Annotated in this window: 49 protein-coding genes and 1 riboswitch (1 of these 50 running past the window's edge); of the genes, 22 read left to right on the top strand and 27 right to left on the bottom strand. The window is 62.4% G+C overall.

The window, feature by feature from the left end; translation table 11 throughout:
• Positions 1–166 precede the first annotated feature (166 nt).
• The 5 genes from O3303_RS11795 (at position 167) to O3303_RS11775 (ending at position 5952) form a co-directional block, all read left to right on the top strand.
• The gene (locus O3303_RS11795; RefSeq protein ID WP_269558616.1) at positions 167–2152 is read left to right on the top strand and encodes a DUF3857 domain-containing protein; all 1986 of its coding nucleotides are present in this window, start codon (positions 167–169) and stop codon (positions 2150–2152) included.
• Between the two features lie 231 nt (positions 2153–2383).
• Positions 2384–2878: a DUF4442 domain-containing protein gene (locus tag O3303_RS11790; protein WP_269558615.1), complete on the top strand. Its 495-nt coding sequence runs from the start codon at positions 2384–2386 to the stop codon at positions 2876–2878.
• Positions 2879–2934: 56 nt separating this feature from the next.
• Positions 2935–4155 (top strand): M1 family aminopeptidase, encoded by a 1221-nt coding sequence (locus tag O3303_RS11785; RefSeq protein ID WP_269558614.1) that lies wholly within the window; start codon positions 2935–2937, stop codon positions 4153–4155.
• A gap of 324 nt (positions 4156–4479) precedes the next feature.
• Positions 4480–5124 (top strand): hypothetical protein, encoded by a 645-nt coding sequence (locus O3303_RS11780; RefSeq protein ID WP_269558612.1) that lies wholly within the window; start codon positions 4480–4482, stop codon positions 5122–5124.
• A gap of 297 nt (positions 5125–5421) precedes the next feature.
• Positions 5422–5952: a hypothetical protein gene (locus O3303_RS11775; protein WP_269558611.1), complete on the top strand. Its 531-nt coding sequence runs from the start codon at positions 5422–5424 to the stop codon at positions 5950–5952.
• Positions 5953–5970: 18 nt separating this feature from the next.
• Here O3303_RS11775 and O3303_RS11770 read toward each other — a convergent pair whose 3' ends face one another.
• Together O3303_RS11770 and O3303_RS11765 are read right to left on the bottom strand one after the other, a co-directional pair.
• Positions 5971–7530, bottom strand: coding sequence for a DNA integrity scanning protein DisA nucleotide-binding domain protein (locus O3303_RS11770; RefSeq protein ID WP_269558610.1), 1560 nt, complete (start codon positions 7528–7530; stop codon positions 5971–5973).
• Positions 7531–7697: 167 nt separating this feature from the next.
• Complete coding sequence (locus tag O3303_RS11765; RefSeq protein ID WP_269558609.1) at positions 7698–8489, bottom strand: energy transducer TonB; 792 nt, start codon at positions 8487–8489, stop codon at positions 7698–7700.
• A gap of 127 nt (positions 8490–8616) precedes the next feature.
• On the opposite strand from O3303_RS11765, the gene O3303_RS11760 reads away from it, so the two are divergent.
• The 4 genes from O3303_RS11760 to O3303_RS11745 all read left to right on the top strand — a co-directional run bounded on the left by O3303_RS11760 (position 8617) and on the right by O3303_RS11745 (position 14625).
• The gene (locus O3303_RS11760; protein WP_269558608.1) at positions 8617–9090 is read left to right on the top strand and encodes a RidA family protein; all 474 of its coding nucleotides are present in this window, start codon (positions 8617–8619) and stop codon (positions 9088–9090) included.
• Positions 9091–9279: 189 nt separating this feature from the next.
• Positions 9280–11247, top strand: coding sequence for a MutS-related protein (locus tag O3303_RS11755; RefSeq protein ID WP_269558607.1), 1968 nt, complete (start codon positions 9280–9282; stop codon positions 11245–11247).
• Between the two features lie 114 nt (positions 11248–11361).
• A complete protein-coding gene (locus O3303_RS11750; RefSeq protein ID WP_269558606.1) occupies positions 11362–12330 on the top strand; it encodes a bestrophin family protein in 969 nt (322 codons plus the stop codon).
• Between the two features lie 144 nt (positions 12331–12474).
• A complete protein-coding gene (locus O3303_RS11745) occupies positions 12475–14625 on the top strand; it encodes an FUSC family membrane protein (protein WP_269558605.1) in 2151 nt (716 codons plus the stop codon).
• A gap of 247 nt (positions 14626–14872) precedes the next feature.
• Here O3303_RS11745 and O3303_RS11740 read toward each other — a convergent pair whose 3' ends face one another.
• The 3 genes from O3303_RS11740 to O3303_RS11730 all read right to left on the bottom strand — a co-directional run bounded on the left by O3303_RS11740 (position 14873) and on the right by O3303_RS11730 (position 21322).
• Positions 14873–17368, bottom strand: coding sequence for a TonB-dependent receptor (locus O3303_RS11740; protein WP_269558604.1), 2496 nt, complete (start codon positions 17366–17368; stop codon positions 14873–14875).
• Between the two features lie 306 nt (positions 17369–17674).
• Complete coding sequence (locus O3303_RS11735) at positions 17675–19186, bottom strand: M28 family peptidase (protein ID WP_269558603.1); 1512 nt, start codon at positions 19184–19186, stop codon at positions 17675–17677.
• Positions 19187–19273: 87 nt separating this feature from the next.
• On the bottom strand, positions 19274–21322 hold the full coding sequence (locus tag O3303_RS11730; RefSeq protein ID WP_269558602.1) for a S9 family peptidase: 2049 nt from the start codon (positions 21320–21322) through the stop codon (positions 19274–19276).
• 106 nt (positions 21323–21428) lie between these two features.
• On the opposite strand from O3303_RS11730, the gene O3303_RS11725 reads away from it, so the two are divergent.
• From O3303_RS11725 to O3303_RS11700, 6 genes are all read left to right on the top strand, one after another.
• On the top strand, positions 21429–22331 hold the full coding sequence (locus O3303_RS11725) for a LysR substrate-binding domain-containing protein (protein ID WP_269558601.1): 903 nt from the start codon (positions 21429–21431) through the stop codon (positions 22329–22331).
• Positions 22332–22405: 74 nt separating this feature from the next.
• Positions 22406–23386, top strand: coding sequence for a YeiH family protein (locus O3303_RS11720; RefSeq protein WP_269558600.1), 981 nt, complete (start codon positions 22406–22408; stop codon positions 23384–23386).
• A gap of 241 nt (positions 23387–23627) precedes the next feature.
• Positions 23628–23873: a hypothetical protein gene (locus O3303_RS11715; protein WP_269558599.1), complete on the top strand. Its 246-nt coding sequence runs from the start codon at positions 23628–23630 to the stop codon at positions 23871–23873.
• Positions 23874–23927: 54 nt separating this feature from the next.
• Complete coding sequence (locus O3303_RS11710; protein WP_269558598.1) at positions 23928–24653, top strand: hypothetical protein; 726 nt, start codon at positions 23928–23930, stop codon at positions 24651–24653.
• Positions 24654–24768: 115 nt separating this feature from the next.
• On the top strand, positions 24769–25893 hold the full coding sequence (locus tag O3303_RS11705; protein WP_269558597.1) for an SHOCT domain-containing protein: 1125 nt from the start codon (positions 24769–24771) through the stop codon (positions 25891–25893).
• Positions 25894–26002: 109 nt separating this feature from the next.
• Positions 26003–27046, top strand: coding sequence for a DUF3089 domain-containing protein (locus O3303_RS11700; RefSeq protein ID WP_269558596.1), 1044 nt, complete (start codon positions 26003–26005; stop codon positions 27044–27046).
• Positions 27047–27579: 533 nt separating this feature from the next.
• Here the strand turns inward: O3303_RS11700 and tsf are convergent.
• From tsf to recA, 9 genes are all read right to left on the bottom strand, one after another.
• Positions 27580–28416 (bottom strand): translation elongation factor Ts, encoded by an 837-nt coding sequence (tsf, locus tag O3303_RS11695; RefSeq protein ID WP_269558595.1) that lies wholly within the window; start codon positions 28414–28416, stop codon positions 27580–27582.
• 149 nt (positions 28417–28565) lie between these two features.
• The gene (rpsB, locus tag O3303_RS11690) at positions 28566–29333 is read right to left on the bottom strand and encodes a 30S ribosomal protein S2 (protein ID WP_269558594.1); all 768 of its coding nucleotides are present in this window, start codon (positions 29331–29333) and stop codon (positions 28566–28568) included.
• An 18-nt stretch (positions 29334–29351) separates the two neighbouring features.
• The gene (gene rpsI / locus O3303_RS11685) at positions 29352–29738 is read right to left on the bottom strand and encodes a 30S ribosomal protein S9 (protein ID WP_269558593.1); all 387 of its coding nucleotides are present in this window, start codon (positions 29736–29738) and stop codon (positions 29352–29354) included.
• Between the two features lie 38 nt (positions 29739–29776).
• Complete coding sequence (gene rplM / locus O3303_RS11680; RefSeq protein WP_269558592.1) at positions 29777–30229, bottom strand: 50S ribosomal protein L13; 453 nt, start codon at positions 30227–30229, stop codon at positions 29777–29779.
• Between the two features lie 216 nt (positions 30230–30445).
• Positions 30446–31159: an RluA family pseudouridine synthase gene (locus O3303_RS11675; protein WP_269558591.1), complete on the bottom strand. Its 714-nt coding sequence runs from the start codon at positions 31157–31159 to the stop codon at positions 30446–30448.
• 80 nt (positions 31160–31239) lie between these two features.
• Positions 31240–32337, bottom strand: coding sequence for a sensor histidine kinase (locus tag O3303_RS11670; RefSeq protein WP_269558590.1), 1098 nt, complete (start codon positions 32335–32337; stop codon positions 31240–31242).
• Between the two features lie 125 nt (positions 32338–32462).
• Positions 32463–33164 carry a response regulator transcription factor gene (locus O3303_RS11665; RefSeq protein WP_269558589.1) on the bottom strand — a complete coding sequence of 234 codons (702 nt, stop codon included), beginning with the start codon at positions 33162–33164 and terminating at the stop codon, positions 32463–32465.
• A 135-nt stretch (positions 33165–33299) separates the two neighbouring features.
• Positions 33300–34127 (bottom strand): DUF3108 domain-containing protein, encoded by an 828-nt coding sequence (locus tag O3303_RS11660; protein ID WP_269558588.1) that lies wholly within the window; start codon positions 34125–34127, stop codon positions 33300–33302.
• 156 nt (positions 34128–34283) lie between these two features.
• Complete coding sequence (gene recA / locus O3303_RS11655; RefSeq protein WP_269561905.1) at positions 34284–35333, bottom strand: recombinase RecA; 1050 nt, start codon at positions 35331–35333, stop codon at positions 34284–34286.
• Positions 35334–35663: 330 nt separating this feature from the next.
• Here recA and O3303_RS11650 point away from each other — a divergent pair, with 330 nt between their 5' ends.
• On the top strand, positions 35664–36779 hold the full coding sequence (locus tag O3303_RS11650; RefSeq protein WP_491546672.1) for a lipid A deacylase: 1116 nt from the start codon (positions 35664–35666) through the stop codon (positions 36777–36779).
• Positions 36780–36795: 16 nt separating this feature from the next.
• Here the strand turns inward: O3303_RS11650 and O3303_RS11645 are convergent, their stop codons facing one another.
• The 9 genes from O3303_RS11645 to guaB form a co-directional block, all read right to left on the bottom strand.
• The gene (locus O3303_RS11645) at positions 36796–37353 is read right to left on the bottom strand and encodes a GNAT family N-acetyltransferase (protein WP_269558586.1); all 558 of its coding nucleotides are present in this window, start codon (positions 37351–37353) and stop codon (positions 36796–36798) included.
• 145 nt (positions 37354–37498) lie between these two features.
• Positions 37499–37939: a hypothetical protein gene (locus O3303_RS11640; RefSeq protein ID WP_269558585.1), complete on the bottom strand. Its 441-nt coding sequence runs from the start codon at positions 37937–37939 to the stop codon at positions 37499–37501.
• Positions 37940–38070: 131 nt separating this feature from the next.
• The gene (locus tag O3303_RS11635; protein ID WP_269558584.1) at positions 38071–39042 is read right to left on the bottom strand and encodes an AAA family ATPase; all 972 of its coding nucleotides are present in this window, start codon (positions 39040–39042) and stop codon (positions 38071–38073) included.
• 120 nt (positions 39043–39162) lie between these two features.
• Positions 39163–40551: a peptidylprolyl isomerase gene (locus O3303_RS11630; protein WP_269558583.1), complete on the bottom strand. Its 1389-nt coding sequence runs from the start codon at positions 40549–40551 to the stop codon at positions 39163–39165.
• A 289-nt stretch (positions 40552–40840) separates the two neighbouring features.
• On the bottom strand, positions 40841–43153 hold the full coding sequence (locus O3303_RS11625) for a peptidylprolyl isomerase (RefSeq protein WP_269558582.1): 2313 nt from the start codon (positions 43151–43153) through the stop codon (positions 40841–40843).
• A 241-nt stretch (positions 43154–43394) separates the two neighbouring features.
• Entirely contained in the window at positions 43395–43811 is a 417-nt protein-coding gene (locus tag O3303_RS11620; RefSeq protein ID WP_269558581.1) for an ATP-binding protein, read from the bottom strand.
• Between the two features lie 28 nt (positions 43812–43839).
• Positions 43840–44169 carry an STAS domain-containing protein gene (locus O3303_RS11615; protein WP_269558580.1) on the bottom strand — a complete coding sequence of 110 codons (330 nt, stop codon included), beginning with the start codon at positions 44167–44169 and terminating at the stop codon, positions 43840–43842.
• A gap of 14 nt (positions 44170–44183) precedes the next feature.
• Entirely contained in the window at positions 44184–46268 is a 2085-nt protein-coding gene (locus O3303_RS11610) for a PP2C family protein-serine/threonine phosphatase (RefSeq protein ID WP_269558579.1), read from the bottom strand.
• A 222-nt stretch (positions 46269–46490) separates the two neighbouring features.
• A complete protein-coding gene (gene guaB / locus O3303_RS11605) occupies positions 46491–47963 on the bottom strand; it encodes an IMP dehydrogenase (RefSeq protein ID WP_269558578.1) in 1473 nt (490 codons plus the stop codon).
• A gap of 282 nt (positions 47964–48245) precedes the next feature.
• Between guaB and O3303_RS11600 the strand changes: the two genes are divergently transcribed.
• Positions 48246–49091 (top strand): oxidoreductase, encoded by an 846-nt coding sequence (locus O3303_RS11600; RefSeq protein WP_269558577.1) that lies wholly within the window; start codon positions 48246–48248, stop codon positions 49089–49091.
• 198 nt (positions 49092–49289) lie between these two features.
• A complete protein-coding gene (locus tag O3303_RS11595) occupies positions 49290–50129 on the top strand; it encodes an FRG domain-containing protein (RefSeq protein WP_269558576.1) in 840 nt (279 codons plus the stop codon).
• 44 nt (positions 50130–50173) lie between these two features.
• On the opposite strand, the gene O3303_RS11590 is transcribed toward O3303_RS11595, so the two are convergent.
• The 3 genes from O3303_RS11590 to O3303_RS11580 all read right to left on the bottom strand — a co-directional run bounded on the left by O3303_RS11590 (position 50174) and on the right by O3303_RS11580 (position 54146).
• Positions 50174–50968, bottom strand: coding sequence for a DUF2490 domain-containing protein (locus tag O3303_RS11590; protein ID WP_269558575.1), 795 nt, complete (start codon positions 50966–50968; stop codon positions 50174–50176).
• Positions 50969–51066: 98 nt separating this feature from the next.
• Positions 51067–53706, bottom strand: a complete 2640-nt coding sequence (gene hrpB / locus O3303_RS11585) for an ATP-dependent helicase HrpB (RefSeq protein ID WP_269558574.1) — start codon at positions 53704–53706, stop codon at positions 51067–51069.
• Between the two features lie 116 nt (positions 53707–53822).
• Positions 53823–54146, bottom strand: a complete 324-nt coding sequence (locus O3303_RS11580) for a rhodanese-like domain-containing protein (protein WP_269558573.1) — start codon at positions 54144–54146, stop codon at positions 53823–53825.
• 117 nt (positions 54147–54263) lie between these two features.
• On the opposite strand from O3303_RS11580, the gene pnuC reads away from it, so the two are divergent.
• From pnuC to O3303_RS11560, 4 genes are all read left to right on the top strand, one after another.
• Positions 54264–54890 (top strand): nicotinamide riboside transporter PnuC, encoded by a 627-nt coding sequence (gene pnuC / locus O3303_RS11575; RefSeq protein ID WP_269558572.1) that lies wholly within the window; start codon positions 54264–54266, stop codon positions 54888–54890.
• Between the two features lie 86 nt (positions 54891–54976).
• Positions 54977–55510, top strand: coding sequence for an ATP-binding protein (locus O3303_RS11570; protein ID WP_269558571.1), 534 nt, complete (start codon positions 54977–54979; stop codon positions 55508–55510).
• A gap of 150 nt (positions 55511–55660) precedes the next feature.
• Positions 55661–56536, top strand: coding sequence for an aldose 1-epimerase family protein (locus O3303_RS11565; RefSeq protein ID WP_269558570.1), 876 nt, complete (start codon positions 55661–55663; stop codon positions 56534–56536).
• Between the two features lie 2 nt (positions 56537–56538).
• Positions 56539–56955 carry a GNAT family N-acetyltransferase gene (locus tag O3303_RS11560; protein WP_269558569.1) on the top strand — a complete coding sequence of 139 codons (417 nt, stop codon included), beginning with the start codon at positions 56539–56541 and terminating at the stop codon, positions 56953–56955.
• Between the two features lie 152 nt (positions 56956–57107).
• On the opposite strand, the gene O3303_RS11555 is transcribed toward O3303_RS11560, so the two are convergent.
• Positions 57108–57353 (bottom strand): hypothetical protein, encoded by a 246-nt coding sequence (locus O3303_RS11555; RefSeq protein ID WP_044016194.1) that lies wholly within the window; start codon positions 57351–57353, stop codon positions 57108–57110.
• A 264-nt stretch (positions 57354–57617) separates the two neighbouring features.
• Positions 57618–57671, top strand: a riboswitch (TPP riboswitch) (it continues 53 nt past the right edge of the window).

The raw sequence follows: 57671 nt of genomic DNA, 5'->3' as shown, positions 1-57671 counted from the left end.
CCGCTGACTAGCCCAGGGCTTCAGCCCTGGGACGCCCACGCCGCTTGCACGAAACCACCACATTCTGCTTCCGACGACCGGCCCGACGGCCTCAATAAGCTGGTGGACCAGAACCGTTTTATCCATTGGGAAATCCCGCGCCATCGGGCGCCTGTTTTATCTTTCTATGACTCTTCTTTCCGTTGCCCGAGCCACTGCTGCTTCGCTGCTGCTGCTCACGGCCGCCGCGCCGCTCCACGCCCAGCAGGCGCCCAAAACCCTGCAGTACGCCACCTACACCTGGGACGCCAAGCGCACCAAGCGCCTGCCCGTGACGGAGGCCGAAGCCAAGCTGCCGGCCCTGATTCTGCGCGACTTCACGGCCCACGAGTTCAGCGCCGGCGACAAGGAGCTGCAGATATATTCCACCGAGCACCGGATTCTGCGCGTGAACACCTCCGATGGCATCGAGCAGTTCAACAAAATCTACATCCCGCAGGACGGCGGCCGGCTGGTGTACCTGAAGGCCCGCACCATCAGTCCGCGCGGCGAGGTGGTGGAGGTGAGCGAAAGCAACATGAAGGAGCTCAAGGACCAGGACGGCGGCCGCGGCTTCAAGATTTTTGCGGTGGAAGGGGTGGAGAAAGGCTCGGAAATCGAGTATGTGTTTCTGCGCGAGCGGCCGGCCAAGTTCTTCGGACGCGAGTACCTGCAAAGCGGCCTGCCGGCCCACGACGTGTCGTTTGAGCTGATTTCGCCGGAGGCCCTCACCTTCGAAGCGCGCGTGTACCACGGCCCCGCCGCCCGCCCCGATACCGTGGTGGCCGGCAAGCGCATCATCCGCCTGCGCCTGCCCGACGTGGCTGCCGCCCGCGAGGAAGCCTTTGCCTCCGGCAACGCCGAGCGCATGCGCCTGGAGTACAAGCTGGCCTATACCGCCCAGCGCGGCCGCACCCGCCTCTTCACCTGGGCCGACGCCAGCCAGTACCTGCACGGCACCGTGTACTCGCTCAGCAAAGACGAAACCAAGGCCGCCGACAAGGTGCTGAAAGACGCCAAGCTGCCCGGCGGCGGCGACACGGAAGCCCGCGTGAAGGCGCTGGAAAACTACCTCAAAACCAGCTTCAACCTGGCCGAGGACGGCGAAAGCAACATCCAGCGCATTGCGGCCACCAAAAACGCCTCCGACCTAGGCCTGACGCGTCTGTTTGCCGCGTTGCTGCGCCGCCAGGGCATCGAGCACGAGCTGGTGCTGACCTCCGACCGCTCCGACGCTGTGTTCGACGACACCTTCGACACCTGGAACTACCTCGACAACTACGCCTTCTACTTCCCCGAAACCAAGCAGCTGCTGGCCCCGTCGCGGCCCGATTTCCGCTACGGCATGCTGCCCCCCGGCTGGACCGCCAACAAGGGCCTGTTCATCCGCACCGTGAAGCTGGGCTCCACCGAGTCGGCCGTGGGCACCGTGCGCGACATCCCGACCCTGACCGCCGAGCAAAGCCCCAACGACCTCGACATCAGCGTGAAGTTCACGCCCGAGCTCGACAAGGCCCTCGTGAACGTGCATCAGGTGCTGGGCGGCTACCACGCCCAGGTGATTCAGCCGTTTTTCTCCTTGATTCCGGAAGAAAAGCGCACCGAGGTGCTGCAGGAACTGGTGAAAGGCAGCGTGCCCGACGCCACCTTCCAGAGCCTGAAAGCCACCAACGGCGAAGCCGGCCTGAGCCCGCTCAGCAAGCCGTTTCTGGTAGATGCCAGCGTGGAATCGTCGGCGCTGCTGAATAAGGCGGGCCAGCGCTATCTGTTCAAAGTCGGGGAGCTGCTGGGGCCGCAGTCGGAGCTGTATCAGACCGAAGCCCGGCAGTACGACGTGGAAAACGACTTCAACCGCCGCTACAACCGCACCATCACGCTGGAGCTGCCAGCAGGCTACCAGATCCGCAACCTCTCGGACCTAAACGCCAACGTGCAGGCCGGCCCCGACGCCAAAGATCCGCTCTACTATTTCACCTCGAAGTACGCCGTGCAGGGCCAGACCGTCACGGTCACCATCACGGAAGCCTACCGCCAGATCCGCTGGCCCAAGAAGGACTTCGAAGCCTTCCGCGACGTAGTAAACGCCGCCGCCAACTTCAACAAAGTGGTGTTGGTGCTGGAAAAGAAAGGCTGATTTCAGGCTGGCAGACCGTCATGCAGATGCGCAGCCGAAGCATCTCGCGTGCTAATGCAGGAGTGGTAACTCAACGTCAGCACGCGAGATGCTTCGGCTGCGCCTCTGCATGACGAGCTGTTGATGCGTTGATTAGGACCTGCTCCTCAGATGCACCATCCGGGTCGCACTGTTCGGCATGCCGAATATTTTCTGTTCTTTGTAGTGCTTCGCCCTCAGCCTGCTACTACCATGCACACCCTCCCCGACACGCCCGCTGCCGCCGCTTTCCGCCGCACGATTTCCAGCCCGTTGAAGCTACGCCTGTTCATGCTGCGCAGTCTGCCGATGGCGTATCTGGCGGGGCTGCGGCTGCGCGAAATCACGCCGGAGCGGGCCGTCATCACGGTGCCGTTCAAGTACCTCACCCAGAATCCGTTTCGCAGCATCTACTTCGCCTGCCTGAGCATGGCCGCCGAAATGGCCAGCGGCATGCTGGCCATGATGCACATCCAGGGCCAGGGCCGCGTCTCGATGCTGGTGGTGGGACTGGAAGCCGAATTCACCAAAAAGGCCGTCGGCCTGATTGCCTTCACCTCCGAAGACGGCCAGCGCATCGCCCAAACCATTGCCGACAGCCGCGCCAGCGGCGAGGGCCGCACCGTAGTCTGCACCAGCACCGGTGTAGATGAAGCCGGCGACGTGGTGGCTACCTTCCGGATTACGTGGTCGTTTCGGGCGAAGTAGGGCCGCCGGATTCTTATTCTATAATGGTATTTATGAGGCTTTCTGTTATTGTCTTATTGCTTTTCGGAACGCTGGCGTCATGCTATGCCCGGCCGCTGGTGCGGGTGCAGCTGGACTTGGAGCCGGCTACGCACCGCTTCACCTGCCACTACACGTTCCGCCTGCCTGCCGCCGACACCAGCTCCGTGCTGCAACTGAACCTCAACCGCCAGTTTCAGCTACAGCAGGTGCGCAGCACTGGTGCCGCGCCCCCGCGCACCACGCGGCTGTTCTACCCGTTTTTCGGGGATACGCTGCAGCAGGTGACGGTGCGTTTTGCCAAGGGGCAGGCCCGCCGCCAGGTGGAGCTGACGTACGCGGGCACCCTGGCCAAGGGCAATTTCGCCGGCGACGTAAACGTGCTGAGTGGCCACACCAACTGGCTGCCGTTCCGGCCCTACGCCGAGTATGCAGTGGTAGACTACGAGCTGGCCGTGCGGGTGCCGACCGGCTATCAGGTGCTGAGCACCACCGCGCCGCGCCGGCAGCGGGCCGGCAGCTACACTTTCCGCGGCAGCACCAGCGCCACCGAGCTGACGGCTATTGTGGCGCGGCAGTTCGAGCAGCTGGCGGCTGGTAGCGCGCCGCGCATTACGGTGGTGAAAGCCGCCGCTGCGCCGGGGCGGCCGGATTCTGTGCTGCTGCACAAAACCCAGGACATCGTGGCGTTTTACAACCGCAGTATCGGCCGCCAGGATGCGGTTGCGCAGTTCACGGTTTTCCTGCCCGGCACCAACCACGAAGCCTACGGCCTGCTCGACAATGCCGCCGTCATCACCTACACTGATTTCGACGTGGCCAAGCGGGAGGATCTGCTGATTCTGGCCCACGAGATAAGCCACAAGTGGTGGGCCTACGGCTCGTACCACGACGACAGCGCGTGGCTGAACGAGGCCTTCGCCACCTATTCCAGCCTGCTGTACCTGCAAGCAAGCGGGGATGCCGAAGGCTACCGGCAGGAGCTGGCGAAGCTGGCCGCCTCAGCAGTCGGTGCGCCGCCGGTCCTGGGCTTCGACCGCTACCAGCACGAGCCGGCCGTTTTCCGCCGGGTGGTGTACAACAAAGGCACGGTAATCCTCGCGGCCCTGCACGACCGGCTGGGAGCCGAATCATTCAACACCGTACTGGCCGCCACGGCCGCCCGCAAAGTGTCCACCACGGCTGGCTTTCTGGGAGTAGTGGGCCAGCTTGCCGGCCAAACCACGCGCGACTGGCTGCTGGCCGAACTGAGCCGGTAGCGTGGTTTGAAGTCGTTTCGGAAATTGAATACAAAGCCCGGCAAAGGCTTTAAGTGTTTTGCTGGGTTAAGCCCCCTTAAAACCCGAGCCACCAAGCGAAACGAGCGTACCCAAGCTCCTGCGCAATATTCTGTGGTATGAGTTACGATTTGATGGTTTTCAGTTCAGAAGCTGCTCCAAAAACACGAGCTGATTTCATGACTTGGTACGCCCGGCAGACGGAATAGCCATTCGTCACCCAGACCTGAACTCACAACCATTGTATTGCATGCAACTAATTCCTCGATAAGGGGCTCTGATAAAAAACACTATTACTTATTGCCCATGAAAAGTATTTTCTTCTCTACTATCGCTGGTACGCTGCTCGCATTCAGCCAAATGACCGAAGCGCAGGCGCAGCAGACACCAGACGCTTCTGCGCAAACTGCTCCCAATATTGCGGTTGCGCGCCCATTCCAAATGGCGTACCTCCGGGTTGGCCTCGGGACCAGCTACGATATCAACAAATACTATCGTTGTGCCCGGCTTTCCGTTGAATATGCGCCCATGCTGAATCGGTGGCTGGGGCTATCTGGGCGTCTGGTGGGTGTGTTGGGCAAGCCGTCGGGTTCTTTTGAGAAACAGATTCCCAACCAGAACTATAAAGCGGCCTACGTAGAACAAGAAGTGCTATTCTACCCGTTTGGAACCAGCAATAAAGTGCGGTTTGCACTTGGTGCCGGCGGCTTTGCAGGCTACTACAAGAAAAACAGCTTTTCTTATATGAGTGCAGTGAGCGGTAAAGTCACTGATTATGGACTTAGCTCGCAGCAAGGAACACATGCCGGTTATTTAGGCTCACTCAGTCTGGAAACAGATTTGGGTCAAGAGCAACGCTGGGCAATAGGTGTAAAATCGACCATTCAAAATGGAATAGGAGGCGTAACTACCTTAAGCACCCATAGTCTTACTCTGGGCCGCCGGTTGTAACCACTTTCTTTTATGATTTTTTGTGCGCGGCAACTAAAAGTCGCTTTGCGTAAGCCTTGGAGCGTGTTTGGGAAATTACACCCGGTTGAGCGACAGGGTAATGTTGGCCAGTAATAGCCAAGCAACATGGCTGGCGGGGTAAATGCGTAATCAACGACCACACCGCGTAAGAAGGCCAGCTAGGCGAAGGTGCGCTCGACGACCCAGCGCCGGGCCAGCGGCAAGAAGCCGCGTTGTGTGGAATTCCTGTTCACTGAGTGTCCTCCACTTCGCTAATAACTTAATCACGGTTACCTCATGAAAACGATTCTGCTAGCCGTGTTGCTCCTTGCCTTCCGCATATCCACGGCACAAGCCTGCTCCTGCATCAATGCGGGCGGCTCCGAGAAGCAGAAAGTGAAAGCGGCCTATCGGCAGGACGCGTTGATATTTGTGGGGCGGGTGATGAGCGTAGAAACCGTCGTGACAACCGATACGGTGCGGGTTTCTGACACCGGGCCTGTGGAGCGACAGTTTCAATACATCCGCCACGAAAAGCTGCGCTACACGTTTGCCGTTTCGCAGCAGCTAAAAGGGAAAGCCACGGGACCAACCGTGCTGGTCAGCACCGAAACTTCCAGCTCTTCGTGCGGCAAAGAATTCAAGGTAGGTTCCGAGCAGTTGGTGTACGCGTTTCAAGTGAGCCAGAAAGAGTCGATATATGGCGGCCCGCCGGAGGACATCACGCCCTATTACGCTACCAGCTTGTGCAACCGCGGCCAAGAGCTGAGCCAGGTGAAGCCGACGGAACTTAAGCAGTTGCAGAAACTAGCCAAAGCTGCCGGCTAGCCTAAGCTTAGCGTTGACTCAATCCTCCTCGCCGAGCCGCTCCTTCGTGATGACGTTCACCATGCCGTCTTCGCTAACCACGATGGCCAGGCACGGATACGGCGAGGTTTCCACGTAGCGGATAGCCGAGTTGTAGCGGGCGCCGCGGGTGCTGGTGCCGCGGCCCGAGGCCTTGCCGTCGAGAATCACGCCGATGGAGTAGCAGTAGCTGTCGGGGTCGAGGAGCACGGCGCCGTCGATGCTGGTGACGAGGCGGGTGATGAGCGGCGTGAGCGGCACAGGCTCAATGAGGGTGCACTGCAGCTTGAGGCGGTCGGCTTCGGCCAGCGCCTCGGTGGTGATTACCAGCAGCGTGCCGTGCTTTTGGCGGCTGGCTTCCAGCACCACATCCCAGAGGCGCTCAATCTTGGCCGGGTCGGTGAGCTGGAAGGTGCGCTTGAGGTCTTTGCGGAAGCGGCTCCGGTTCACGCGGAAGCGCGGCAAACTCGGCTGGCTGTAAATCGTGCGCATCAGCACCTTGCCATCGTGCTGAAACTCCCAGGCGTAGTGGTTGATGAAGTTGATGACGAACACGTCTTCACGGGCCGGGTCGTAGGTGCCCACCAGGCGGCCCAGCGCGTACACGTTTTCGCTGTCGGCGAGCAGACTCACGTCGGGCGTGGTCATTTCCAGGAGCTTGCGCACGGCGCGGTAGTCGGTGAGCGGGGTGGGGCAGGTGAGGGCAAACACCTCCTCCAGATTCGGGTGGTGCCGTCGCGCCAGAATCACCTTGCCCACGCCTTCAGCCCCTTCGTAGCGGAGGCTGGAAATGGTATTGAGCGTGTGAAACAGCCGCGCCGCGCCCGGCTCGGCGCCGAGGGCCTGGGCGGGCGTGTCGAGCAGGCTTTTGCCGGCGGCGCGCAGCAGCTCTTCGGTTTCGCGGGGGCGCACCAGCAGGCCCGAGCCGGGCTCCGGCTCGCTCAGCAGCTTCACGCATTCCTCGTGGAAGCGCTGCATGGCCGAGGTCAGCAAGGAAGGCATCAGCGGCCGGCCATCGGTGTAGTAGCGGTTGGCGCGTAGCGAAGGATAGCCCCGCAACGGCTTGCGCTGCACCCGCAATACCGTCATCACGAAGAAGCCGTGAATCTCAATGGGCCAGCCGGCCACGTGCTGGTGCTGGGCATGCTCGTCGAGCTTGGTGAAAACGGCCTGCACGGCGTTGCGGATGCCCAGGCCCTCGTGGCGGCGCCGCACCATTTCGGGGCTCACGTCGTCGCGGCCGGCAAAGGGCGGGGCGGTCTGGCTTTGCAGGATTCGGCCCTCCGTCACGACGTCCGCAAACTGCCGCGCATCAAGGCCGCAGACGGCCGGCTCCAGGCAGGCCGTGGGCGCGGCCGCGTCGGGCTGCGTGGGCAGGGCCAGCAGCAGCACGTAGGGTGCCAGGTCTTCATCGAGGGCGCTGAATAGCCCATCGGCCAGCACCTGCGCCACCTGCCGGAACCGGGCCTGGTGCGGCCACACCCGAAACGCATCGGATACGGGGGCTTCGTAAGTGGGCGCTACGGGAGGCGCGGAAAGCAGCGGGAGCGGGGAAAGCATGCGAGTACGGAATGAGAAGCGGCCCGCTAGCCTGGGCCGCCACACGACAACAACGCCGGGCGCGCTTTGGTAGACGCACAACCCCGGCCGGTATTTTAAAAAGCGCCCTCTGGCGCAAAATGGAGTTGGGTGCCATAGCGCGAAACGGACTTTCGCGCTACACAAACCTACAGCTGAAACAGCACCGGGAGCACCATTTTCTGCCGCACCGGCTCGCCTTTGTAGGTGGCGGCGGTCCATTTGGGCGCGGCCTTGATGAGGCGCAGTGCCTCCTGGTCGAGGCCCGAGCCGAACGGCTTGAGGACTTTGGCATCGGTGAGCGAGCCATCCTTCTGAATGATAAACTCCACCATCACGCGGCCCTCAATCTTGCGCTGCCGGGCCAGCGCCGGGTACTTCTGGTTTAACTGAATCCACTCGAAAAAGGCCTCCGTGCCGCCTACAGGCCGCGCCGGCTGGTCGGCCTTGACGACGGTAGTGCCGCCGCCCGCCGCGCCAGGGGCGGCGCTGGCATCCGTAGCCGGGGCATCGTCGGCGCCGGCCGGAATCTGGAACGAGATGGGCACGCTCACGCGCTGGCGCACCTTGCCGCCTTTGTGTACGGCCGGGGTCCAGCGTGGGCCGGCCTTGATGAGGCGCAGGGCCTCGGCATCCAGCTCCGGGTCGAGGGGCGCGGCGACTTCGGCGCTGGAGATGCCGCCGCTTTTCTCCACTACAAACGTCACCGTAACCGTGCCGGCCGCCCCACGCTGCAGGGCGGCGGTGGGGTACTGCTGCTTGTCGGCCAGGTACCGGGCATAGGCTTCCAGGCCGCCGATGGGCACGGCGGGCTGAGCTACAGCGTCGTAGATCTGGTCGGCGGGTGGGGCCTTCGGGTACTTGAGCTTCTGCTGAGCCTGCCCGGCGGCCGGCAGGGCCAGGGCAGCAGCCAGCGCCAGGCGGCGGAGAGTGGAATGCATAGCGGCGGAGGAAAAAACCAGGGAAACAGCGGCCCCGGAACGGCGGGGCGTTTCTCAACAACCGCACCAGGGGCCACCCGGGTTCAGCCTGTACGCAGCAAGCCCGAAAATCGGCTATTTTTACCGTATGGCACCTGACACTCCTTCCGCATCGGCCGGCACTCCGGCCACCCCGTCGTCTTCGTCCTCAACGGCGCACAATTCCAGCCGCGCCCCCGAGCCGGTGGGGCTTTATCCGCACGCCCGGCGCGCCGGCAACCTGCTGTTTCTATCAGGCGTGGGGCCGCGCCAGCGGGGGCAGAAGCATGTGCCCGGCGTGGAGCTCGACGAGGATGGCAATATCCTGCAGTATGACTTCGAGAGCCAGTGCCACGCCGTATTCCAGAACGTGCGCTACATCCTGGAAGAAGCCGGCGCCCGCTGGGAAGACCTCGTGGACGTGACCGTGTTCCTGACCAACATGCAGGACGACTTCCACACCTATAACCGCCTCTACGCCGAGTATTTCGCCACCAACCAGCCCTGCCGCACCACGGTGGAAATCAACTGCCTGCCCACACCCATTGCCATCGAGCTGAAGTGTATTGCGGTGATGAGGTGAATGGTGATGAGGTGATGAAGTGAATGGCGATGGGGAAGCTGATAAAGTCGTAGACTGTGAGGAGGTGACGGAAACGGTAAGGGCCTTCATAACTCTCTACCTTTGGCTCCCGGCCTGTGAGGTAATGCGTTTTACCTCATTACGATCCACCTCATTGCTTTATCAACTCATCACGATTCACCCCAACCAGTGCCCGTTTCCGCCGATTTTCGCCCGATTACCGTTCTGCCCGCTGAGGTCTTTGCGGAAAACCTGACCACGCATACCGCGCAGGAGCAGCACTACGCCCGGCGGCATCAGCTGGGCGGCTGGCTGCGGGTGCTGCTGTTCGGGGGCGGCGCGGCCGGGGCGTGGTGGCTGTTCAGTAGCGGGTTTGTGCTGCCGGGGCTGGCGTTTGTGGTGGGCGTGCTGCTGGCCTTCTGGGGTATGGTGCGCTGGCACGCGGCCGTGGGCTACCAGCGCGAGCATCACCGGCTGCTGGCCCAGCTGAATCAGCAGGAGCTGGACCGCCTCGCCGGCAAGCTCGGCGGCTTCGATGCCGGCCTGCGCTACCTCGACGCCCAGCACCCCTACGCCGCCGACCTCGACGTATTCGGGGCCCACTCGCTGTTTCAGCTGCTCAACCGTGCTTCCACCCGCCTCGGCCACGACTGGCTGGCCGGCTGGCTGCTGCGCCCGGCTCTGGCCGACGAGGTGCGCGCCCGCCAGCAGGCCGCCGCCGCCCTGGCCCCCGACCTGGCCTGGACCCAGGAGTGGCAGGCCCGCGCCCGCCACTTTCCGCGCCAGCACGAGGCCGACCCGCGCGAGTTCAGCGCTTGGCTGGCCCGCCCCGATTTTTTCCAGGACAAAGCCTGGCTGAAGCCGCTACTGGTGCTGCTGCCGCTGTTGGTGCTGGCCAGCGCCGCCGCCTGGGGGCTGGGACAGGGCTACTTCTGGCTGATTGGCGTGCAGGTAATCGTGAGTTTGCTCAACGGCCGCCTCGCCGATGCCCGCAACGAATACGCCGCTCAGGCCCTGGCCATGCACGACGCCCTGCGCGCCACCCAGGCCCAGCTGGCGTTGTTTGAAGACGAAGCTGCCCCCGACTGGCAGGCCCCACGCCTGCGCGAGCTGCGCGCCACGTTGCGCGCCGCCAGCCACGGCACCGCCGCCACGCGCCGCCTGGGCCAGCTCACCACCGTGGCGGGCCTGTTCCGGGGCCGCGAGCATCCGCTGGGGGCGCTGCTGCTGAACAACTTCCTGCTCTGGGATTTGCACGCCATGTGGCAGCTGGAACGCTGGAAACAGCACCTGGGCCCGGAGCTGACCACCGTGCTGGAAGTGCAGGCCGAGCTGGAAGCCCTGGTGAGTCTGGCCGGCTGGCAGTTTGCCAACCCCACCTACATCACGCCCGAGCTGAGCGCCGGCCCGCTGGCAGTGGCCGCCGAAGCCCTGGGCCACCCGCTCATCTTCGCGGCCCAGCGCATCACCAACGACTACCAAACCATCGGCTACGGGCAGACGGCCGTCATTACGGGCTCCAACATGGCCGGCAAAAGTACGTTTCTGCGCACCGTGGGCCTGAATATGGTGCTGGCACTGGCCGGCGGCGTGGTGTGCGCCCGCCACCTGCGCCTGAGCCCGGCGCAGCTGTTCTCGGCCATGCGCACCCAGGACAACCTCGCCGAAAGCACGTCCTCGTTCTACGCCGAGCTCAAGCGCCTCAAGTTGCTGCTGGATATGTCTTCTTCTGAATTAAGAATTAAGAATGAAGAATTAAAAATGACGCGGGAGCCCGCCGGCGCCAGCTTCTCCGTTCCGAATCAGGAACAAAACCTAAGCCCAAAGCCCCAGGTCCTAAGCCCTGAACCCGAGAGCCTCCCCGTTTTCTACCTCCTCGACGAGATTCTGAAGGGCACCAACTCGCTGGACCGGCACCGCGGGGCGCGGGCGCTGCTGCGGCAGCTGCACCAGCGCCGCGCCGCCGGCCTTATCAGCACCCACGACCTGGAGCTGGCCGCGCTGGAAAGCGAGTGGCCCGGGCAGGTGCGCAACTTCAGCTTCAATAGCACGTTCAGCGAGGGCGAAATCCACTTCGACTACCACCTCACGCCCGGCGCCTGCCAGGCCTTCAACGCCAGCCAGCTCATGCAGCTCATGGGCATTGAAGTAGAGTAGCCGGGTAGTTGAGTAAATGAGTAAAGTCTTCGGAAGGCAGAATGCCTGCTCCACTCAGTCACTCAATTCCCCGCTACTCTCTACTCAGTTACTCAACTACTCAGTTACTCTTTCATGTACGTTCGTAATAATCTGCGCTGGCGCGTCATCTGGAAGTTTTCCTGGAAGGGGCTGCTGGTGTTCACGCTGTATTCGCTGCTGATCTGCCTGATCTACGGGCCGGTGGGCTTCCATTCGCTGTCGATTCCGTGGCAGCCGGTGGCTACGCTGGGCATTGCGGTGTCGTTCTACATCGGCTTCAAAAACAACGGCTCCTACGACCGTTTCTGGGAGGGGCGGCAGCTGTGGGGCGGCATCGTAAACTACAGCCGCACTTGGTCGATTCAGGTGCTGGAATACGTGACGTCGGTGGTGGATGCGCCGGGCGTGGACGCACCGGCTGCCTCGCGCGCCGAGCTGAGCTTGCGCCACCGCCGCCTCGTGTACCGCCAGATTGCCTGGGCCAACGCCCTGCGCCTGCAGCTGCGCCGCCAGCCCGACCTTTGGGAAAGCCAGGTGGCGCCGTTTCTGGACCCCACCGAGGCCCGGGCCATGCAGCGCAAGCAGAACCCCTCGGCGCACCTGCTGCGCCAGCAAGCCGCCGACCTGCGGATATTGCGCGAGGAACGCGGCCTGCTCAACGACTTCCAGCACGTGAACATGATGACCAGCATCGAGCAGTTCAACAACCTGCAGGGCGGCTGCGAGCGAATCAAGAATACGCCGTTTCCGCGCCAGTATGCTTTCTACAGCTTCGTATTCGTGTGGATTTTTGCGGCGCTGCTGCCGCTGGGCCTTATCGGCGAGTTTGTGAAGATGGGCCCCGACCATATCTGGCTGACGGTGCCGTTTTCGGTGCTGGTGTCGTGGGTGTTCTACATCATCGAGATGGTGGGCCACAGCAGCGAGAATCCGTTTGAAAACGAGATGAACGACGTGCCGATGACGGCCATTTGCCGGACCATCGAAATCGACCTGCGCGAAATGCTGGGCGAAACCCACCTGCCGCCCAAGCTGGCCCCCATCGACGATATTCTGTATTAAGTGTCCAGTATGAAGTATTAAGTATGAAGTATAGAGTAGCTGGTAAGCAGCTGGTGGTAGTTTGAGCAAACGAATGTGCTGCAGCGTTTTCAACTGCTACATACTCACTACTAAATACTCGATACTCTCAGATTCCGCCTCCTCATGAACGCCCACGCCCGCAAAGTCCGCTACTTCTTCTTCGGTCAGGATTTTTCCGATGCGCTGCGCATCACGCTGGCCGTGCTGCTGCCGGGCGCGCTGCTGGGCTGGCTGGGGCAGCTGGGCGTGGGGGTGGAAGTGGCGCTGGGCGCGCTCTGCATCAGCATCACCGACTCGCCGGGGCCGGTGGTGCACCGCCGCAATGGCATGCTAGCGGGCATTCTGCTGCTGCCGGGCCTGGCCTTGCTTACGGGCCTGCTGCAACCCTACATCTGGCTGCAGGGGCTGGAAATCGGAGTGCTGAGCTTTGTGTTCACGCTGTTTCTGGCCTATGGCAACCGGGCCGCGTCCGTCGGTTCGGCCGGACTGCTGCTCGTCATTCTGATGATGGACCGCAGCCTGACGCTGCCGCAACTGCTGGAATATGTCCTGCAGGTGACGGCCGGCGGCGTGTGGTATCTGCTGGTGAGTTTGCTGTGGTACCAGATCCGGCCCTACCGCCCGGCCCAGCAGGCGCTGGGTGAGTGTGTGCAGGCCATTGCCGGCTTCCTGCGCCTCAAGGCCGAGTTCTACCGCACCGGCACCCGCCTCGACGACGACTTCCGCCGCCTGATGGCCCAGCAGGTGACCGTGAGCGAAAAGCAGGATGCTGTGCGTGAGCTGCTGTTCAAAACCCGCCAGATGGTGAAGGAATCCACCGGTACGGGACGCCGGCTGGTGCTCACCTTCGTGGATGCCGTGGACCTCTACGAGCACATCACGGTGTCGTATTTCGACTACGCGGCCCTGCACGCCCGCTTCGAGGCCACCGGCGTGCTCGACGCCATTGCCGGGCTGGTAGAGCAGATGGCCACTGAGCTGGAAAGTATCGGGCTGGCTATTGAAGCCAACCACGGCCACACGGCCCGCGTGAACCTCACGGCCGGCCTGGAGCAGCTCAAGGCCCGCATCGATGCCCTCGAAAACCCCGCCCAGCCCGGCCACACTTTGGTGCTCAAAAAGATTCTGGTGAACCTGCGCAACCTCACCCAGCGCCTGCAGGACATCCTGGCCTACTTCGATGCCAAGGCGCCGGCCGCGCCCACCGTTACCGGGCGGGAGCTGGAGTTTGGCAAATTCGTGGGGCACCAGCAGTTCGGCCTTTCCCAGCTCCGCGACCATCTCACGCTCAGCTCCGGGGTGTTCCGGCACGCCGTGCGCATGATGCTGGCTTGCTTGGCGGGCTTCGTGGTGGCCAAGGTGCTGCTGCCCGGCCACCACAGCTACTGGATCATCATGACCATCACCTACATGCTCAAGCCGGCCTTCAGCCTCACCAAAAAGCGCAACATCAACCGCGTGCTGGGCACGCTGCTGGGCGGCGTGATTGGCGGGCTGGTGCTGTGGCTGATTGACGACCGGATGGTGCTGGTGGCGCTGCTGGGCGTGTTTATGCTGATTTCGTTCAGCTTCACGCGCAGCAACTACATCGTGGCCGTCACGTTCATGACGCCCTTCGTACTGATCCTGTTCAACTTCATGGGCTTGGGCTACCTGCAGGTGGTGGAGGAGCGCGTGCTCGACACCATAATGGGCTGCCTGCTGGCGTTTGCGGCCAGCTACCTGCTGTTTCCGCGTTGGGAAAGTGACCAGCTGCAGGACTACATGCGGGCCGTGCTGCGCGCCAACCTGCGCTACCTCCAGACGCTGCAGGAAAGCCTGCTGGGCTCGCCTGTGGCCGTGCTCGACTACAAGCTGGCCCGCAAAGACGTGTACGTCAGTTCGGCCAACCTGGCGGCGGCGTTTCAGCGCATGATGTCGGAGCCGCGTGGCAAGCAGCACCGCCCCACCGAAGTGCACGAGTTTGTGGTGCTCAACCATATTCTGTCGTCGAATGTGGCCTCCATTACGTCGGGGCTGCTGGCCGGCAGCACCCGCCCGGAGCAGCCCGGCGTGCTGCTGCGGCCCTTGCGCCAGGCCCGGCAGGCCCTTCACCGCAGCCTGCGCCGCCTCGACCCCGCCGAACCCGCCGCCACCCCCGATGCCGCCCCCGTCGACCCCACCACGCGCCGCCCCGATGCCTCCGCCCCCGACGCGCAGCTCGCCGAACAGCTGGAGTTCATCCAGAAAGTCAGCGGCGACATCAGCAAGCTGACCGAAGAGGTGCTGGCATAAGGCGTCGGCCCACCGGGCGGGTGCAGCAGTAGAGGCACAATATTTTGTGTCTCGTCGTTGCTGATGTTGCTCCACTGGCGCACGTCCGGCAACGCACGTCGGCTAGCGCACCTCTGGCAACGGCGAGACGCAAAATAGTGCGTCTCTACCTCGCTAACTCAATTCCCTGAGAAGCGCTGTAACGCAAAAAAAACACCCGTCCGGCACAAGCCAGACGGGTGTTTTTTGCAGATGGAAAAAATGTCGGTTACAGCTTCACGCCGAATGAGGCAAACCAAGTGCGGCCGTCGGCGGGCAGCAGGCCGGGGCCGGGGTAGCCGCCGGAGCGGCGCGTGAAGTAGTTTTTGTCGAACACGTTGTTGAGGCCGCCGCGCACCGTGAAGCGCTTGGCGAAGCGGTAGGTGGCCGACACGTCGGTGACGGAGTAGCCGGGCACGCGGCCGGTGGTGGCGGCGGCGTTGGGCTCCACCGTGTTGGTGGCATCCGTGAACACCTCCGATACGCGCGTCAGCTGCGCCGTCGTGGAGAAGCCTTTGTGGGCAAACGTGGCCCCGAAGCGGTGCGTGTACTTGGGCGCGTACTCCACGCGGTTGTTTTTCAGGTCGCCTTCCTGCAGGTTGCTGCCGCTGAGCGTGGCGGTGCGCAGCTGGGTGTAGCGGGCATCCACGAAGGACGAAGATGCAAACACATCAAAGTGCGGCAGGTCGAAGTTCTGGGTGAGGGCGTGCACCAGATCCAGCTCCACGTAGGCTTCCACGCCCTTGTGCACGCTGGTGCCGATGTTGGTGCGGAACTGCTGGGTGGCGGTGGTGCTGCCCGGCACAAAGCGGCGGATGGTGCCAATCCGGTCGTCGTAGCGCAGCCAGAAGCCGTCCACGTCGAAGGTGAGGATGTTTTTCCAGCTGCCGCGGTAGCCCAGCTCGGCATTGAAGCCACGGGCGTCCTGCAAGTTCGGGTCGATAACGTCGGAAGTGGCCGGCGGCGTCAGGTCGCCGAACGTGACGGGGCGGAAAGCGCGCGAATAGTTGGCGTAGAAGTTGGTCTGGTCGGTGGCGCGCAGCTCGGCGCCGGCGCCGTAGAGCAGCACCTTGCGGCGCGAGTCCTGGCGGATCTGGTTCTCGGAGCCGTCGGCGTTCAGGCTGAGGTAGCCGCGGCCCTGGTTGTCAATCACCTCCAGGCGCACGCCCGGCGTGAAGGTCAGGCGCGAGCCCACCCGGAAGATGTTCTCCACGAAGGCAGCGTAGTTGCGGGTCCGGAAGCTCAGGTCGCGGCCGTAGCGGGCGGCCTGCAGGTCGAGGTTGAAGTCGGAGCCGGTGTCGCCTTTGCCTTGCTGGCGGCGGCCCAGGTTGGCGGCCGCTACGCGCAGGCCGGCGGCCAGCGTGTGCTGCTGGCCCAGCAGGTCGTAGTCGGTGAGCAGGCGCAGCTCCGAGCCCAAGTTGCGGTACCGGTCCCGGTCGAGCTGGCGGTTGGCGAGCTGGCCGGTGGTGGGGTTGGGGCCGTCGGGCAGGGCCACGCTCACACCGCTGGGCAGCCCGATGGAGTTTCGCTCGCCCAGCAGCCCGAAGGTTTTCAGGCTCAGACGCGTGCGCTCCGAAAACTGGTAGTCGGCCGTGAAGGCTGGGATGGTCCAGGGCGTGCTGAACCAGTTGCGGCCGCGGCTGCTTTTGCGCACGTCGCCGTTGTAGAACTGTTCGTCGGTCAGGCCGCCGGGCTGCTGAATCTCGTAGTCGAGGTGGCTGATTTCGGCGCCCAGCCGCAGCTTGTCGGTGGCCTGAAACTGCACGTTGCCGTGGAAGTTGCGGATGTTGAACTCCGAGTTGTCGCGCCAGCCGCCGCCCACGCGCTGCTGGTAGTAGCCGAAGTAGCTCACCTTGCCCACGGTGCCGCCCAGCGAGTTGTAGGTGCCCAGCAGGCCGTTGTTGCCCACGCTGTTGCTGGTTTCAAACTGAATCTTTTTGTCTTTGGGGCCGCGCTTCAGCTCGTAGTTCAGCAGGCCGCCAAACTGCGGGCCGTACTGCAAAGAGCCGCCGCCGCGCACAATCTGGATGCGCTCCACGGCTTCCAGCGGCGGGTTGTAGTAGGCCTCCGGGTAGCCCATGGGGTCGGAGCTGATGTCCATGCCGTTCTGGCGGGTGTTGAACTCCCAGCTGCGGTTGGGCGAGAGGCCACGGGTAGCCACGTTGATCTGCTGGCCCGAGCCGTCGCTTTCCCACACGGTCACGCCGGGCACCTTAGCAAATACCTGGCGGGCGCTGTTCACCACCAGGTTGGCGTCGAGCTTGTCCAGCTCAATCACCTCGTTTTTCTTGCCCGCCGTGATGGTGTTGCCATCCACTTCGGGCGCAAAGCGCAGGCTCTTGGCCGCCACCGTCACGCCGGCCAGCTGCTGCACGGCCTCTTCAATCGTGAGCTTGAGCGCCAGCGGCTGCCCGCTCTGCAGCGTTACGGTCTGGCTGATGGGCCGGATGCTTAGGCCGCTCACCGTCACAGTGGCTTCGCCCACGGGCAGCCCATAGAGGCGAAACCCGCCGCGCGCGTCCGTCACGGCCGTGCGCTCCCCAACGGCTACCAGCACGCCTTCCACGGCTTTGCCGGTCGGGTCGAGCACGGTGCCGGTGAGCGTGGCGCCCTTGCCGGGCTCGTCGTGGCGGAGGTGAAGCGGACTGGCTACGGCGGCCACCGGAGTGGCAATAGCGCCACCAGCGAGCAGCAGAGAAGAAAGGAGCAGGGAAGAACGACGCATATGCAGCAGGGTTATCAGCCAGAAGTTGGCCGAATTCTGCCGCAAAGGTAAGGCTGTTTAGAATATATTTAAATAGCTGATTGGAAAATATCTAAATAGTGAACGGCGCAGTGGCGAGAACTATAAAGTTCTCGCCACTGCGCCGTTCAAGGTACTGTGGGACAGTATGGTTTGGAACGGCGGCAGTAGCGCGAACTTTGTAGTTCGCGCCCCCGCGCCGTTCGTGGCATTATAGGACAGTATCGTTGTGATGGCGTGGGGACGCGAACTACAAAGTTCGCGCTACTGCCGGCAAGGCTGTGGGTGCTACCGCTCCAGCTTGAAGCCCGGCTCACGGGCCGGGGGCGCGGTGCGGTTGGATACGGCCCAGCCGGTGTGGTACATCCACTGCGTCATGCGCAGCAGCTTGCCGTAGTCGATGCGGCTGGCTTCGTCTTTGGGCGTGTGGTAGTCGGCGTGGAGCAGGGAGGTGTACATGATGGCCGGGATTCCCAGGCGGGCGTAGGGCAGGTGGTCGGAGCGGAAGTACCAGCCTTCGGGGTGCGTGGCCTTGTCCCATTCGGTGTCCAGCTTGAACTTCGGGCCTTCTTGATTGGCTTCCAGCGCCGTTTTCACTAGGTCCGACGAATTCAGATGGGGTGGGATGGAGCCCAGCAGGGCCGCAGAGTCGGCGGCGTTGCGGCCCATCATTTCGGCGTTCAGCACCGCTACGATGGACTCTTTCGGCACGGTAGGTTTGTCGGAGAAATAGCGCGAGCCCAGCAGGCCGCGTTCCTCGGCCCCGTGAAACACAAACAGCGCCGAGCGGCGGGCGGGCTGCTGCTTATAGGCCCGCATGATGGCCAGCAGCGCGGCGCAGCCGGTGGCGTTGTCGTCGGCGCCGTTGTAGATGGAGTCGCCGGCCACGGGGGCGCGGGCGCCGTCGTGGTCCTGATGAGTGCTGAAGAGCACGTACTCGTTTTTGAGCTGCGGGTCGGTGCCGGGCATTCGGGCCACGATGTTCACCGAAGGATACGCGAAGCTCTCCACCTTCAGCTCGGCGCTGAACTGCTGGCCGGCCTGCTTGGCCCAACTCAGAGCATCGGCGGGCAGCCACACTACCGGCGGCTGGTTCACCACGGCCGTGTTGGCGTCGCCGGGCAGGCCGTAGCGGCCCCGCTCGTAAATGTGGCTCCAGTGCTCATAAATGGCTTGCGCCTTGTCATCCGAGACAAACACCACGGCCACGGCGCCGGCCTTGAACAGCTCGGCGGCCTGGTCGCGCAGCTTCCCGAACAGGTAGCGCCGGTAGCTGATGCCGTCGGTGGGCGTGCCCGAAACCTGGAGCGCCACGGCCTTGCCTTTCAGGTCCACTTTGGCCAGCTCGGCCGGCGTACCCAACCCCACGAACACCAGCGGCGCGTTCACGCTGGCATTAGTGGGCGCCACCACCATGGCGTCGTGGTTGGGCTTGAGCTGCCGCGTGCCGATGCGGAGCGTGCTGGCTTTGGTGAGGCGCGTGCGCTGCAGATTGAACCACTGAAAGTAGGTGCCGTCGTCGCCGGCGGGCTCCATGCCGGTGGTGCGGATCTGCTCGGCCAGCCAGGCGGAGGCGCGCAGCTCGTCGAGGGTGCCGCCTTCCCGGCCGCGGTACTTGTCGTCGGCCAGCGCAAACAGGTCGCGCTTGATATCAGCTTCCTTAATGGCATCAAGGCCGCTGCCGGCTTTGGCGGTTTTAATGGCTTTGGCGGGTTTTTTCTGGGCGTGGCTGGCCAGCGGGGCCGCGAGGGCGAGGCCGGCCAGCAGCAGGCGCAGCGTAGTATGGCGGAAGTGGTTCATGGCAGAATGTAGCGTGAAAGAGGAAAGCTACACGAAAAAGCCCCGCCCAACAATGGTTGAGCGGGGCTGTAGGGTAATACGGACTGGCTACTTCGCCACGTCCGGCTTGAGCGTGCGGCCCAGCCACTCAAAGAACACCCGGTTCCAGAGCACCGCGTTCTGGGGCTTGCTGATCCAGTGGCCCTCGTTGGGGAAATACAGAAACCGGCTCGGGATGCCGCGTAGCTGGGCCGTGCCGAAGGCTTCCATACCTTGGCCCTCTGGCACCCGGAAGTCCTTGCCGCCGTGAATCACCAGGATGGGCGTATCCCAATTTTTGGCGAACAGCTGGGGGTTGAAGTCGGTGTAGCTTTTGTGCAGCGTAGCGTCCCAGGGCGCCGCCCCGATGTCTTGCTTGGCGAAGAACATTTCCTCGGTGCTCGGGTACCAGCTGGCTAGGTTGTAGAGGCCGGCGTGGGCAATGAACGTCTTGAATCGGCCCTCATGCTTGCCGGCCAGGAAATACACCGAATAGCCGCCGTAGCTGGCGCCCACACAGCCGCGCCGGTCCTTGTCCACGTAGGGCTCCTGGCTCACGGCGTCAATAGCCGACAGATAGTCCCGAATCGGCTGGCCGCCCCAGTCGCCGCTGATGCTGTTGTTCCACTCGGTGCCGAAGCCAGGCAGGCCGCGCCGGTTGGGGGCCACCACGATGTAGCCGTTGGCGGCCAGCAGCTGGAAATTCCAGCGGTAGGAGAAGCTCTGCGTAATGGGGCTCTGCGGGCCACCCTGGCAGTAAAGTAGCGTGGGGTACTTCTTGGCCGGGTCGAAATCAGGCGGGTAGATGACGTACACCTGCATCTGCTTGCCATCGGTGGTGGGCACCATGCGGGCCTCGGTGCGGCCCGTTTTAACGCCGGCCAGCTCCTGCTGGTTGATTTGCGTCAGAGGCGTTTCGCGGCCGGTTTTCAGGTCCACGCGCACCAAGTCGGCAGGCGTGGCCTGGGTGGTTTTGTTGACGACGGCCACACCGGGCCCGGCCAGCTCAAAGCCGTTGTAGTTGAAGGCGCCGCGGGTGAGCTGCTGCACCTTGCCGCCCTTAGCGGGCACCGCAAACAGCTGCTCGGTGCCCGCCAGCGGGCTCACGAAGTACAGCGTCTTGCCATCGGGGCTCCAGCGCACGTTGGCGGCCGTCTGCTCCGAACCCTTGGTTACGTCCTCGCGCTTTTGGGTTTTGAAGTCATACACCACGATGCCGTTGCGGTCCGACTCGAAGCCGGGCGTGGCCATGCTCAGCCAGGCTACTTTGCTGCCGTCGGGCGAGAAAACCGGCTCGGTGTCGTAGCCGCCCAGGCCCTCGCTCAGGTTCCGGGTCTGGCTTGAGCGCACGTCGTAGAGGTAGATGTCGGAGTTAGTGCTTTCGGCCTCGGCCTTGCCCGTGAGCTTGCGCGAGGTGTAGGCCAGCCGGTAGCCGTCGGGCGAAAAAGCCAGCTGCTCGGAGCCACCCAGCGGCTGCAGCGGCGCATCAAACTTCTCGCCGGCCATGACGTCCTTGCCGTAGCCGGTGGGCTTGCCATCATCCCCGATGGGCTGGAAAAACACGTGCGAGGCTTTGTAGTCGTCCCACACGTTCCAGTGGCGGTAGTTGAGGTCGTCGATGATTTTGGCGTCGGCCTTGGGCAGGTCGGGATACCAGTCCTGCACCGATTTGCCGGTTTTCACGTCCTGGGTGTACAAAATGAACTTGCCGCTGGGCGCGTATTTCAGGTTGGCCAGGCCCTCGTCCTTGAACTCGCTCAGCAACTGCTTGCCGCTGCCGTCGGCGTTCATCATGTAGAGCTGGTCGGAGCCGCTTTCCCCCGAAATAAAGGTCAGCTTGCCGTCGGGCCGCCAGTTGAGGGTGTTTTCCGAGCCGGGCGTGGTCGTGAGCTGCCGGGCCGGGCCGCCGGCCACGGGCACCGTCCAGATGTCGGTGTTGCCTTTGTTTTCGCTGAGGTTGTAGCGGGTGACGGTGTAGGCCACCGTCTTTTGGTCCGGCGACACCTGCATTTCGCCCAGGCGGCCCAGCTTCATGAGCAGCTCGGGCGTGTAGGTGGTTTGTTGGGCCGCAGCGGCCAGCGGCAGCAGCGCCAGCGTGGTCAGGAAGGGGAATTTCATAGGAGGAGAATGTAGCGTAAGCTTTAGCTTGCGCCGTGAGCCGCCGATAAACCGACAGGCCCCGTGCAAGCGGGCGGCGCCGCAAGCTACAGCCTCTGCTACAGTTATGCCCGATTTTCGCCTTCGTGTTTTCCAGGCCGTGGCCCGGCACCTGAGCTTCACCAAAGCCGCCCAGGAGCTGTACATCAGCCAGCCGGCCATCACCAAGCACATCCGGGAGCTGGAGCGGAGCTACGGGCAGCGCCTGTTTGAGCGGCGCGGCAGCCGCATCAGCCTCACCGAGGCCGGCCAGCTGCTGCTGCTGCACGCCGATGCCGTGGAGCTGCTGCACGAGCAACTCACCACCCAGCTGCAGGACCTGCACGGCGAAGCGGCCGGCCGCCTGCGCCTAGGCGCCAGCACCACGTTGGCCCAATACGAGCTGCCCGCCCTGCTGCCCGGCTTCCAGCAGCGCTACCCGCAAATGGAATTGACGCTGCTCAACGGCAATTCCGAACAGATTGCCGAGGCCATCCTCAGCGGCCAGCTCGACCTCGGCTTCGTGGAAGGCCGCACCAAAAGCCGCGACCTGCACTACGAGCCCCTACTGGCCGATGAGCTGGTGGCGGTGCGCCACGCCACGCCCGCTGGCCCGCCCGCCGTGCCCATGCCGCTGGCAGAGGCGCTGGCCCACCCGCTGGTGCTGCGCGAGCGGGGCTCCGGCACGCTCGAAGTGCTGGAATTTGCGCTGCGGGAGCAGAAAATCAAGCTGGCTGCTTTGCGCGTGGCCTTCTATTTCGACAACACCGAGGCCATCAAAACCTACCTCGAAGCCGCGCCCGAAGCCTTGGGCTTCGTGTCGCGGCGGGCCCTGACGCGGGAGCTGGCGGCGGGGCTGCTGGAAGAGGTGCCGGTGGCAGGTTTGCGTCTGCCCCGGCAGTTTGAGGCGTTGTGGGTACAGGGCCAGCCGCTCACGCGCGCCGCCGAGCGTTTCCTGCGCTACGTACGCCAACAGTATAACCTCAGGTAATACCTGATAACTATTTGAGATTATCGGCAGGGGAGAGGGCTGCGTATTTTTGGGCAGGATTTCCGCCCCGAATCATGCCTGCTCCCACCTTATCTGCTGCCCCTAACTCTACCTTTACTGCTGCCGCGCCCCGCCCGGCCTGGCTGCCGCGCGCCTTGTTTGGGGCGGTGCTGGTGCTGTGCCTCACGCCCTGGGTTTCGCCGCCGGTGGCGCTGGCGCTGGGTCTGGTGCTGGCCCAGACGGTGGGCAACCCGTTTCCGGCCTTCACCAAAAAGTACACCGCCAAGCTGCTGCAGTTCTCGGTTATCGGGCTGGGCTTTGGCATGAACGCCCACGCGGCGGTGCAGGCCGGGCGGCAGGGCATCCTGTTCACGGTGGCTTCCATTGCGGGCACACTGGTATTGGGCTACGTGGCCGGCCGCTGGCTGAAGCTGGGCCGCCACGTCACGCACCTGATTTCCTGCGGCACCGCCATCTGCGGCGGCAGCGCCATTGCGGCCGTCGGGCCGGTGCTGCGGGCGAAGGAAGAGGAAATGTCGGTGGCGCTGGCTACGGTGTTCGTGCTCAATGCCATTGCGCTGTTTGCGTTTCCGCCCATTGGGCACGCGCTGGCCCTCACGCAGCAGCAGTTTGGCCTCTGGTGCGCCATTGCCATCCACGATACGTCGTCGGTGGTGGGGGCGGCGGCGGCCTACGGGCCCGAGGCGCTGGGCGTGGCCACCACCATCAAGCTGGCCCGCGCCCTCTGGATTATTCCGGTGGCGCTGGGCACGGCCCTGGTGTTTCGGCAGAAAGACGTGCAGGTGAAAATCCCGTGGTTTATCCTGGGCTTCATCGGGGCCATGCTGCTCAATACCTACCTGCCGGCCACGCACCAAGTAGGGCCCTGGCTGGTGCGGGCAGCGCATATTGGCCTTACCATCACGCTGTTTTTCATCGGCGCCGGCCTGTCGCTGAAAGCCGTGCGGGCGGTGGGGCCGCGCCCGTTTGTGCTGGGGGTGCTGCTGTGGGTGGTGGTTTCCTGTGTATCGCTGTATGTGATTGTGCTGGGGTGATGAGGTGATGGAGTGATGAGGGGATGAGGTAAGGCGAAGGCCATAGAACGTCATTCCGAGTGAAGCGAGGAATCTCGCCAGCGTGGTAGAATCATTTACCACACTGGCGAGATTCCTCGCTTCACTCGGAATGACGTTCTTCCTTTGTCACCTGTCACCTGTCACCTGTCACCTGTCACCTCATTACCTTATCACCTCAGTTACCTTATCTTCGCCCCTGCAAATTTCTTTTCTCCCCGCCATGCGCCAGCTCGCCGATATTCCGCACCCAGAGGCCAAAATCACGCTTTTCTCCTGGAACGGCAAGTACCTGATCAAGCTGGAAAAAGGTCCGTTCGAGCAGACCTACAAAGTGAGCGAGCTGGATGTGACCAGCGACGACGACGTGCGGGCCCTGCTCGACAGCGAATTTCTGCAAGCGGCGCTGGCCCGCTTCACCGGTATGCGCACCGACCTGCAGGCGGCCTTCGACCGGCACGACCTGTAGTTGAGCGAAATCCCGGCCAACTCCTTCTTCCGCTCTGCGTATTTCGCTTCCGATATGAAAAACACCCTCGCATTTCTGCTGCTGCTGGCCTCGCTGCTGGCTGGCCCCGCCGCTTCGGCCCAACTCTACGAAGTGCGCCAAAGCTCCGTCAACCACGAAAAGCGCGAGCGTTCGGCGCTGAAAGTGCAGATTGACGGCACGCCCGAATGGACGCGCGACTTCTGGCAGGCTTGGCTGAAGGACACCTACAACATCAAGGTGAAGGGCAACGGTACGTTTGGCGTAGGCAAGCGCGATATTCTGGTGGCCAAGCAGGTGCCAGCGTCCAGCATCTCGGGCAAGCTCATTGACCTGTACGGTATAGTAACGGCGCCTTCCGATACCACCACCGAGTTGGCGGTTTTCGCCGCTTTCAACGCCGACACGTATTTCGACGCCGACAAGACGCCCAGCGAGTACGCCGCGCTGCGCAATATCGTCACCAATTTTGCCAGCGCCGCCCGCCTGAAAGCCTACCGCGAGCAGCTGGCCGCCGCCGAGAAAGAGCTGCGCGAAACCGAGAAGGAAAAGGAGCGCCTTGAGAAGGAGCGCGTCAGCCTGAGCAACAACACCCAGAACAACCTCGATAAAATCGAGTCGCTCAAAAAGCAGAACATCGAGAACAAGCTCAAATCTAGCCAGGATTCGGCCCAGCTGGTAGTAAATGCCCAGCAGCTGGAACTGCGCAAAGTCAAGCTGCAGCGCCGCCGCGACCGGCTTTCCACTCTCGACAAGAAGTAGGCATTTCGTCCAGTCCCGGCCGCCCGTGTCGCTATTTCCAGCGGCACGGGCGGCCGGCCCGTAGAAGGCACTCCACGCCGGCCGCCGCAACTCAATTCCTGCCTGCTCTCCCCTCATGGAAAAAGACTCATCGACGTTTGAAACGCTGCGGCAGCTGAAAGAATGGCTGGACAGCGGCATCATCACGCCCCAGGAATTCAAGACCCTGAAAGAAAAGCTGCTGGCCACTGACGCGGCCTCCGCTACTCCCGGGGCCTCGCTGCCGCCTGTTGCGCCTACCCCGGCACTGTTCGAGCCCACCACCGTGTCGCCGGTAACGGAGCCGCTGCTGCCCCCGATTACGCATCATGCGGCCCCGGAGCCCGTAGCTCCCATGGTTCCCATGCCCGCGTCGCCGGCTGAGCCGCTGAGCCGGCCCATCGCGGCGGGTCGGCCCGAAGCCTCGCCTTCGGTGCCGGCTGCTACCCAGTACACGGCTGCTGCGCCCGACGAGCAGGAGCAGGTAGAAGATGTGGAGGACATGCCCTACACGGCCCCGCAAAAAAGCCCGCTCAGCACCATCCTCATCGTGGGCGGTATCCTGGCGCTGCTGGCTCTGGTGGCCTATCTGACGCTGGGCAACCAGCAGTCGGAGCGTCTGACGAGCACCTCGCGCACCGCCGCCGACTCGCTGGCCGTCACACCCGAGGAAGGCCCGCAGGCCGAGCAGATTGAGCTGGCCCCGGTGGCCGTGCCCGAAACCGTGCGGGTAGCGCCGGCCCTGCCGCCCGCTGCGGCCCCCGACACGGCCGAAACTGCCCCAGCCGAGGCTCCCGCTGAAACTACCCCGGCCTTGTCCGACAATGCCGCCACAACCCGGGCCCAGCAGGTGCTGGAATCGTATTATGCCGACCTGCAGGCCGCGCCTTTCAGTGCCGCGCAGCACTTCGCACCCGGCGTCGAGCGGTTCTACACGCTTTCCGGCACTACGCCCGCGGCCATTGAAGCCGAGCTGAACCGCACGCATTTTCCAGAGTTCACGGAAGCCGAAACCCAGATTGAGCCCGGCAGCCTGCAGGTGAGCCCCGCCGTCAGCGACGGCTCCCGCGTGGTAACCTACCGGGAACGGAGCAAGGCGTTCCGGCAATCGATGCAGAAGCACCAGCAAACCGCTGCCCAGGTACGGGTGCGCCTCGACAAGAACTTCAGAATCATCTACCTGCGGCAGGAAAAGCTGCTCGAAAACACGTTCACAGACTAAGGTGCCGTACCTTTGCGCCCGCCTGCCGGATGCGCGCTGCCGTGGCCCGGCGGCGCGCATTTTTGTTTGACAGGTGCTCTCTATGGTTTTCCGGATATCCTTTTGCCAGGTGGGGTGGCTTCGGCGCCTGAGCGTGTGGCTGCTGCCGCTGCTGCTCGGCTCCTGCATCAAGCTCATCAAACCCCGTCACGAATTCACGGCCGCCAACGAGCCTCCCGTGCCCGACTACGCGCTGGCTTCCAACTGGGCCGCCCTGCCTACCACCCGCGACTCGGCCGATGCCGTGCCGCTCCACACCACCCTGCGCGACCAGCAAGCCACCGCGCCGGCCGACGTATTCTTCCTGCACCTCACCACCCTCATTCTGCCCAAAGGCTGGAATGCCGACCCGGCCGATGCCAGCCTGAATCAGTTCACCGACAAGCTCAGCATCATGAAGCAGGCCTCGGTGTTCAACGCGGCCGGCCGCATCTACGCGCCACACTACCGGCAGGCCACCCTCTACGCCTTCTTCGACAGCACCGCCAACAGTTCCCAGGCGCTGGAGCTGGCGTATCAGGACGTGAAGGCTTCATTCCGCTACTACCTGGCCCACTACAACCAGGGCCGGCCCATCATCCTAGCTGGGCACAGCCAAGGCGCGTATCATGCCCGCCGTCTGCTACAGGAGTTTTTTGACGACGATCCTGCGCTGCGCCGCCAGCTGGTTGCGGCCTACCTGGTGGGCTTCGAGGTGCGCCCCGAACGGTACAAGGTGCTGCGTCCCTGCCAGGATTCCTTGCAGACTGGCTGCTACATGAGCTGGAACACCGCCGAATGGGGCTACGACTACCCGCCCTACCATGGCGCCGTCGTCACGAACCCGCTTACCTGGAAGACAGACACCGTCACGGGCCCCGCCGTCCTCAACCGCGGCAGCGTCCCGGCCAGCTTCGACCGGATTGACACCATACTCACCGATGCCAAAGTGCACAACGGCGTACTGTGGGTGCACCCGCCCAAAGCCAGCGGCTACCCCCGCTTCCTGCTGCCCGGCCGCCCCGAGTTGCGCCACTCCTTCCACCTCGCCGACTACGGCCTGTTCTACCTGAACGTGCGCCGCAATGCCGTAGCGCGGGTGCAAGCCTTCACCAAACAGTCCCCCCGCCCCTAAATCGTACTATGAAAAAGATTAACTGGCCCCGCGTCCTGATTGGGCTGCTGGTGTTGATACTGCTAGCCGTGCTGGCTAAGAACCTAATTGGTGGGGCGACTCGGAGAAGTCAACGAACATCAATTAGTCGGTAGAAGGCTAGGATAGGTTTTAACTGAAACTGAGTAATTGCGACTCAAAAACTCTCCGAAAATGGGTTACATCTATTTCAGGGTATAGTTGGCTGAAACTTTCGAACCCTTGCCAAAAGTATTCTTCATTGAACTTATCAAAGTCCTCCGCGCTCAGCAAAGCTAGATTGTGTAACAGGTAGCCAACTGGGCCGGCGTAGTTGACGAACCGTCTGCATTGCTCTTCAGTTAATTTACTAGCCGGTGCTCCCCCATAAAAAGGCTTCCGAATTGTTTGCAAGCCGTGATAGAGTAAATAGCGGTAAGCACGCTTTCTGATTTCATTCATAGCGTGCAAGCAACAAAAAAAGCCCCGCCGGCACAATGCCGGCGGGGCTTTTTCAAAGCAGCTAAGCGGATAGCTTAGGCACCGATAGCAACACGCTTGAAGTCCGTTACCGTCATGCCTTTCGACGTTTTGTCGAGCAGCTGGGCAATGGTCATCGAGCTGTCTTTCACGAACTCCTGGTTGAGCAGGGTGTTCTCCTTGAAGAACTTGTTCAGCTTGCCCTGAGCGATTTTCTCCAGCATAGCCTCGGGCTTGCCTTCGGCACGCGCCTGCTCTTTGCCGATTTCGATTTCGCGCTCTGCAACGGCCGAGTCCACACCGTCTTTGTCAACGGCTACGGGCTTCATGGCTACGATCTGCATGGCAATGTCGCGGCCCACGGTGGTGGTATCAGCGCCACCCACATTCTTCAGGCCCACGAGTACGCCTTTCTTGTTGTCGGAGTGGATGTAGGACGCTACTTTCTCTGCCGTCAGCGTGGCGTAGGTCAGGTCCAGCTTCTCGCCGATTTTGCCCATCAGGTCGGTGATGTGCTCCTGAATGGTCAGGCCATCCTCTTCCTTGGCGGCCAGCACTTCCTCTTTCGAGGTAGCGTTGATGCGCACAGCGGCATCGAGGATGCGCTGCACCAGCTCGCGGAAGTTAGCCACTTTGGCTACCGACTCCGTTTCGCAGGCCAGGGCCACCAGCTTGCCGGTAGTGCCGTCTTCGCTTACGACTACCGTTACAAAGCCTTCCGACGTTTCGTTTTCGGCCCGCTTGTCAGCAATCTTCTGGCCCTGCTTGCGAAGAAGGTCGCGCGCGGCCTCGAAGTCGCCATCGGCTTCGGTCAGAGCTTTTTTGCAATCCATCATGCCCGCACCGGTCATGGTGCGGAGCTTGTTCACGTCTGCGGCGGTAATTGCTGCCATTGGTTTAGAACTTAGGGGTAAGAGCTTAGATGTTAGATTGAGAACCGAGTCAGTATAAAAGCAAGAAGAAGCTAGAAGTGGAAACAGAGAAGTAAATCAACTCCTGCCATTTCCGACTTCTAACTTCTCAGTTCTCACTGCTGAAACGACTATTCGTCGGCGTTCTGCTTCTCCTGGATGCCTTCGTCTTCAGCCTGCTTCTTGTCGGCATCTTCTTTGTCGACTTTGCGCTCCGACAGGCCGTCTTCGATAGCCTTGCCCATCACGCTCACGATGAGCTGGATAGACTTCGAGGCATCGTCGTTGGCAGGAATCGGGAACTGAACCAGCTCGGGGTTGGAGTTGGTGTCGCACATAGCGAATACCGGAATACCCAATTTCTGGGCTTCTTTCACGGCAATGTGCTCACGCTTCACGTCAATCACGAACAGGGCAGCGGGCAGGCGGCTCAGGTCGGCAACGCCACCGAGTACACGCTCCAGCTTCTCCCGCTCGCGCGACATCATCAGTTTCTCACGCTTGGCCAGTGCCGCGTAAGCCGTATTTTCCTTCACCATCTTGTCGATGGTGCTCATTTTCTTCAGCGACTTGCGCACCGTGGCGAAGTTGGTGAGCATACCGCCCAACCAACGGTCGGTCACGAACGGCATCTTCAGGCGGGTAGCCTCTTCCGTTACGATTTCCTGCGCCTGCTTCTTGGTGGCCACGAACATGATTTTGCGGCCGCTCTTGGCGATGTTGCGGATGGCCGCAGCAGCCTGGTCGAGCGAAACCAGCGTCTTGTTCAGGTCAATGATATGGATGCCGTTCTTCTCCATGAAGATGTACGGCGCCATTTTCGGATCCCACTTGCGCGTAAGGTGACCAAAGTGGGACCCCGCGTCGAGCAGCTCTTTATAGGTGGTGGACTGAGCCATGATATGTTTCCTCTGGGATTAGCGTTTCGAGAACTGGAACGAGCGACGCGCTTTGCGCTTGCCGAATTTCTTGCGTTCCACCATGCGCGGGTCACGGGTCAGGAAGCCTTCTTTCTTGAGGGCGGGACGAACTTCTTCGTTGTCGCCAACAAGGGCTTTCGAGATGGCCAGACGGATGGCTTCAGCCTGGGCCGAAATGCCACCACCGCTCACGTTCACCTTGATGTCGTACTGGCCGACTTGCTCGACAGTAGCCAAAGGCTGGTTCACGATGTTTTCCAGGAGCTCATTGCTGAAGTAAGCCTTGATGTCCCGGCCGTTGATAGTGATATTCCCTTGCCCGGCCTGCATGTAGATGCGGGCCACCGAGGTTTTTCTTCTACCAGAGGTATTGGAGATTTCCATTAAGTGGAGGATTAAAGAAAAAAGACGCCGAAATCGGCTTAGAGGTTAGTCAGTTCAACAGCTTTCGGCTGCTGGGCTTCGTGTGGGTGCTGGTCGCCCTTGTACACATACAGGTTGCGGAACTGCTCGGCACCGAGCTTGTTGCCCTGCAGCATGCCTTTTACGGCGTGCTCAATCACGCGGGTCGAATCCTTGGCTTTCTTGTCGCGCAGGTTGATACGCTTCTGGCCGCCGGGATAGCCCGAGTGGGTGATGTAGATTTTGTCGGTCAGCTTCTTGCCCGTAACGTAGAGCTTGTCGGCGTTCAGAACAATAACGTTGTCGCCACAGTCGGAGTTTGGCGTGAACGAGGTCTTGTGCTTGCCACGCAGCATGTTGGCAATCTGGCTAGCCAGACGGCCCAGCGGCGCAACACTGGCATCAACCACGACCCAGGCCTTATCGGCGTTGGCTTTGTTGACGGATACCGTCTTGAAGCTCAGATGATCCATTGGGGAGGAGGGTAAGCGTTTGGAAATGAGGAGAAACCGGCACACGGTCCGGGAAAAACGGACACAAAGTTACCGCCTTTCACGGTATTTGCAAGGCCCCGGTTACTATTTGTGCCTGAAATAGAACGGGTAATGAGGTGATGAGGGGAATAGTGATGAGGTAAATCGGGTCATTTGGTCCCTGTTGCCTCATCACCATTCCCCTCATCATCTGGCTTACTGATACTGCCGCAGCGTCTCGACCAGCACCCGGAAATCCTTGGGATAGGGAGCTTCTACCGTCACGGATTCGCCGTCGAGCTTGGCAAACGTGAGGTTGGCGGCGTGCAGGGCGAAGCGCTTAATGAACGGCTGTTCTTCCTGCCCTTCCTTCATGTTGAACTTCCTTTTGAGCGACGACAGAAAGAAGTCCTCACCGCCGTACATCTGGTCGCCGATGATGGGAGCCTGCAAATAGGCCAGGTGCAGCCGGATCTGGTGCATGCGGCCCGTGATGGGCTGGCATTCCAGCAGCGTGTGCTTGGCAAAAGCCTCCAGCGTACGCACCAGCGTCACGGCCGGCTTGCCCTTGTAGGCTAGCCGCGCCTTGCCCTTGGTGGTGGTTTCGATGCTGCGCTCCACGCGCAGGCCGTCGTAGTCGTGCACGCCCCAGGCGGCGGCGTGGTACACCTTCTTCACCTTGCGGTCCTCGAACTGCATGGCCAGGTGGCGGTAGGCGGCGGGGTTTTTGGCCAAGGCCAGCGAGCCGCTGGTTTCCTTGTCGAGGCGGTGGCAGGCCTGCACGTCGTCGTATTGCTCACGGGCGAGGCGCAGGATGTTGGGCGCGCCGCCAAACCGCTCGTCGAGCGTGGCCAGGAATGGGGGCTTGTTGATGACGATGTAGTCGTCGTCTTCGAACAGAATCAGGTCTTGGAAATCGGGTAGCTTCATAAGGCGGCCGCAAAGGTACGAAACCCCGCTCCAACCCGTTTGGCAAAAGCCCGCAGGCCAGACGCCCCCGACCGCAGCGGCTACGCCTCGCCGTCGGGCCGGGACAGGACGTGGTGGGCCGGCGGGGCCGGGTTTTTGGGCTTGGGCAGCTTGAACTCCAGGGTGGTGCCCTGCCCGATTTCGCTGCGTACCCGGATGGCGGAGCGGTGGGCTTCCACGATGTGCTTGCTGATGGCCAGCCCCAGGCCCGAGCCGCCGGAGTCGCGCGAGCGGCTCTTGTCGATGCGGTAGAACCGCTCGAAGATGCGGTTGAGGTGCTGCTTCGGGATGCCCGCGCCGTCGTCGCGCACGCGCACACTCACGCCCTTGCCGCTTTCCACCAGGCTCACCACCACGTGGCCGTTTTCGCGGCCATACTTGATGGCGTTATCGATGAGGTTGATGAGCACCTGCCGGATGCGGTTGCGGTCGGCCAGCACCCGCAGGCCGCCGGCCGGCAGCTCGGGCGGAAACAGCTCCAGCTTCACCTGTCGCAGCGCCGCCTTGCGCTCCAGCTGCTCGAATATCTCGTGCACCAGCACCACAATATCGAAGCCCTGGCGGCGCATGCGCACCACGCCCTTTTCCAGCTGCGAGATGGTGACCAGGTCCTGCACCAGCGCATCCAGCGCGTCGAGGCTGTTGGCGGCTTTGCGCAGAAACTTCTGGCGGGTGAAATCGTCCACATCGTCGTCGTCGAGGACGGTGTGCAGGAAGCCCTGGGCGGCAAAAATGGGCGTTTTGAGCTCGTGCGACACATCGGCCAGAAACTCGCGGCGCAGGGCCTGCAGGCGCTTCAGCTCGTCGATTTCCTGCTGCTTGCGCTGGGCCATGTCCAGAATCTCGTCGCGCATGCGTTTGAGCGGCTCCGGCCGGAACAGGAACTTGCTGGACATGCGCCGCAGCTCCTTGCGCTTGATGTGCTCCAGCCCGGCGTAAATGTTGTTGATTTCCCGGAAAATCAGGGCCTCAAACATCAGATACAACAGCAGAAAGCACGCCGCCACCGTAATGCCCGCCGCCAGCACCCCATCCTGCATCGACATGGTGGGGCCCACCCAGGCCAGCGTAGTGAGCACACCCGCCACCAGCAACGAGAGTAGAATGGCAATGGTGCGGGAGGAAATGTTGAGTCTCATTGGTGAAAAGTAAAAAAACGTCATGCTGAGCTTGCCGAAGCATCTCTCCCGCCAAAGTAACTTGATTACTGTTGCGGGAGAGATGCTTCGGCAAGCTCAGCATGACGTTCCAGGGGTGCTCCGGCTTAATTATCCGTGTTGAACTTGTAGCCGACGCCTTTGATGGTCTGGATGTGATGCTCGCCGACTTTCTCGCGCACCTTGCGCACGTGCACGTCCACGGTGCGGGCCAGCACGAAGACGTCGTTGCCCCAGATGTTCTGCAGCAGCTCCTCGCGCCCGAACACCTTGTGGGGCGTGGCGGCCAAGAATGCCAGCAACTCAAATTCTTTCTTGGGCAGCGTGATTTTGCGGCCTTCCTGGTACACCGAAAACGCAGTCCGGTCAATCTTCAGGCCGTTGATTTCAATGGTGTCCTGGGTGCTCTGCGGGTCCCGGTCGCGGCGCACGAAGGCCCCGAGGCGGCTGAGCAGGGCGCGCGGCTTGATGGGCTTGGCAATGAAGTCGTCGGCGCCGGCCTCAAAGGCCGCAACTTCGGAAAACTCCTCGGCGCGGGCCGTCAGGAAGATGATATAGGTGTCTTTGAATTTGGGCTGTTCGCGCAGCTGCCGGCAGGTGGCAATGCCGTCGAGGTGGGGCATCATCACATCCAGCACGATGATGTCGGGCCCGAACTGGGGAGCTACTTCCAGTGCTTTGCGCCCATCCGGGGCCGAGGCCACCGTATAGCCTTCTTTGCGCAGGTTGTACTCCAGCAGCTCCACAATGTCGGGGTCATCATCGACAACGAGAATCTTGTAGGCGTTGGGGTTGGTGGGTGCTTGCACGGGGCGGGGCGTTTAAGATGAAACTGACTACGCTGCCGCAAAAGTACCGCCGGGCGGCACCTTCGGCGTGTTACGTTTTCGTTAACCCGCGCTAAAACGCAAAGCGGCTCCCCGGAAGGGAGCCGCCACGGGCTTTTATTGATTGCGGGCCACCAGGTTGAGCCGGCCTTTGAGGCCTTTGTATTTGTACATATCCACTTTCACGGCCCCCAGCATCAGCTCGGCCTGAATGAGCACCGGCACCTTGTTGCGGTCGTCGGAGAGGTACACCGACACGGCGTTTTCACCTTTGAACAGCTTGTTGCCAGGCATCTTGGGCACCAGCTTGATGGCCCGGATGGTACCGGCCTTAGTTTCCACGGTTTCGCGGCCCCGGTACACCACTTCCATGGCAAACACCTGGTCGTCGAAGAAGCCCTGCACCCGGATGACTTCGCCCAGGCGGCGCTGGTCGTAGTTGAGCGTGCGCAGGTAGTAGAAGGCACTCACCAGGTCCTGCACGTTGTCGGGGACTTTGTAGGTGCCGCGCTTCACGTTTTCCTTGTCTTTGCCGTGCTTTTCCACCTCGGCTACGTCCCGCACATGGTCGAAATCCACAGTTTCCTTTTTGCGGTAGTGGTTTTCCTCGATGTTGCGGAAAAACTTCTGCGGCAGAATGCTGGTCGTGTCAATGTAGGATCGCCAGGTGTCGCGGATGCGCAGGAAGAAGTCGAAGGAGCCCGTGGTGCGGCCTGTGACGGTGGCCTTGTAGCAGGGCCGCTCGTTCACGCGTTGCAGGTCGTTGGCTACTTCAATGGTGGCTTCGGCAGCGTTGATGAGGCCGTAGTGCACCTTATACTGCAACACTTCGCCCGACTGAAAGCTGGTGTTGGGCACTTTCCGCAGCGTGTCAGCAGGGCCAAAGGCCTGCAGCACCAGCGCCGGCAGCAATAGAAGAGGAGAAAGAAGCCAGCGGCGGTTCATAAGGCAACGAAAACGGGAAGCATATCCCGGGACTCCAGACAAAAGCGGTGCCAGCAAATATACTGCGAATGTCCCGTTGGCAGACTATACGACGCCGGGCACGAAAAAGCCTTCCCGGCGTACCGGGAAGGCTTTCAGGCAAGAGGCAACGGAAGGCTACAGCGCCTCGTCGGCGTCGTCGTCCTCGTCGGTGGAGCGGTCTTCCGGAATGGCAGCCAGTGCAGCTTCCGGCTCGCCTTTTACCAGGGCCCGGATCTGGGCCTCGATCTTGTCGGCCAGCTCAGGGTTATCCTGCAGGATGGTTTTTACGCCTTCACGGCCTTGGCCGAGCCGGTCGCCGTTGTAGCTGAACCACGAGCCCGACTTGGCAATAATGCCCATGTCAACACCCAGGTCCAGGATTTCGCCCACCTTGGAAATGCCTTCGTTGTAGATGATGTCGAACTCGACCACTTTGAAAGGTGGAGCTACTTTGTTTTTCACCACCTTCACCTTGGTGCGGTTGCCGGTCACGTTGTCCTTGTCCTCCTTGATCTGGCCGATGCGGCGGATATCGAGGCGCACGGAAGCGTAGAACTTGAGGGCGTTACCACCGGTCGTGGTTTCGGGCGAGCCGAACATCACGCCGATTTTTTCGCGCAACTGGTTGATGAAGATGCAGCAGCAGCCGGTTTTGTTGATGGTGCCGGTGAGCTTGCGCAGGGCCTGGCTCATGAGGCGGGCGTGCAGACCCACTTTCGAGTCGCCCATGTCGCCTTCCAGCTCGCCTTTCGGCACCAGCGCGGCCACGGAGTCAATAACGATAATGTCGATGGCACCGCTGGAAATCAGCTGATCGGCAATTTCCAGGGCCTGCTCGCCGTTGTCGGGCTGGGCAATGAGCAGGTTTTCGGTGTCGATGCCGAGCTTCTTGGCATACAAAGGGTCGAAGGCGTGCTCGGCGTCGATGAAGGCCGCTACGCCGCCGCGCTTCTGGGCTTCGGCGATGCAGTGCATCGTGAGCGTGGTCTTACCCGACGACTCAGGACCGTAGATTTCAACGACACGGCCTTTGGGCAGGCCGCCTACTCCCAGCGCAATGTCGAGGCCCAGCGAACCGGTGCTGATGACTTCGACGTCCATCACCTTGTTGTCGCTGAGTTTCATGACCGTGCCTTTGCCGTACGCCTTGTCGAGCTTGTCCAGCGTGAGCTGAAGCGCCTTCATTTTCTCGGCGTTAGCGTTGCTGAGGTTGGTGGGCTTGCTGGTTTTTTCAGCCTTCTCCGCTTTCTCAGCCTTGTCAGTGGTGGTTGCAGCCATTAGAATGGGTTGTTAGGAAATGCTTAGGTTTGGTGAATGTAGGCGTTTTCGGTGGGTCGCGCAAACCCTTGTGAGGCTTCGGGAAACCAGATTACCGGCTGTTTTCGGGCCGGCTAGTGGTAACGCAGTCCGCCTATATTTTGTGCCCGCAATGCTAAAAAAATTCGTTGAATCTGACCCGAACTTTCTGTGCTAAAATATTTGGCAAAACTACGACTTTCTACCACATTGATACTGATGCTGGTAGGCGTGCTGCTTTTGCCGCACTCAACGCACGCGCAGCTGGACAACCGGGCTTTTTTGCATCCGCTGCCGGTGGGGCCGCAGTATACGCGCCAGCTGCGGCTGGATGTGCAGGCGTTTCTGTTCAATAAAGACAACGAGTATTTCAACAAGATTGAGCCCGGTCGCACCTACTTCGGGGCGCAACTGCTGCCGCGGCTGGTATATTTCCCGAGTGCCAACCTGCGGGTGGAAGCCGGCATTTTTCTGTGGAAGGACTACGGCACGCCCCGCTTCCAACAGGTGCGGCCCTTGCTGACGGTGAAGTACCAGAACGGGCCGCACAGCATCCTGTTCGGCAACATTGAAGGCAACCTGCACCATGGCTACATCGAGCCGATGCTAGATTTCGAGCGGGTGATGACCAACCGTTTGGAGGAAGGGCTGCAGTATAAGCTGCAGAAGCCGCGCCTGAACCTGGATGCTTGGGTGGACTGGCAGCGGCAGCAGTACCGGTTCAGCAACTTCCAGGAGGAAGTGGCGGGCGGGCTGGTCGTGGAGCAGACTGTGCTCGGCGACTCCAGCGGCTGGTGGCTGCGGGTGCCGTTTCAGTTCACGGGCACGCACCGCGGTGGCCAGATCGATACCGTGGACACGCCACTCCAGACGCTGTTCAACCTGGCCAGCGGCGTGCGGGCGCGTAAGCCGCTGGCGTCGCGGTTCTTTCACGCCGTGCACGCCGACCTCTACGCCACCTATTTCCACGACTATTCCTTCACGTACCAGCTGCCTTACAAGCGGGGCACGGGCCTGTACCTGAATGCGGGCGTAGACACGCGCCTGTCCAACGTGCAGGTGGCGTATTGGCGCGGCAACGGCTACATCTCGCCGTTGGGCGGCCTGCTGTACCGTTCCATCTCCAATTCCGTCAGCGACCCGCAGTACCTGGAAAAAGACCGCCAGCTGCTGATTGCGCGTTTTCTGAAGGACTACCGGCTGCCTGGCAACCTGATTATGACCACCCGTTTCGAGCCGATCTATGACCTCAACAACGGCGGGCTGGACTTCTCCTTCGCGCTCTATTTCAACTTCAACCAGAGCTTCCTGCTGACCACTGTGCGCGGCGAATAGGCCGTTGGAGCGCGGTTTACGCCCGGTCCAGGCGGTAGTGCACGATGTCGGAGGCACCGCGTAGGCTCCAGAGGCGCCGGCGGGCCACTACGGGCCGAAAGCCGGCGTGCTCGGCCACGGCCATGCTGCGCGGGTTGTTGGCGCGGCAGCGCAGCGTGAGACTCTGGGCCTGCACCGGCATCTCAAACCCGAACTGCACGATGGCGCCGAGGGCCTCGCGGGCGTAGCCGTTGCCCTCGGCGGCCCCGGCCAGATAATACCCGATTTCGGCACTCACCGGCGCACTCCAGGACGGCCGCAGACTGATGTCGCCGAGATAGGTGCCAGCGGCCGTGTGCCAGATGCCAAACACGTACAGCCGGCCCTGCTGCCAGTCCTGGGCAAACTGCCGGAGCACCCGGCCGGCATCGGGTAGGGCCTGCACGGCGGCCAGGCGCGCCGGAAAGGCATTCTGCAGCCGGGTGCGATTGTGATGCAGCACCGCAAAAAAGTCGGCCTCGTCGGTGGGCTGATAGGGGCGGAGCGTGAGGCGGGCCGTGTGGCGGGAGGTGGTAGGCGGAGCGGCGGGCGGCACGGCAGCGGCGGATATGGTTGGGGCAAGGTTACCGCGCCTGCTTACGTACAGGCGGGAAGCAAGAACAAAAAAAGAGCTTGCCGCAGGCAAGCTCTTTTCGTTTTCATCGTCCACAAAATCCGTGTAACCCGAGTAAAATCCGTGATTAACCTTTCTGCAGCTCGGCGCCGATACCGGACTTGCGCTGGTTAGGGCTGCCCAGCGCCTGCTGGTTGCGCATTACGTTCACTTGGCGGGCGGCTTCGTTGAAATACTCCAGGCGCCGGATCAGCATTTCCTTGGTCAGCACGCGGCCTTCGGGCGTGCGCATGCTGGAGCGCTGGTCATCGAGCAGGCGGCGCATGATGGCGTCGGTTTCGGCTTGCTGAGCTACAAATTGGGTCTGGAATTCCTGTACGCGGGCCAAACCTTCAGTAGTGAGGCGGTACTGCGCGCCGCCTTGGTTCAGCACCTCGCACAGCACGTAGATTTCGAGCGGCAACGACGTTTCGAGGGCCGTAGTGCGCAGGTTGAGGCCTGCCTGCAGGGCATCAAGCAGAATATCGAGGTTGCGCTCAAACTGCTGGTAGTAGCCGGGGACTTCCATGGTAGGTACTTAGAGAGTTTGTCATTCCGAGTCTGCCGGGGAATCTCGCCAGTGCAGTATGCGCTTTTTTGATTGGCACACTAGCGAGATTCCCTGGCAAGCTCGGAATGACGTTCTGGGTTAAATGCTGCTTACAACAACTCTTTAATGATCTGCTCGACGGTGACACCTTCGGCTTCGGCCTTGAAGTTGCGCACCAAGCGGTGGCGCAGAATGGGCAGAGCCACGGCTTTTACGTCCTCAATATCGGGCGAGTATTTGCCGTTGAGCAGGGCGTTGCACTTGGCGCCCACAATCAGGTGCTGCGAGGCGCGCGGGCCGGCACCCCATTCCAGCAGCTGGCTGGCGCGGGCGGCGCCCCGGTCGGTGTTGGGGCGGGTTTTGTGCACGAGACTCACGGCGTACTCCACCACGTTATCGGCTACGGGCACGCGGCGCACCAAGTGCTGAAACGCCTGAATCTCGTCGGCGTGCAGGATCTTGTTCACCGTGGGCTTGGTGTCGGAAGTGGTGTTCTTAACGATCTGCAGCTCGGCCTCGTAGCTCGGGTAGCCCAGCTCGATGTTGAACATGAAGCGGTCCAGCTGAGCCTCCGGGAGCGGGTAGGTGCCTTCCTGCTCGATGGGGTTCTGGGTGGCCAGCACGAAAAACGGGCGCTCCAGCGGGTAGCGCTTGCCGGCTACCGTCACGGCGTACTCCTGCATAGCTTCCAGCAGCGCCGCCTGCGTTTTGGGCGGCGTCCGGTTGATTTCGTCGGCCAGCACGATGTTGGCGAAGATAGGGCCGGGTACAAACTGGAAGTCGCGCTGCTGGGTGAGCGTCTCGGAGCCGACGATGTCGGAAGGCATTAGGTCGGGCGTGAACTGCACCCGATTGAAGGACAGATCCAGCGAGTCGGCAATGGTCTGGATGAGCAGGGTCTTGGCCAGGCCCGGCACGCCCACCAGCAGGCAGTGGCCCTGCGAAAACACGGCTGTTAGCACCAGCTGCACTACTTCGTCCTGCCCGATAATGACTTTGCCGATTTCCTGGCGCAACACCTGATACGCCCGGGCCAGCGCGTCGGCGGCTTCTTTGTCAGAAGAGAATTTTGTAACAGACATGCAGTCAGAGACGGAAGAAGTACGGCGTAGATGCGCGAATACGGAAGCCAGAACTAGCCTTTATTCGAAAACTGCCGGCCCCGCAGCCAAAGCCCGGGTACCGGCAGCTACTCTTCTACGCTAATTGGTCGCGTCCAGCAGGTTGCAGCCGGAATATTGCGGGTCCACTTCGATGTAGACGCTGCCGCGGTTTTCACGGAACCAGCCGTCCAGGGCTTTGTTTTTCTTCTCGCTCAGGGCCGCCTGCGACAGTTTCTGGTAGTCGTCCTTGAAGTTGGCCTGGTGCGGCGCCGTGTTCGACTTCAGCCAGATGATGCGCACCGCGTCCTTGCCGTCGTCGGTGCGGTAGGGCATGGGCGGCGTGATATTGCCCACCTTCATCGTGTCGATGGTGAAGAAGATGGCCGGGTCCAGCTTATCGAGGGGCAGGTAGCTGCTGCCGTCTTCGCGGTTGGACAGCAGGCCACCGTTGGCGCCGCTGGTTTTGTCGTCGGAGTTGTCTTTGGCGGCTTTGGCGAAGGTGAGGCTGTCGGCCAGGATGCGGCGGCGGAGCTTGGTCAGGTCCAGGGCGGCCTCGTTGGCGTCGGTGGTGCCGGTGGCGGGCTTGAGCAGGATATGGCGCGAGCTGAACTGCTCGCCTTTGCGCTCAATCAGCTGAATCAGGTGAAAGCCGAACTGCGACTCCACTACCGGCGACAAACCGCCCGGCTCCAGGCGCAGAGCCGCGGCCTCGTACTCGGGCACCAACTCCTTGCGCTTGAAGAAGCCGAGGTAGCCGCCCTGCGCCCCCGAGCCGGGGTCTTCGGAATACTTCTTGGCTAGCTCCTCGAAACTTTCGCCGGCCAGAATGCGGGCGCGCAGCTCATTGAGCTTGGCCTGGGTGGCCTGCTTCGCCGACGAGTTGATTTTGGCGTACTTGATGATCTGGCCCACTTCCACCTCAGTGGAGTAGTAGGGCAGGCTGTCCTTGGGAATACGACTGAAATACTGGCGCACCTCGCGCGGCGTCACGGTCACTTTGCCCGAAATCTGCTCCTGCATCTTCTGCTGCGTGAGCTGCTCGCGCACCTGCGGGCGCAGGTCTTCCTTGAGCTGCTTGATGGGTTTGTTGTAGTACTCTTCCAGCTTCTTCTCCGAGCCGATCTGCTGGGCGAAGTAGTTCATGCGGCGGTCCAACTCGCTTTTCACCTGGGCATCTTCCACCACCACGGAGTCGGTTTCAGCTTTGGCCAGCAGCAGCTTGTTGAGGGCCAGGCTCTGCATAATGCGGCACTGCAGGTCAGGCGGCAGCGGCTTGCCTTCGGCCCGCGCCACTTCCTGGGCATAGATGGCCTCCAGGTCGGAGCGCAATACAATCTGGTTGTCAATCTTGGCGATGATGCCGTCAACTACCTGGCGGCCAGCGGGCCGGCCGATGCCGAGCTGGGCAAAACCCGAGGTGATGGTGCCGGCCAGTAGCACGGCGGTCAGCAGAACAGCCCGCTTGGGCAAAGAAAAGAACTGAATCATGGAAGCATCAATAGGTGTGGCCAGAGCGCAAGCCCGGGCCCCGGTAGTTGGCTGAACGCACAAAACCGCCGGTAAATTTCAACATAAATCCCTTCTCCGGCAAAAACTGCCTTCGCTGGCCGGGCTACAGCCTACAGAGCCGCAAACGGGGCGGGAAGTTGCACGCGCTTGGCTGTGGCCCGGACTTCAGTCCGGAGCCCTACTGAATAGGATAGCCAGCGCAATACACAAGGGCTCCGGACTGAAGTCCGGGCCACAAAAAAAGCCCGGCCGGGGCCGGGCTTTTTCCTTATTTCGTTACCAGCTTGTCTACTTCGGCCTGGTTGATCTGGACCGGATTCTTGGCTTTTAGCTGGGCTATCCACTCTTTCTCCAGGTAGTTCTGGTAGTCGGAAGTAGCCTGGCCGCGGGCTTCGGCCAGCGTTTTGGGGCCGGCGGGCAGCACCTTGTCAATCATAACAGTGTAGAAGCGGCCGTCTTTCTGCACGTCGTAGGAGCCGGGGCCGCGGGCCGTCAGCTCGTCTACCACCTTGTTGTCGCCTTTGGCAAAGGCCTTCTGCGTGATTTGCACCGACAGCGGGTTTTGCGCGTTCAGCTGCTCTTCCAGCGCTGTGACGCTAGTGCTGGACATCATCTGCAGCGTGGCAATATCGGTGGAAGGCTTGGCCTGGGCCACCTGCCGGATGCGGCTGGCTTCCACGCCTTTCTCGGTGAGATAGGTGGCCACAGCGGCGGCGCGGCGGCGGGCCATGCCAGCGGCTTCGCCTTTGCGGGCGCGGCCGGTCAGGGTCACGCTCAGGCTGTTGTCGCCCTGCAGCACGCTCACCAGCCGGTCGAGGTTGAGCTTGGCGCCTTTTAGCAGCTTATCGGTGCCGGGCGTGTAGCCGGCGGGCTGCAGCGTGAGGCGCGTCAGCTCGTAGCGGCCGGCTTTGAGCTGCTGCTTGGCTTTGGCCAGCAGCTCCGGCGAGGCCGCGCTGATAACTGTGCCCTGCGCACGGGCATCCCACTGGTATTTACTTTGGTTTTCGGTGAAAAACTTCTGCAGGCCCACGGTGTCCTCAATGGCCTTGCTCCACACTTTCTCGTCCATGAGCTGGAACAGCAGAATGCCGTCGCGGTACTCTTTCACGAGCATGCGGTAGTCTTCGTACTTGAACTCCAGGTTGTCGCGCTCGTAGTTGGTCAGGCTCTGCTCCACGTACTGGTCGTAGAGCTGCTGGGTCACGAAGCGGGGCTCGGCACCGGGGCGCGGGCGCTGGTTCTGCTGGGCGTAGGTCAGGAAGTCGGCGGCCGTGTAGGGCTTGCCTTTGATGCTGAAAAGCGTCTGGGCGTCGCCTTCCATCTTTTTGCTGGCTTTGCCGGTGGCAGCCGGGGCGGCCGGTGCCGTGTACTTGAACCGGCCGTTTACCAGCGCGGTATCGGTTTTACCCAGCACATAATCTTTGGCGGCCTGGTTTTCCACGAACTGGTTTTCCTGGCGGACACGCTTGAGGAAAGCAGTTTTGTTGAGCTCCGAGCGGGAGTCTTTGGCCACTTTGCTTTTCAACGACGGCTCCATGGCCTCAAACGTGGGCACCGGCTGCTTTTCAATCAGCTTGATGATGTGCCAGCCGTAGGGCGTCTGTACCGGCTTCGACAGCTCGCCGGGCGTGCCCATCTTGAAGGCCACTTCCTCGAAGCTCGGAATCATGCGGCCCGTGCCGAAAGGCGGCAGCTCGCCGCCGTTGGCGGCCGAGCCGGCATCTTCCGAAAACTGCGCTACCAGCTTCTCCCAGGGCTCTTTGCGCTGGGCGAGGCGGCTATACAGCTCGTCGATTTTCTTTTTGGCCGTCACCGAGTCGGCTTTGGGCATGCCGGGCGTGGAGCGAATCATGAGGTGGGCCACCTTGATTTCTCCCTGCGCCGGCCGGATGTCGTTCACCTTGATCAGGTGGTAGCCGAAGCGGGTGCGCACTGGCTGCGACACCTGGCCCACGGCCGTTTTGAACGCGGCTGACTCGAACGGATACACCATCTGCATGGCCGTGAAGTAGCCCAGCTTGCCGCCGTTTTCGCGGGCCGAGGGGTCTTCGCTCACTTCACGGGCTACCTGCTCGAAGTTCTCGCCGCCGCTCACGCGCTGGCGCAGCGCTACAATCTTTTGATAGGCAGCCAGCGTGTCCTTGGGCTCGGCATCGGGGGCGAGGCGTAGCAGGATATGTGAGGCGTTGATTTCCTTGCCCATCCGCTCGTAGGCTTCGCGCACCAGCTGGTCGGTCACGCTTTTCTCGGTGAGGTAGGGCTGGGCCAGCTGCTGCTTGTAGCCGTCCAGCTCGCGCTTGAAGGCCTGAGTGGTGTCGAGGCCGCGCTGTTCGGCCTCCAGCACTTTCAGCTTGAAGTTGGTGTACAGATCCAAGTACTCCTGGACGCTGGGCCGGGTGCCGTACTCGGGGGCAGTACCGTTGTTTTTGCGGTACACGTAGGCAAATTCCCCGGCGGGTACCGGCGTGGTGCCCAGCGTTTCGATAACGGGTTGCTTGGAAGCGGTGGTAGGCTTGGTGGCCTGGCACGCGGCCAGTAGCCCGACGGCAGCGGTGCCGGCGTACAAAATGCGTTTGTGCATACGAGATAGTAGAAACTGCAATACGCGGCAAATGCTGCCGGCGAGGCGGAACCTGGCAATCTGCCTGTTGCAATTTTACGGATTTTTTTCGGGGGAAAGCAGTTTCCCGGCCAACGATGCCCGGTCTGGCCATACGGCGGGCAAGGGCGCCGGTAGCACAAACGCCTCCTTCGCTGCGGGCAGCAAGGGAGGCGCTTCAAAATCAGAGAGTAAGCAGGGCGGCGCGCCTTAGCGGGCCTGGCTAAATAGCTATTCGCTTGTAGAGCCGACACACGTTGCGGCTGCCGCTGGTCGTGAATTCCACCCGGTCCATGATGCGGTTGACCAGCGTCATGCCCATGCCGCCCTTTTTGCCCTGCCGGATGAACTCCTGCAGGTCGGGCTCGTGGTAGCTGGCCGGCTTGTAAGAATGCGTGGCCTGGTCGAGTATCTCGATGCCAAACATCTCGCCCTTTACCTCCACCGCCAGATCCAGGTGCTGCGACTCGTCTTCCGCGTTGCCGTGGATGATCAGGTTGGCTACCACTTCGTCTACGGCCAGGATAATCTGGTTGAGCTGTAGATCGGCCAGGTGATAGGCAGCGAGGTAATCCGTCACGAAGTCACGAACAACCTTGAGGTTGTTGCGGCTACAGCTGATACGGAGGGCGTTTTTCATCCTGCGGGCCTATCGGAATAGAGGCGGTTTAAACGGCCGTGGCTTCGGCTTCTGAGGGCACGATGGTCATCAGCGCATCCAGACCCAGAATCTCGAATACGTTGTGCACTTTGTCCTGCATGTTGAAGAACACCAGCTTCACACCAGCATCCTGAAACTGCTGCAGGTGGGAGATAAACACGCCCAAACCGGCCGAAGAGATATAATTCAGCTTCTGGCAGTCAATCAAAACCTTCTGAAACTGGAGCGTTTCGGGCTTGGCCAGCTCAGTATCCAACAAAACAGAAGAACTGGCATCCAGTTCGCCGTCCAGACTCAGGGTGAGGGTAGTTGCGGAAGAGTGTTGGGTTATTTTCATAAATCCGGCTTACGTCAGTTGTGGGAACCAGGTTGGGCGGCTTTGAACTTCACCACCAGCAGGGTCTGGTCGTCGTGCATGGGCTGGCCGTGGCTGAACTCGGCCAGATCCGTGAGAATCTGTTCTTTGATGGCGTCGGCATCCAGGAAATAGGTCTGTTCCAGCATCTGCTGCAGACGTTCTTCGCCGTATTCATCCTGCGCCGCATTGCGGGCCTCCACGATGCCGTCGGTGTAAATCACCATCACGTCGCCGGGGTTGTAGTCGTAAAACTGGTTCTTGATGTGCTTCTCGTACGACTCGTTGCGAATGATGCCCAGGCCCAGACCGGCCGTCTGGAAGTACGACACCTCCTCCTTGATGGAGTGATAGTAGAGCGTGTGGCAGTGGCCGGCGCGCGCAAACATAAAGCCACCGTTCTCATAGTCGATGATGTAGAGCGAGGCCGTGATGAACGCCGACTTTTCCAGGCAGCGGGCCAGCGCGTGGTTGGCCTGGGCCATGAACTTGCTGGGCAGCGGAAACTTGTCGCGCTCGGAGCGGGCCAGCGGATTTTCCTGCATCAGGGCATGGAAAATGCCTTTCATCTGGGCCACGTGGAAGGCGGCCGTTACGCCCTTGCCGCTCACGTCGCCGATGAGGATGGCCAGGCGGCGGCCCGGCAGATGCAGGAAGTCGTAGAAGTCGCCGCCCACTTCCTTGGCCGATTCGGCGTAGGAGCTGATGGCAAACCAGCTGTCGATGGGCAGATTTTTCGGAATCAGGCTGTCCTGCACAAGTGAGGCAATCTTGAGCTCCTCCTGCACCCGCTGGTTTTCCAGCGACACGTTCATCAGGCGCAGGTTTTCGATGCTGAGCACCGTCTGGCTGGCGAAGGTCTGCAGGATGCTCAGGTTCTCGCGGTCGAAGCCCTGCCGGCCCTTCTTGAGCATATAAATGGCTCCGTAACGGCGCTTGGCCGAGCGCAGCGGCATCACAATCAGTGAGCCGTAGGGCAAGGCAAGGCTGCGGAAGCCGTTAGAGTTGGGCAGGTCGTTGTTGAGGTACTCAATCAGATGCAGGTTGTATTCCTGTAGCAGCGCATACACCTGCGCCATCTGCTCGGGGGCAATCTGGAAGCTTTGTGCCACCTGCGGGCGTTGCTCCTCGTTGTCCAGCATAATCCAGGCAGCGTCGGCATCCACGGTCTGCACGGCCGAGTCGAGCAGCATGCGGTGGATTTCGTCTTCGCTCTGGCCTTTCTGAATCAGCTGCGTGAGGCGCTGCAGACTCAGGATTTCCTCGCGCTTCTGCTCGAATACGCCCGCCGTGGGCAGGTTGAACAGCGTCACCAGCAACCCCATCAGGGCATAGAAGGTGGAGAAGAATACGGTGAGCAGCAGGAAGGCGTGCTGTGGGGCCGGGGCCACCAGCTTGGGGTCCTGGGCAATGCGCAGAAAGTACGACACAAACACGGCCATCGAGAGCAGCATGGCTACCTGCAGCAGCACGGCTTCCCATTTCTGGCGGCGGTTGAGGTAGGCCACCCACTGCTGGTTGCCGCTCAGGTACACGCCAAACGCGCCCAGAGTCCCGATAACAATGTAGTCAATCGGGTGTGGTGGCACCCAGTCGAAGAGCCGGAACAGCAGGGTAGCGCCCAGCAGTATTTCAAACCACACCCACTCGCGCTGAATGCGGGTGCTGGACCGAAACAGCACCAGGCTGCGCCAGGAGTAATTGGTTTTGGCCAGAAAGAACACGAACAACCCCAGGTTGATGGTGTAGATCAGGGCGAACAGCGTGCGGTCGTTGGTGGGAAGCTGGTACTGGATGACGCGCTCCAGCAGGTGCAGCCCCACGCACAAAGTAGCCAGCAGGCCCGGGCCCAGCACCAGCCGCCGCAGCAGGCCCACGAAGTCGTTGCCACGCAGGGGTTCGGGTAGCTCGCGCTGGTGCATGAACATGCCCGCCGCAAAGGCGGCCTGCGTTACCAGCGTCACCCATTCCGGCCACGGCCCACCCAGCCAGCTGGCGGCCTGGCCCTGCGTGTTGCTGAGGGTGCTGAGCAGCAACAGCACCCAACTGAAAATGGTCAGCGGGTACAGGGTGGATTGCAAGCGGTGGCGAAAGGGCATAGAGGCGGAATAGTGTCCCCCGTAATCCGCGGAATCAGTAAGACGCGGGGGCAAAACGGACCGCTAAGATAAGACGGCTTTTCTAGGTGGGAAATAGCAGCTTCAATAAGCAGAAAGGCCAGGAGGCCGGTCGGAGCGCTACGGTTGAGCTTGCCTCCGGCCCGGCTTCCTGGCCTTTTCCTCGGGTGAGAATCGCGCCCGGCCCTATTTGCTGCTGTAGTTGGGCGCTTCCTGTGTGATCTGCACATCGTGCGGGTGCGACTCGCGCAGGCCGGCTCCGGTGATGCGCACGAAGCGGGCCGTCTGCAGGGCCTCCACGGTAGCGGCGCCACAGTAGCCCATGCCGGCACGCAGGCCGCCCGCCAGCTGAAATAGCACTTCCGCCGCCAGGCCCTTGTAGGGCACGCGGCCCACAATACCTTCGGGCACCAGCTTCTTCACATCGTCTTCGGCATCCTGGAAGTAGCGGTCCTTGGAACCGTCTTCCATGGCTTCCACCGAGCCCATGCCGCGGTAGCTCTTGAACTTGCGGCCTTCAAATAAGGTCACTTCGCCTGGCGCTTCCTCGGTGCCGGCCAGCAGCGAGCCTACCATGATGGTGGAGGCACCGGCGGCCAGCGCCTTCACAATGTCGCCGGAGAACTTGATGCCGCCGTCGGCAATCAGCGGGACGCCGGTGCCTTCGAGGCCACGGGCTGCCTCCAGCACCGCCGACAGCTGTGGCACGCCAATACCGGCAATAATGCGGGTGGTGCAGATCGAGCCGGGGCCCACGCCCACCTTCACGGCGTCGGCGCCGGCATCAGCCAGGGCGCGGGCGCCTTCGGCGGTGGCCACGTTGCCGGCTATTACTTCCAGGTTGGGATACTGCTGCTTGAGGTTGCGCACGGCGTCGAGCACGCCTTTGCTGTGGCCGTGGGCGGTGTCTACGCTCACCACGTCCACGCCGGCCTCCACGAGGGCAGCCACGCGGTCCAGCAGGTCGGGTGTCACGCCCACGGCGGCCCCCACGCGCAGGCGGCCCAGTTCATCTTTGCAGGCGTTGGGCGTGCGGCGGCGCTTGCGGATATCCTTATAAGTGATGAGGCCCACTAGGCGGCCTTCGGGGTCCACTACCGGCAGCTTCTCCACTTTGGAGTCCTGCAGAATGTCCTCGGCGTCGGCCAGCTCGGTGCCGGCTTTGGCCGTCACGAGGGGCGCGGCCGTCATTACGGCCGTTACGGGGCGGCTCATATCCTTCTCGAAGCGCAGGTCGCGGTTGGTGAGGATGCCTTTTAGGCGGTTTTGCGCGTCCACAATCGGAATACCGCCGATGTTGTTGGTGCGCATCAGCTTCTTGGCGTCGGCGAGGGTGGCGGTTTCCTCCAGCGTAAACGGATCGAGGATCATGCCGCTCTCGGAGCGTTTCACGCGGCGCACCAGCTCGGCCTGCGCCCGGATGCTCATGTTCTTGTGGATGATGCCGATGCCGCCTTCCTGGGCCATGGCAATGGCCATTTCGGCTTCGGTCACGGTGTCCATGGCCGCCGAAACGAAGGGCAGTTTGAGCCGGATGTTGCGGGTGAGCTGGGCGCTCGGGTCGGCGTCGCGGGGCAGTACTTCCGAATAATCGGGAAGTAGCAGGACGTCGTCGTAGGTCAGCGCCTCGAAGGCAATTTTGGCAGCGTAGTCGGCCATGGCAACAAGAAGGTTAGGTGGTGCTTGTTGCCGGACAAAGCTACGGCGGAAAGTTGGGTTCTGTATTATGCAATGATTGTATTTGTGATCAGGCCGCAAAAGATCGACGCCGCCTATGGCACCCGCCCACAAGGCCCGCCCATGAAAAGCCGCGCCGCCGCTGTCGGTTCTGCCGGGCCAGGCTACCATCATTGAAAACCTGCGCTGCCATTCGGGAGTTATACCTCCCAAGCCGCCCGCACAAGGGCTGGCACGTTCATCATCCCTTTCGAAAAAAAATCCATGTCAACCACCAAAAACTGGTTTATTACCGGCGTCAGCACCGGATTTGGCGCCTCGCTGGCCGAGCTGCTGCTGGCTAAAGGCGACAAAGTAGCGGCCACTTTCCGCAAGCAGGAACAAGCCGACGCCTTCACGAAGAAAGCCGGCGAAAATGGCCACGGCTTCGTGGTGGAAGTAACCGACGAAGCCCAGGTGAAGCAGGGCGTGCAGGACGCCATTGCGCGCTTCGGCCACCTCGATGTCATTGTGAATAATGCCGGCTACGGCTCGCTGGGCAGCATCGAGGAGATTGACGCCGCCGAAGTACACCGTCAGTTCGACGTAAACGTATTCGGCCCGCTGCACGTGCTGCGGGCCGTGCTGCCCCACCTGCGCGAGCGGAAAAGCGGCCACGTGCTCAACATCACCAGCATCGGCGGCCTGAAAACCTTTCCCGGCGTGGGCGTCTACAACGCCAGCAAGTTTGCGTTGGAGGCCATCGGCGAAAGCCTGGCCCAGCAGGTGAAGCCGCTTGGCATCAAGGTCACCAACATCGAGCCCAGCGGCTTCCGCACGGAGTGGGCGGGCAGCTCGGCCACCTTCGCCGACACCCAGATTGAGGACTACCGTGCCACCGTGGGCGAAAACCTGAAAGGCATCCAGAGCTACAGCGGCCGCCAGCCCGGCGACCCCGACCGCGCCGCCCAGATCATGTACGACCTCGTGCGCCAGGAAAACCCACCGCTGCACCTGCCCCTCGGTAAGGCGGCCGTGAAAGGCGCACGCGAGAAGTTCACGGCCCTGATTGAAGAGCTGGCTGCCGTAGCCGAAACCGGCGACTCGGCCGACTTCCCGGCCGGCGAGTAAGGCATCTGACAGAAAACGCCTGTCATCCTGAGCTTGCGAAGGATCTTATTGCAGTTGAACGGGTCGTTATGGCGGCCGTCGTTTGGTTGGCATAAGCTCCTTAGCAAGCTCAGGATGACAGGCGTCTTTCGTTAGGAGCCCGGCCTGCCGTGCTTATCTTGCCCGGGCCTGCCATCTTCCGCCTCAATCCCTGCCGCCGTGCCCCACACCTCCAACGATGTCGAAGTAACTTCCTGGGCTGATTTGCAGCAGGCGCTGTTTCAGGAAACCTGGGACGGCCGCATCGGGCGGTTCCGCTCGCCGTTTGTGTACCGCGGGCTGCGCACCCAAAGCTGGCCCCTGACCACCAGCCTGCAGCGCCTCGGCGGCGAGTACCAGTTGCTGGAAAACCATCTGCTGCGCAACTTCCGCAAATACGCCCGCGACTCGGCGCTGCCCGGTGCTTCGGTGTGGAACTGGCTGGCGCTGGCCCAGCACCACGGCCTGCCCACGCGCCTGCTCGACTGGACCTACTCGCCCTACGTGGCTCTGCACTTCGCCACCGACGACCTGGAGGCCTACGACCAGCCGGGGGTAATCTGGGCCATCAACTACGTGAAAACGGCCGAGTTTCTGCCACCCAGCCTGCGCGAAGCTCTGCGCAATGAAGGCTCCAACGTGTTTACGCCCGAGCTGCTGGAGCCGCTCTGCACCAACCTGCGCGAGCTGGAGCTACTGCAGCGGGAGCCGTTTCTGCTGTTTCTGGAGCCGCCTTCGCTGGATGCGCGCATCGTGCACCAGTACGCGCTGTTTTCGCTAATCAATACGGCGCAGGACACGCTGCACGGCTGGCTGGAGCAGCATCCGGAGCTGTATTTTCGCATCATCATTCCGGCCCAGCTGAAATGGGAAATCCGCGACAAGCTCGACCAGGCCGGCATTACGGAGCGGGTGCTGTTTCCGGGCCTCGGGGGCCTGAGCCGCTGGCTGCACCGCCACTACACGCCCACGCCCGGCCAAACCGCCCAGGACCTGCTCGACGACCAGATACCTGGGTGAGAACCTGGGCGGCGTTGCGCGCTGAAACGTGGCTGGCCTTAGCCTTACAGCGCTGAGGCCAGCGCCAGGCCGCGCCGTAAGTCGGGCTGGAAGCTGAGGGCCAGCTGCAACGTATGGTTGTAGCGCAGCGCATAGCCGGCCGCCGGCTGCACCATCTGATGCTGGTAGCCAGCCTCCACTGCCACGGCTTTCGTGAGCTGATAGCCCAGCGCCAGATACGCTCGGTTCTGCTCGAAGAAATTGCGGCCGGCACTGGCCCCGAAGCCCAGAAAAAGCTCGTCGGCTCCCGCCAGATAGGGCGTGCCCGGCTCCAGCTTGCCCTTGTTGCCGAGGGGCACAAGCAGCCGCAGCTGGTAGCGCATGCGGTTCAGGTAGGTGGCCTGCGCGTCGCCGGGGCGGCGCACCCAGCGCTGCTCCAGGCGGTAGCGGTGTTGGGTGTGCACCCGGCCGGAGTCTTCGCGCAGCAGCACCTGCTGGTAGAGGCGGTGCTCGGGCAGCGGGCTGGCTGAGGCGTAGTCGTTGTAGAAGTAGGACGAGGCACGGGCGTAGCCGGCCGTGAGCTGCAAAGCCGGCGCTACGTGGTAGTTGACGCCGATGCGGGCCAGCTGCTGCGGCTGGTAAGCGTCTTTGGCGCGGCGCAGCTGCCCGTCAAGATGCAGGCCCCAGCGCTGGCTGAGGCGGGCGTCGCTGAGAAACGTGAGCCACGTGTTGGCGCCGGCAGGGGCGGCAATGGGGGATGAAACGGGGCGCTGGGCGTAGCCGGCCGTACCTGCTGCCAGGGTCAGGGCCAGCACCGCCAGCATCTGCTTCCAGGACAGGACAGGTAGAAGTGAGGTCATAAACCCATATTACCGAATTATTACGCTTGTTACGCCAATGTTACCAACTATATTTTTGCAACTGCAAGTATCTGTCTGAAAGATGAATGGCTTATCGACTACTGATTCGCCTCAAACCGCTTTTTGGTGAGTTTGGTCGGGACGTGCTCCATGGGTTTGTCGGGCCAGGGATGCTTGGGGTAGCGGCCCTTCAGGTCTTTGCGCACCTCGAAATAGCCCTTCTCCCAGAAGCTGCGCAGGTCGCGGGTGACCTGGGCGGGGCGGCCGCCGGGCGAGAGCAGGTGCAGCAGCAGCGGCACCCGGCCCCCGGCCACGGTGGGCGTTTCGATGAGGCCAAACAGCTCCTGCAGCTTCACGGCCAGCACTGGCGTGGTGGGGTCGGCGTAGTCGAGGGCGACGTGCGAACCGCTGGGTACTTCCAGGTGGGCAGGGGCGAGGCGGTCCAGCTCCTGACGCTGGGCCCAGCCGCCGGGCAGGCGCTGCAGCAGCAGTTCCGGCCAGTCGAGGCGGCTTACGTCGTTCAGGCTTTTCAGACCCGTTATGTGCGGGGCCAGCCACTCTTCCAGTTCCGCCGTCAATACTTCGTCCGACACCGCAGGCCAGTTTTCGGGGAAGTGGTGGTGCAGAAACTCCAGCCGCTGCCGCAGCGCCGTGGCGGCCTCGCTCCACGGCAGGCGCGCTACGCCGGCTGTGCGCAGGGCCTCCAGCAGGGCGGCGGCCACCAAGGCCACATCGGGTTGGGGGAGGGCGGCATCAGAGAGCAGCAGCGCGCCCAGGCGGCGCTGGCGGCGGGCCTGCACGCGGCCGGTGGCGGCATCCCAGCGCACTTCGTCAGCTTGTTCAATCTGCTCCGCAAACAGCTCTTCCAGCTCTTGGCGGCTCACGGGCGCGGCCAGGGCGGCGCGCAGTTGGTGCGGTGGCCCATCGAGGTAGGCCACGGCCAGAAACTGGTCGTCGCGGCCGAAATGCTCGGCGGGCAGGGTCACGCGCTGGCCAGTGGCGAGGCGCACCCGGTCCGGCGTTTCGCGCTGGGCCAGGCGGTCGGGGTAGGCCAGGGCCGTGAGCAGGCCGGCCGCGTCGGCATCGGCAGCAGTGGCCACGTCGCGGATACCGGCACGCTGGCGCAGGTTGCGGGCCGCATCCCGGACGCGGTGCAGGGTGTTGTGCTGCACCAGCAGGCCCGGCAGCGGCGCCCGGCCGCTGGCAATGGCCTCAAACCGCAGCCGCAAATCAGGCGGGGTAGGGTGGGCGTCGGCCGCCCGCAGCACGTCACGCTCCGACAGCAGCGCCGCCAGCGCAGCGGCGGCGGGGCCGTGGCCCAGCTCGTGCCCGCGCACCACCAAATGGCCCAGCCGCGGCGCCAGTCCCAGCCGCGCCAGCGCCCGGCCGTGCGGGGTGGGTTTCAGTGGTGGGTTGGTGGATGGTGGATTGGTGGGTTGGGCTGATGATATGGATAGGGGTAATTCGGTGGCATTCCCGCTTACTCCATTTCCATTCGCCCCATCATTAACAACGGCTCCCAGGCGGCGGAGCAGGTCGTGGGCGAGGGCCAGGGCGGGAGCTGGGGGCGCGTCGAGCCAGCGCAGGCTTTGCGGGGCGGCGCCCCAGAGGGCCATCTCCAGGGCCAGGCCGCTGAGGTCGGCGGTGAGGATTTCAGGGGGCAGGTAGGCCGGCAGGGCGTCGTGCTCGGCGGTGGTCCAGAGGCGGTAGCAGGTGCCGGGCCCGAGGCGGCCGGCGCGGCCCCGGCGCTGGTCGGCGGCGGCCTGGCTCACGGGCACGGTTTCGAGGGTGCTGAAGCCGGTGCGGGCCTGGAAGCGCGGCACCCGGGCAAACCCGCCGTCGACCACCACCGTCACGCCCTCAATGGTAAGGCTGGTTTCCGAAATAGCCGTGCTGAGCACGATTTTGCGCTGCCCGGCCGGCACCGGGCGCAGGGCGGCGTCCTGCTCGGAGAGGGGCAGCTCGCCGTGCAGCAGGTGCAGCTGCACGGCCTCGGGCAGGGCGGGCTGCAGCTTGTCGGCCACGCGGCGCAGGTCGGCGAGGCCGGGTAGAAACACCAGTATGTCGCCGGTAGGGTGCTGGCGCAGGGCTTCGCGCACGGCCGTGGGCACCAGCGTGGCCAGCCGCTCGGCGGGGCGGCTGCCGCCAGCCGACGCTTGGCGCGGGCTTAGGTATTGCGTCTCGACGGGAAACAGAAAACCCGCGCTGCTCACCACCGGGGCATGCAGCCAGGCGCCCATTCGCTCGGCTTCCAGCGTGGCGCTCATCACCAGAATGCGCAGCTCGGGCCGCAACACGGCCTGGGCATCAAGGGCCAGCGCCAAACCCAGATCAGCTCGCAGGCTACGCTCGTGAAACTCGTCGAAGATGACAGCCGCCACGCCTTCCAGGGCCGGGTCGTCCTGAATGAGGCGCGTCAGGATGCCTTCAGTGATAACCTCGATGCGGGTGCGGCTGGACACCTTGCTTTCCAGCCGCACGCGGTAGCCCACGGTTTCGCCCACGGGCTCGTGCAGCAGTTTGGCCAAGCGGGTGGCGGCGGCGCGTGCGGCCAGCTGCCGCGGCTCCAGCATCAGAATCTTGCCTCCGTCACGCCAGGCGGCCTCCAGCAGTGCCAGCGGCACCACGGTGGTTTTGCCGGCGCCGGGTGGAGCCTGCAGCACCACCCGCTCGTGCTGGCTGAGCGCTGCAAGCAGGTCGGGCAGGGCTTGGACTATCGGGAGGTCTGGGTATTGCATGATGTTCTGATGGGTTTAGCCCGCAGAGGACGCGGAAGAAAGCGCAGAGGGCGCAGAGGAAGGTGCAGAACGCTCTGCGCCTTCCTCTGCGCCCTCTGCGGGAACCGACGCAAGGGTTAGTACACCGCCACCGACGGGTCCACGCGCGTGCTCCAGGCGTGGATGCCACCGCGCAGGTTCAGCAGGTTGGTTAGCTCGTGGCGGTGCTGCAGGTAGGCCAGGGCCTGCATGGAGCGCACGCCGTGGTGGCAGATGAGCACCACGGGCCGGGTGTCGTCGATTTCGTCGGCGCGGCGGGCCAGCTCGCCCAGCGGAATCAGCACGCTGCCTTCGATGCGGCAGTAGGCGTATTCCTCGGGCTGCCGCACATCCACGAGCTGCAGGTTTTCGCCGTTGGCGAGGCGGGAGTGCAGGTCTTCGGGCGTGAGTTCGGGCAGCATGGCAGCAGAGCAGGTGAGGGGAAAGCGCAAAATTAGTCGGTGGCTGGTTAGCTTTGGCCCCGGCCTTTGCGGGCTGCCCGCCCGAGCCCCTCCCTTCTCACCTGTTACCTGTCACCTTTGACGCAGACGTTGTACGAGTTCTGGACCGCCGCCGCCGGCCCTGGCCCTTTGGAGTGGATTGCGGTGCTCACCGGCTTTGCCTGCGTGTGGCTGGCCGCTCGCGAGTCGTTGTGGAATTTTCCGGTGGCTCTGGTCAGCTGCGCGCTCTACATCGTGGTGTACTACCGCGCCGGCCTCTACTCCGACTCGCTGCTGCAGATCATGTTCATTGCGCTGAGCCTCTACGGCTGGTACGAGTGGCTGTACGGCGGCCGCAGCAAAACCGAGCTGCCGGTGTCGCGCACGCGGCGCTGGGAGTGGCTGGCTACGCTGGCGTTTGTGGGCGTGTTCACGGCCGGCTTCGGCTACTACCTCAGCACCCGCACCGATGCCGCCCTGCCGCACTGGGACAGTTTCACGACGGCCGGCAGCTTGGCGGCGCAGTTTCTGCTGATGCGCAAGCGCCTGGAAAACTGGTGGCTCTGGATTGTGGTCGACCTTATTTACGTGCCCATTCTGTGGTACAAGCAGCTCTACCCCACCAGTGTGCTGTACGCGCTGTACCTGGGGCTGGCCGTGTACGGCTACTGGGAATGGCGGAAGTCGATGAACAAAGAGCAGGTAGCCCTGCGCAATCCGGCCTGAGCGCATGAGCCGTAATTCGCTCTGCTGACGCTATTGTTTGCGCTGCCCTTCCCTGCTTATTCATCGTTACACACTGCTTCCTACCCATGCTGCGCGTAGCCCTCACCGGCCCCGAATCGACGGGCAAAACCACCCTGAGCCGCCAGCTGGCCGCCCACTACCAGACCAGTTGGGCCCCCGAGTATGCCCGGGCATATCTGGAAAAGCGCGGGGCAAACTACCACTACACGCTCGCCGATCTGGAGGATATTGCCCACGGCCAGCTGCGGGCCGAGGCGGAAGCAGAAATCCAAGCCATTCAGCAGGACCGGCCGCTGTTCTTTTGCGACACCGACCTGCTGGTGATAAAAATCTGGTCGGAACACGCATTTGGCCATTGCCCCGAGTGGATTCTGGAGCAGATTGAGGAGCAGCAGTACCATCTGGTGTTGCTGCTTGGCGTGGATTTGCCCTGGGCGCCGGACCCGCTGCGGGAGCATCCGCACCTGCGGCAGCAATTCTACCGCCTCTACCACCACACGCTGCAGGAGCAGCTTTCCCATTTCGCTGAAATCAGCGGCCCGCCATCCCAGCGCTTCGAGCAGGCCTGCTTTCACGTGGATGAGTTGCTGCTGGGCTAGCACAGTAGCGCGAACTTTGCAGTTCGCGTCCCCGCGCCGTCACAACCAGCTGAACGGCGCCGAAACGCGAACTACAAAGTTCGCGCTACAGTATACGCCGTATCACCATTCCACCGCACCGGCTTTGGGCTGATGCGTAGTATGCTTCCTATGACTTATACCCTCGAAAACGAGCTGTGCCGCGTGCAGGTGCAGGCCCACGGCGCCGAGCTGAGCAGCTTCGTGCGCAAAGACCTCGACAACCTGGAATACATCTGGGAGGCCGATCCGGCCGTGTGGGGCCGCCATGCGCCGGTGCTGTTCCCGCTGGTCGGCCGCCTGTCCCAGGACACCTACCAGCACCAGGGCCAGGCCTATCAGCTGCCCCAGCACGGTTTCGCCCGCGACCAGGAGTTCCGGCTGGTGCGCCAGACTGCGGCCGAGCTGGTGCTGGAACTGCGCGCGAATGAGGCCACCCGCGCCGTATTTCCGTTCGGGTTCAGTTTGCAGATTTCGTATCGTCTGGCTGGCTCGCAGCTCACCATCGGCTGGGATGTGCGCAACGTGGGTGCCGCCGAACTGCTGTTCAGCATTGGGGCGCACCCGGCTTTCCGGTGCCCGCTGCTGCCCGGCGAGACGTTCGAGGACTACGAGTTCGTGTTCGACCACCCGGTCAGCTTCGAGCGGTACCTGTTGGACGGTGGCCTGCTCACCGGCCAGACCGAGCCCGTAGTGGAGCAGCAAACCACCCTGCCGCTCAGCTACGAGCTGTTTGCGCAGGATGCGCTGGTGCTGAAACACTTCGACTTCACGCATATCACGCTGCGCAGCCGCCAGTCAGGCCGCGCGGTGCGGGTGCGCTTCGATGGGTTTCCCTACCTCGGCCTCTGGACCAAAGGCCCCGGCGCGCCCTTCGTGTGCATCGAGCCCTGGCATGGCATTGCCAGCAGCGTGGGCACCCCGGGCGAATTGGCCGATAAGGAAGGCATCCTGGCGCTGGAGCCCGGCCAGCAGTTCAGCACGTCCTACAGCATCACGGTGGAGTAAGGATGGCCGCCGAACCCACCATCTGGGCCATTGCGCCCAGCCACACCTACTTGCTGCGCCACGAAGTGCTCTGGCCCGATAAGCCGCTGGACTACGTGAAGCTGGACGAGGACACCGCCGGCTACCACTACGGCGCCTTCTTCGACGACCAGCTGGTAGGAGTTGTTTCGCTGTTCGTGGACGGCGACGAGGCGCGGTTCCGCAAGTTTGCCATGCTGCCGGCCTACCAGCGCCAAGGCATCGGCAGCGCCTTACTGCACTACGTAGTAGCCGAAGCCCGCCGCCTGGGCGCCCGCCGCCTCTGGTGCGACGCCCGCCAGGATAGCGCCGCCTTCTACACCCGCTTCTACCTGCAGCCCGAAGGCACAGTGTTCTACAAAGGCGACATGCCCTACGTGCGAATGGGCATGGAACTGTAGGTGGTAAGTCTAAAAAACAGCAAGGCCGTCGTGCTGAGCTTGTTGAAGCATCAATACCTCTGGCTAAATTCTTTGATTAGCACTGCGGTAGAGCTGCTTCTGCAAGCTTAGCAGGACGGCCTTGTTTTGATGCAATGATCAACCCGTCCGCCTCACACCATCAGCGGTTCGGTGGGGCGCACGGGCGTTTGGGGGCGGCGGTTGTAGTCGGGCTCCCAGTCGTTGATGGGGCGCGTGATGCCGGGGGGCAGGTCCAGGTCGGGCAGGCCGTCGTCGAGCGGCTCGCCGCCCTCGTCGTCGTTGTCGGGGTGGGGCGGACTGGGGAAGCGCCGCCGTGGAATCACGACGAAATAGATGGCTAGGGCCAGAAACAGCAGCAGGTAGACAAGGGGAGTCATGGCTGGGAGAGCTGAAAAACGAACGGGCGGACTCGCTGGGTACCGCCTACTAAGTAACGGGGCGCGCGGGGCGGTTGTTTTAGAAAATGCGGGGATTTTGGCGGGCAATGGTCTTTCTAAGTTAACTGATAATCAATCAAAAGGAAAGCCCCCGCTACGTAGCGCAACCGCTGCAAGCGCCGCCTGCCGCCGCCAGCTGACCTGGCCGAAACGCCGAAACCCCACCGGCGCTGGTGTGAAAACCGAATGCCCGCTTACCTTTGCGCCATAGTTTAGGGGTGCCCCGTACCGGGAGTGGTGCGAGGCTGAGATCATACC

This window comes from Hymenobacter canadensis (assembly GCF_027359925.1).
GTDB classification, from domain to species: Bacteria; Bacteroidota; Bacteroidia; order Cytophagales; family Hymenobacteraceae; genus Hymenobacter; species Hymenobacter canadensis.
The sequence above is the reverse complement of the archived record's forward strand: the minus strand, read 5'-3'. Positions and strand labels throughout refer to the sequence as shown.

Coding starts and splice junctions, on each gene's coding strand:
- O3303_RS11780 (WP_269558612.1), top strand. CDS start 4,480: ATGAAAAGTATTTTCTTCTCTACTATCGCTGGTACGCTGCTCGCATTC.
- rpsB (WP_269558594.1), bottom strand. CDS start 29,333: ATGGCTCAGTCCACCACCTATAAAGAGCTGCTCGACGCGGGGTCCCAC.
- O3303_RS11795 (WP_269558616.1), top strand. CDS start 167: ATGACTCTTCTTTCCGTTGCCCGAGCCACTGCTGCTTCGCTGCTGCTG.
- O3303_RS11565 (WP_269558570.1), top strand. CDS start 55,661: ATGACTTATACCCTCGAAAACGAGCTGTGCCGCGTGCAGGTGCAGGCC.
- O3303_RS11770 (WP_269558610.1), bottom strand. CDS start 7,530: ATGCTTTCCCCGCTCCCGCTGCTTTCCGCGCCTCCCGTAGCGCCCACT.
- O3303_RS11710 (WP_269558598.1), top strand. CDS start 23,928: ATGAAAAACACCCTCGCATTTCTGCTGCTGCTGGCCTCGCTGCTGGCT.
- guaB (WP_269558578.1), bottom strand. CDS start 47,963: ATGGCCGACTACGCTGCCAAAATTGCCTTCGAGGCGCTGACCTACGAC.
- O3303_RS11600 (WP_269558577.1), top strand. CDS start 48,246: ATGTCAACCACCAAAAACTGGTTTATTACCGGCGTCAGCACCGGATTT.
- O3303_RS11760 (WP_269558608.1), top strand. CDS start 8,617: ATGGCACCTGACACTCCTTCCGCATCGGCCGGCACTCCGGCCACCCCG.
- O3303_RS11660 (WP_269558588.1), bottom strand. CDS start 34,127: ATGAACCGCCGCTGGCTTCTTTCTCCTCTTCTATTGCTGCCGGCGCTG.
- O3303_RS11775 (WP_269558611.1), top strand. CDS start 5,422: ATGAAAACGATTCTGCTAGCCGTGTTGCTCCTTGCCTTCCGCATATCC.
- O3303_RS11650 (WP_491546672.1), top strand. CDS start 35,664: ATGCTGGTAGGCGTGCTGCTTTTGCCGCACTCAACGCACGCGCAGCTG.
- O3303_RS11740 (WP_269558604.1), bottom strand. CDS start 17,368: ATGCGTCGTTCTTCCCTGCTCCTTTCTTCTCTGCTGCTCGCTGGTGGC.
- O3303_RS11730 (WP_269558602.1), bottom strand. CDS start 21,322: ATGAAATTCCCCTTCCTGACCACGCTGGCGCTGCTGCCGCTGGCCGCT.
- O3303_RS11790 (WP_269558615.1), top strand. CDS start 2,384: ATGCACACCCTCCCCGACACGCCCGCTGCCGCCGCTTTCCGCCGCACG.
- O3303_RS11570 (WP_269558571.1), top strand. CDS start 54,977: ATGCTGCGCGTAGCCCTCACCGGCCCCGAATCGACGGGCAAAACCACC.
- rpsI (WP_269558593.1), bottom strand. CDS start 29,738: ATGGAAATCTCCAATACCTCTGGTAGAAGAAAAACCTCGGTGGCCCGC.
- O3303_RS11705 (WP_269558597.1), top strand. CDS start 24,769: ATGGAAAAAGACTCATCGACGTTTGAAACGCTGCGGCAGCTGAAAGAA.
- recA (WP_269561905.1), bottom strand. CDS start 35,333: ATGAAGGCGCTTCAGCTCACGCTGGACAAGCTCGACAAGGCGTACGGC.
- O3303_RS11725 (WP_269558601.1), top strand. CDS start 21,429: ATGCCCGATTTTCGCCTTCGTGTTTTCCAGGCCGTGGCCCGGCACCTG.
- O3303_RS11635 (WP_269558584.1), bottom strand. CDS start 39,042: ATGTCTGTTACAAAATTCTCTTCTGACAAAGAAGCCGCCGACGCGCTG.
- tsf (WP_269558595.1), bottom strand. CDS start 28,416: ATGGCAGCAATTACCGCCGCAGACGTGAACAAGCTCCGCACCATGACC.
- O3303_RS11560 (WP_269558569.1), top strand. CDS start 56,539: ATGGCCGCCGAACCCACCATCTGGGCCATTGCGCCCAGCCACACCTAC.
- O3303_RS11555 (WP_044016194.1), bottom strand. CDS start 57,353: ATGACTCCCCTTGTCTACCTGCTGCTGTTTCTGGCCCTAGCCATCTAT.
- O3303_RS11625 (WP_269558582.1), bottom strand. CDS start 43,153: ATGCACAAACGCATTTTGTACGCCGGCACCGCTGCCGTCGGGCTACTG.
- O3303_RS11675 (WP_269558591.1), bottom strand. CDS start 31,159: ATGAAGCTACCCGATTTCCAAGACCTGATTCTGTTCGAAGACGACGAC.
- O3303_RS11620 (WP_269558581.1), bottom strand. CDS start 43,811: ATGAAAAACGCCCTCCGTATCAGCTGTAGCCGCAACAACCTCAAGGTT.
- O3303_RS11580 (WP_269558573.1), bottom strand. CDS start 54,146: ATGCTGCCCGAACTCACGCCCGAAGACCTGCACTCCCGCCTCGCCAAC.
- hrpB (WP_269558574.1), bottom strand. CDS start 53,706: ATGCAATACCCAGACCTCCCGATAGTCCAAGCCCTGCCCGACCTGCTT.
- O3303_RS11670 (WP_269558590.1), bottom strand. CDS start 32,337: ATGAGACTCAACATTTCCTCCCGCACCATTGCCATTCTACTCTCGTTG.
- O3303_RS11720 (WP_269558600.1), top strand. CDS start 22,406: ATGCCTGCTCCCACCTTATCTGCTGCCCCTAACTCTACCTTTACTGCT.
- O3303_RS11750 (WP_269558606.1), top strand. CDS start 11,362: ATGTACGTTCGTAATAATCTGCGCTGGCGCGTCATCTGGAAGTTTTCC.
- O3303_RS11735 (WP_269558603.1), bottom strand. CDS start 19,186: ATGAACCACTTCCGCCATACTACGCTGCGCCTGCTGCTGGCCGGCCTC.
- O3303_RS11640 (WP_269558585.1), bottom strand. CDS start 37,939: ATGGAAGTCCCCGGCTACTACCAGCAGTTTGAGCGCAACCTCGATATT.
- O3303_RS11745 (WP_269558605.1), top strand. CDS start 12,475: ATGAACGCCCACGCCCGCAAAGTCCGCTACTTCTTCTTCGGTCAGGAT.
- O3303_RS11630 (WP_269558583.1), bottom strand. CDS start 40,551: ATGATTCAGTTCTTTTCTTTGCCCAAGCGGGCTGTTCTGCTGACCGCC.
- O3303_RS11590 (WP_269558575.1), bottom strand. CDS start 50,968: ATGACCTCACTTCTACCTGTCCTGTCCTGGAAGCAGATGCTGGCGGTG.
- rplM (WP_269558592.1), bottom strand. CDS start 30,229: ATGGATCATCTGAGCTTCAAGACGGTATCCGTCAACAAAGCCAACGCC.
- O3303_RS11765 (WP_269558609.1), bottom strand. CDS start 8,489: ATGCATTCCACTCTCCGCCGCCTGGCGCTGGCTGCTGCCCTGGCCCTG.
- O3303_RS11715 (WP_269558599.1), top strand. CDS start 23,628: ATGCGCCAGCTCGCCGATATTCCGCACCCAGAGGCCAAAATCACGCTT.
- O3303_RS11615 (WP_269558580.1), bottom strand. CDS start 44,169: ATGAAAATAACCCAACACTCTTCCGCAACTACCCTCACCCTGAGTCTG.